The following is a 56024-nucleotide window of genomic DNA, read 5'->3' as shown; positions in this document are numbered from 1 at the left end:
CGCGGCGGATTTCGGGGTGATGCTCGTCGGCGCGACGGTGACGGAGGGCATCTTCAACGTCCCGGGGGTCGGGCGCACGCTCTACCAGGCGATCATCCGCGGAGAAGGGCCGACCGTGGTCTCCTTCGTGACCGTCATGGTGCTGCTCTACCTCGTCGTCAACCTGCTGGTGGACCTCCTCTACGCCGTGCTCGACCCGAGGATCCGCTATGCGTCGTGACGCCCCCTCCCGGCCGGCCACCCTCTGGTCGGACGCCTGGGACGACCTCCGCCGGCGGCCGATGTTCTGGTGCTCTGCCGTCCTCATCGCGCTGATCACGGCCGTGGCCGTTTTCCCGGGACTGTTCGCCCAGGGCGCACCGGACAGCGGCTGCCTGCTCGCGAACAGCAACGCCGGCCCGGCGCCCGGCCACCCGCTCGGCTTCACCAAGCAGGGCTGCGACATCTACGCACGCATCATCCACGGCACGGGGACGTCGCTGTCGGTCGGCGTGCTCGCCACCGCGCTGATGGCGTTCCTCGGCGTCGCGTTCGGCGCGCTGGCCGGCTTCTACGCGGGCTGGATCGACGCGGTGCTGTCGCGCGTCGGAGACATCCTTTTCTCGATCCCGTACATCCTGGCGGCCGTCGTGATCATGTCGGTGTTCGCGAAGTTCGCGAATGTCTGGGTCATCGCGCTCGCCATCGGGGTCTTCGCGTGGCCCGCGACGGCGCGTGTGCTCCGGGCGGAGGTGCTCCGGGTCCGGACGGCCGACCACGTGCTGGCCGCGGAGGCGATCGGGCTGTCACGGTTCCGCATCCTGCTGCGCCATGTGCTGCCGAACTCGTTCGCCCCGGTCATCGTCGTCACGACGCTGTCGCTCGCCGGCTCGATCGTCGCGGAGGCGACCCTGTCCTTCCTCGGCGTCGGGCTGCCGAGCGACATGATGTCGTGGGGCAACGACATCAGCCAGGCGCAGAACGACATCCGCACGGCGCCGCAGGCGCTCGTCTACCCGTCCGTGGCGCTGTCGGTCACCGTGCTGAGCTTCATCCTGCTCGGCGAGGTGGTCAGGGACGCGCTCGACCCGACGGCGAGGGCCCGCCGATGACCGCAGCATCCGATCGCCCCGGTGGGAGCCCGCTCCTGGTCGTGACGGACCTCCGGGTGGGGTTTCCCACCCGCGGCGGCGTGGCGACGGCGGTCGACGGCGTCGACCTCACCGTCCACCGCGGTGAGACGGTCGCGATCGTCGGCGAGTCGGGCTCCGGCAAGTCGACCACAGCTCAGGCGATCATCGGGCTGCTGCCCGGCGCCGGCCGCGTCCTCGGCGGGTCGATCGCACTCGACGGCGTGGAACTGACCGCGCTCGGCCGGAAAGACCTGGAGGCCGTCCGCGGACGCCGGATCGGCTTCGTCCCGCAGGACGCGATGTCGAGCCTCAACCCGGTGTGGAGCGTGGGCTTCCAGGTGGAGGAGGCCATCCGGGCGAACGGCGTCGCCACCGGCCGCCGCGCGGTGCGGGCGACGGCGATCGAGGTCCTGGAGCGGGCGGGGCTCGCCGACGCGCGTTCGCGACTCCGGCAGTACCCGCACCAGTTCTCCGGCGGGATGCGCCAGCGCGCGCTGATCGGGATCGGCCTCTCCGGGAACCCGGCGCTGCTGATCGCCGACGAGCCGACCTCCGCGCTCGACGTGACGGTGCAGCGCGGCATCCTGGACCACCTCGGCACGCTCACCCGGGAACTCGGCACGACCGTGCTGCTCATCACCCACGACCTCGGGCTCGCGGCCGAGCGCGCCGACCGCGTGGTGGTGATGCACCGAGGCCGGGTCGTGGAGTCCGGTCCGAGCCGCGAGGTGCTCCGGCGTCCCGTGCATACGTACACCCGTCGGCTGGTGGAGGCCGCCCCGAGCGTTGCGCCCGGCCCGGTGCGCACGGCCGAGCGGCGCCTGGTGGCGGCGACCGAGACGACCCCGGCGATCGCAGTCAGCGGGCTGACGAAGGTCTACCGGGCGCGCGGGGGCGGCCTCCGGTCGTCGGCCCTCACAGCCGTGGACGGCGTGACCTTTGCAGTGCAGAAGGGCACCACCACGGCCCTCGTGGGCGAGTCGGGCTCCGGCAAGTCGACGGTCGCGAAGCTGATCCTGCGGCTGGAGGCGCCGACCGCGGGCCGCGTCGCGATCGACGGCCAGGACACGGCCGCCCTGAGCGCCCGCGAGGTCTTCGCCCTCCGCCGCCGGATGCAGCCGGTGTTCCAGGACCCGTACGGCTCGCTCGACCCGATGCGCAGCGTCGGCGCCAGCATCGCCGAACCGCTCGCCGTGCACCGGGTCGGCGACCGGGCCTCCCGTCGCCGGCGCGTCGCCGAGCTGCTGGACCGGGTCGCGCTGCCCGCCGCCGTCGCCACCCGCTACCCGAACGAGCTCTCCGGCGGCCAGCGGCAGCGCGTCGCCATCGCCCGGGCGCTGGCGCTGAATCCGGACCTCGTCGTGCTCGACGAGGCGGTGTCTGCGCTCGACGTGCTGGTCCAGGCGCAGGTGCTCGACCTCCTCGCCGAGCTGCAGGACGACCTGGCGCTGACCTACCTGTTCATCACGCACGACCTCGGCGTCGTGCGCCGCATCGCGGACGACGTCTGCGTGCTGCGGAGGGGGCGGCTGGTCGAGCAGGGGCCGGCCGCGGAGGTGTTCGCCTCGCCGCGCGAGGAGTACACGCGCGCCCTGCTCGACGCGGTCCCGGGGGCGACGATCCCGCTCGGCTGACGGCCGTTCACGGAGGCGCCCGGCCGCTGGGATAGAATAGACCGTTCCCCTTTTTCTTCCTGACGAGAGTCGAGCCCTCACGCATGTCCGAGAACGCCGTCGCCCACCGCGACGATCTGCGCAACGTCGCGATCGTCGCCCACGTCGACCACGGCAAGACCACGCTGGTCGACGCCATGCTGCGGCAGACCAACTCGTTCGGCGACCACGAGCACGTCGAAGAGCGTGCGATGGACTCCAACGAGCTGGAGCGTGAGAAGGGCATCACGATCCTGGCCAAGAACACGGCGATCTCCTACAAGGGCAAGCACGCCGCCAACGGCCCGATCACCATCAACGTGATCGACACTCCGGGCCACGCCGACTTCGGCGGCGAGGTCGAGCGCGGCCTGTCGATGGTTGACGGCGTCGTCCTGCTCGTGGACGCGTCGGAGGGCCCGCTCCCGCAGACCCGCTTCGTGCTGCGCAAGGCGCTGGAGGCCAAGCTCCCCGTCATCCTGCTGGTCAACAAGACCGACCGCCCCGACGCCCGCATCGAGGAGGTCGTCCACGAGAGCCAGGACCTCCTGCTCGGTCTCGCGAGCGACATGGCCGACGACGTGCCCGACCTCGACCTCGACGCGATCCTCGACGTGCCGGTGGTCTATGCCTCCGGGCGCAATGGCGCCGCGAGCCTGAACCGCCCCGAGAACGGCGAGCTGCCCGACAACGCCGACCTCGAGCCGCTCTTCGAGGCCATCCTGGAGCACATCCCCGCGCCGACCTACGACCCCGAGGCTCCGCTGCAGGCGCACGTCACCAACCTCGACGCGTCGCCGTTCCTCGGCCGCCTCGCGCTGCTGCGCATCTTCAACGGCACCCTCAAGAAGGGCCAGACGGTCGCCTGGGTGCGTCACGACGGCGATGTGCACAACGTGCGCGTCACCGAGCTGATGATCACCAAGGCGCTGGACCGCTACCCGGCCGAGAGCGCGGGCCCCGGCGACATCGTGGCCGTCGCCGGCTTCGCCGACATCATGATCGGCGACACCCTCGCCGACCCCGAGGACATCCGACCGCTGCCGCTGATCCACGTGGACGAGCCCGCGATCTCGATGACGATCGGCACCAACACCTCGCCGCTCGTCGGCAAGGTCAAGGGCCACAAGCTCACCGCCCGCATGGTCAAGGACCGCCTCGACCGGGAGCTGATCGGTAACGTGTCGCTCCGCGTGCTCGACATCGGCCGCCCCGACGCCTGGGAGGTGCAGGGTCGTGGTGAGCTCGCGCTCGCCATCCTTGTCGAGCAGATGCGCCGCGAGGGCTACGAGCTGACCGTCGGCAAGCCGCAGGTGGTCACCAAGAAGGTCGATGGCAAGACGTACGAGCCGTACGAGCACCTCACGATCGACGTTCCCGAGGAGTACCTCGGCGCGATCACGCAGCTCCTGGCCGCCCGCAAGGGTCGCATGGAGAACATGGCGAACCACGGCACCGGCTGGGTGCGCATGGAGTTCATCGTCCCGTCGCGCGGTCTCATCGGCTTCCGCACGGAGTTCCTGACGATCAGCCGCGGCACGGGCATCGCGAACGCGATCTCGCACGGCTACGACGAGTGGGCCGGCCAGATCGTCACCCGCAGCAACGGCTCCATCGTGGCCGACCGCTCGGGCGTCGTGACCCCGTTCGCGATCATCGCCCTCCAGGAGCGGATGACCTTCTTCGTGAACCCCACGGAGGAGGTCTACGAGGGCATGGTCATCGGTGAGAACTCGCGTTCGGACGACATGGACGTGAACATCACCAAGGAGAAGAAGCTGACCAACATGCGTCAGTCGACGGCCGACAACTTCGAGTCGATGACGCCGTCGCGCCAGCTCACGCTGGAGGAGTGCCTGGAGTTCGCCCGCGAGGACGAGTGCGTCGAGGTGACCCCGGAGGCCGTGCGCATCCGCAAGGTCGAGCTCGACGCCACCGCTCGCGGTCGCGCCGCCTCGCGCCTCAAGCGCCAGGACGCGTAACCGTCCCGCGGCGCCTCGTCGCGCGCATAATCGACTCATGAGACGTTCGCGCCTTGTCGCGCTGCCGGTCGCGGCCCTCCTTCTGCTGGGGGCCGCGCCGGCGCTCGCGGGGTGCAGCTTCCAGACCGTCGTCAAGGACGTCACCGGCGGCAACGTCGATCTCGGCGGTAACAAGGTGCCGTCCGACTTCCCGAAGTCCGTCCCGCTCTACAAGGGCGCGGTCGTGTTCGGCGCGAGCGTCGGCAGCGGCCACGGCAAAGTCTGGAACGTGACGGTCAAGGTCAAGGACGCCCAGGCCTACCAGGACATCGCCAAGCAGCTGACCGACGCGGGCTTCGACGGCCAGTTCGGGGCGCAAGGACCCGACGGTGGAGGAACCGGCACGTTCGCGAACGCCGACTACGGCGTCCTCGTCGTGGTCAGCGACGCCGGCAACAACGGCTGGGTCGCGAACTACTCGGTGTCGCGCGCCGCCGTGGCGACGCCGTCGCCCACGGCGTAGCTCACCGTCGCACACTGCTTGACCGACGGCGCGTGACGCGGCGTGTGGGTGAAGCGCGGCACGCACCCGCGTGGTGAACACCGCCCCTTCGAGCCGGTCGTTGCGCGCCTCCAGGGTTGACGAACCACAGCTCTGGCACAGCGGCGAAGTGCCCATCTCCATGACCTCGGGTTCAAAGGCCTGTTGCGAGCCTTTGTGCGAGACGCTAGGCTCCAGATGTATGGTCTAAAATTTTACTGGAGATGGAAAATGACACAAGAAGTTTCGAGTGCGTCGCTCGGCGCGGAGCGCGAATTCGGCAATCGGGTGCGCCTCGTCGTGGCTGCTGGGCTCGCAGCCGTCTTTGCCCTGTCGATGCTGACTGGTACTCCGGCGTTCGCATCGAAGAGCGGGAGCGGCGGAGCCAACATGTTCATGGCTTGGGCGGATACTCACACGACCAGTCCGCATGAAGGCCGGTCGTTCGCCAAGCACGGGAGTTCTGAATCGCTCAGCGGATGGGTGATGGGGCATTCGAATGCATCGGCAACATCGCTCGTCAGCTTCTCGGGATCGCACAGGGTCGACTTCCGAGGTTGACGCCCAGCACCTCAAGCCACAATTCACAAAATCACCAAGGGGGAAATCATGAGTAAATTCCGCAATTCGCGCCCAGGGGGACGTTCGTCTCGGGGATCCGCATTCCAGCGGGTGATGAAAATCAGCGCTGCCTTCGCTCTGGCGGGTTCTGCCGTTGCCATCGGCGGCGCTGTCCCGGCCTCTGCGACCACGAATGGAAGTGGCGGCACCAACGTCTTCATGGCGTGGGCGGATGCGCACAGCACCAGCCCGCACGAGGGACGCTCTTATGCGCGACATGGCGGTTTCGAGGCACTCAGCGGCTACGTCACGGGTCACTCGTGGGCGAAAGCCACATCCGCCGTGAACTGGGCTGGCGCCTATCGGAACGACTTCCGCGTGCGCTGAAACAGCCCATGCGCGCCTCGCCAACCTCACGGTTGGCGAGGCGCGCCATTGTTCGATCTGACGAAAAGAGAAGCTATGTACCTTGGTCCAGGTCCGGTTGGGCGCGGTTGGAGAGCATGCGCGATTCTACTTGGGCTCTTCCTCCTCACGGCGTGCACCGCTGCAGACGAACCGTCTCGAGATTCGTCGGCGTCCGGTGAGAAGCTTCCGTTCTCCTTCGATGAGATCATTGCAGCCAAACTCTCCAAGGCACCGTCTGCGTTCGTACGCGACGTGTTGCTCCGCGCGCAAGAGCGCGGCTCGATCGCACCCGAAGACTACGAGGAAGCACACAATCGATACGCCAACTGCACGAAGGCACGCGGACTCGGCGAAACATACACAAAGCTTGCGAACGGTCTCTACGAGATCAAGCCCAACATCAGCGGGGGCCAGAAGGAGGTCGACGCCTACTTCGACGCGGCCAACGGGTGTGGTGACCAATACTTGGCAGACATCGAATCGCTCTTCACTCTTCAGATCGCTAATCCGGATATGCTCGCTGACAACCGTCAAGTCGCAATCAACTGCCTGCGTGGAATTGATGTCGTCGACGCCGGGTACGGAGTCGACGACCTCAGTCGTGATCTGAAGTCGGCACTCGAAGGGACCCGAATCGATCCCTCCGATCCACGCACGCGAGCGTGCCTCCACGGAGCGGGCTTCAGTATCACGCAAGGCCGATGATGCGGATACGCGACCTGGCCTTCGGGCTATTCCTCGTCGTCGTCGCGGTTTCAGCGGGGGTATTGATCGGCCTGTTCTCACTTCCCAGGCCCGTTCCAGCCGTCCTCGAGGCAGCGCCAAAGCTGAAGTCCGTTGAAGCTCTGCCTGGTCGGTTCGACGACGCTCGCGAAGTGAGGCTTGAGCTTGTCTTCGAGCCGGGAAGTCCCCTGACCGTCCACACCTCCGGGGTGGTCACCGGAAGTGCGTGTCAGCCGGGACAACCGATTCGCTCCGGCACGATCGCTCTCACCATCGATGAACTGCCGACGATCGCGCTCACGTCCGATGTCCCCATCTACCGAGACCTTGCCATCGGCGCCACGGGCGCCGATGTTCGAGCGCTCAATGCCGAGCTGGCGCGGTTGGGGCATTCGGTCGGCGATCGAGAGCGATTCGGGCGGGAGAGCATGAAGGCACTACGTGCTCTCTTCAAGGAAGGGGGCCACGAAATGCATGACACAGTGCTCCCTCGGAGCCAGGTTCTGTGGATTCCGCGTGACGAGATCGTTCCGGCGAAGTGCCTCGCGCAGAAAGGCGCAACAATCGAGCCAGACCTCCCGGTTGCGGAGACGATGGGGCGGTTGGCGCGCGCGAGCGTCGATCTGCACGACACTCGGGTGGTGGGACAGCGGGTGATCGAGGTTGACGGCGTAGCGAGCCCGATCGACTCGGCGGGCGTCGTCGATGAAGCTGCACTCGGTCAGCTGGGGGCGTTGCCGTCCGTTCAGGGCGCCTTTCAAGAGAAGGGCGAACCGCCGACCGCGCTCACGCGCCTCGCCGCACCTGTCGACGCTTATCGGGTGCCGCCGGCTGCTCTCGTGCTCGAATCAGAAGACAAAGGATGCGTCGTCGCGGAGGATGGAGAGTTGATCCCGGTCTCCGTGGTCGGCTCCACACTGGGATTCGGGTACTTCGTCACAGAAGCGCCCCTCACCCGTAAGGTGCTCCTCGCGCCGGAGACGGGCGGGTCATGTGACTGACGTGGCGAAGATCGAAATCATTGACGCGGCGTTCGGCTACGCACCGGATCGCCCGCTGTTTCACGGGCTCAGCTTCACTGCTTCGGCTGGTCAACTGCTCGGCTTGAGCGGTCCTTCCGGCTCTGGAAAGTCCACGCTCTTGTCCATTCTCGCCGGATGGTCCGTGCCCACTCGGGGAAGTATCGTGCGAACGAATATCTCACGTATATCTTGGGTCTTTCAAAACCCCGTGGGCGTGTCCTCGCGCACGGCGTTAGATCACGCCACCCTGCCGCTGCTGGCTCGGGGCGCACGACGCAAGGCAGCAGACGCTTTCATCCGCTCGGTCGCCGTCGGCTTCGGCCTGGAGGACGTTCTTGATCGACGGTTCCGCGACTTGTCGGGCGGCGAGGCTCAGCGCTTGATGCTGCTTCGCGGATTCGTCTCCGAACCGGACTTGTTCCTCGTCGATGAGCCGACGGCCCAGCTGGATTACTCATCCGCACGCACCGTGGATCGTGCTCTTCAGGAGCTCGCGCGTTCGCGTGGATTGGTCGTCGTCGCGTCGCATGATGCAGAAACACTCGCGTCGTGCGACCGGGTGATCAAGATCGTCGAGCATGCGCATTGAGATTCAACGTCATTCTCCATGAAGCGTTCCGCGACGTAGTGAACGGCACCAGCCGCGTCACGATGATGGCCGCGGTCTTCTGCCTTCTCGCTATACCGCTTGCATTCGTCGAAGTGCTCACCGTGGCGGGCATCCTCGAAAGCGCCGCCCGGTTCGCCAGCAGCGGCGGCGCTACCCGGATCCTGACTGGTTCCGAGGCCGCTTCGATCAGCGCACGAGGCTGCGAGGCCGTAGGCGCGGATCGCCGGAACGTGCATTCAGGTGGCTTACGCAGCGCGCGCCCACTGGTCTTCGACGAATTGCCCGATAACAGGGTCCTGCAGTTCGAGATCTCACCGTCATTTCTGACCGTGCTCGGCTCTAAGGGTTCGCCCCGAGGAGGAGTGTGGGTTTCTTCGCAGCTGGCTCAGACACTCCAGGTCGGAGCAGGCTCCCGACTCCATGTACAGGGTAGGTCGGTCACGATCGAGGGCGTATTCAATTACCCCGATGATGGCCGTGACAGCCGTGTCGCTTTCGCAGTCCTCGTGCCAACCGCCGGCTTGCAGAACTACGACGAGTGCTGGGTCTTCGCCTGGCCCGTTCCCCCGAACGTCGCTGAAGCCATGCTCATAGCGGTAGCGCCAGGAAAGCTGGGTTCAGTGCATGAAGGCCGCCTGAATACGAATTTCGGTGCAGATTTCGATGGCGACGCACTCTTCCGCGCGCGACCTTCCGTCTTCGCGTGCCCACTGGGGGCGATCCTCGGTTTGACCCTGGGATCGGCGAGCGTTTGGGTTCGGAGGCTCCAGATTGCAAGCAACCTCCACGCCGGCGTGAGCCGGCCCGCGATGACGTTGCAGATCTTCATCGAAGCGCTCGCTTGGGCCGTCGGTGGAGCGACAATCAGCGCGGGCGTCATTGCAACGCTGTCCACATTCGTCGACGGCGGCGATAGGCCAGAGGTGCTGTCACTGGCGATGGCTCCGATCGTCATGACGGGCGCGGCTACCTTGCTGGGATCGATCGGCGCTGCTCTGCTTGTGCGAGAACGATCGTTCTTCCGATACTTCAAGGCGCGTTAGCGCCTCGAAGGCCTCAGCCGAAGAGCCCCGCCCCCACGTACGAGCCCTCGCGGGCGCCGGGGGGCACCGCGAACACGGCGGAGCCGACGTGTTTGAGGTACTCGTTCATCAGGTCGTTCTTCGCGAGGCGCATCTGGATGGGGATGAACTGTTTCCTCGGGTCGCGCTGGAAGGCGATGAAGAAGAGTCCGGCGTTCAGCCGGCCGAGGTCGTCATTGCCGTCGACGAAGTTGTAGCCGCGGCGCAGGAGCTGCGCGCCGTCGTTCATCGTCGGGTGCGCGAGGCGCACGTGCGAGTCGGGGTCGATCTTGGTGCCGCCGGCCGGGGACAGCGCGAGGAAGTTCGGCTCGCTGAACTCGGTGCCGCCGGAGAGCGGCGCGCCTACGCCCTTGTCGCGGCCGATGATGCGCTCCTGCTCGCCGAGCTGCTGGCGGTCCCAGGTCTCGATGACCATGCGGATCTTCCGCGCCACCAGGTACGAGCCGCCGTGCATCCAGGCCGCGCCGTCTCCGCGGTCGGCCCAGACCTGCTCGTTCACGACCGAGGTGTCCTCGGCCTTGATGTTCGCGGTGCCGTCCTTGAAGCCGAACAGATTGCGGGCCGTGGTCTGGCTGCGCGAGGTGGACGAGGTGCGGCCGAAGCCGAGCTGCGACCAGCGGATGGCGGCGCGGCCGAAGGCGATGCGGGACAGGTTGCGGATGGCGTGCACCGCCACCTGCGGGTCCTCGCTGCACGCCTGCACGCACAGGTCGCCGCCGGTGAGGTTGTCGAGGAGCGCGTCGCCGGGGAAGTGCGGGAGGTCGACCAGCGCGGCCGGACGCCGGGCGGCGATCCCGAACCGGTCGGTTCCGTCGGCGGCGGTGAACAGTGTCGGGCCGAAGCCGAAGGTGAGGGTGAGGCCGCCGGGCGGCAGGTCGAGCGCCTCGCCCGTGTCGTCCGGGGGAGCGTCCGACGGACCGGAGGCCGGGCCGTACTTCCCGGCCGGCTTGCCCTGTGTCATCCGCGCGGCGGCGACGGTCCAGTCTTGCAGCAGCTCGATCAGCCCCTCCCGGTCGAGGCCGGCTGCGACGTCGAACGCGGCGAAGTGGAGGCGGTCCTGCGTCGGAGTGACGATGCCGGACTGGTTCGCGCCGTAGAACGGGTAGGTCGCGCTGTCGGGGGAGGAGGCGACCGCGTGGCCGACCGCCGCACCCGCGCCGAACCCGACGACGCCCGCGCCGACCGCGGCACCGGCGAGGCCGAGCATCCCGCGGCGGGACAGGCCGGATCGTCCGGCGCCCGTCTCCGGCGCCGGACGGTCGGCGGCGGTCGTGTCGTCGCCCACTGCTACTTGACCAGGATCGAGGTGAGGTGGCTGAGCGGCTCGCTCAGCGCGTTGACCGAGTCCTGGAGCTCCTTGACCTGCGGCGTCGTGAGCCGGGTGTAGCTCACGAACCCCTCGCCCTCCTTGTACTGCGCCAGCAGCCTGCCGATGGTCGCGAACTCGCTGTCGAGCTTCTTCGCCGTCGCCTTCCCGGTCGCGCCCTTCTCGAGGAGCACCGCACGCACGTTGCCGTAGGCGACCTCCGCACCCTCCACATTGGCCTGGAAGTCCCAGAGGTCGGTGTGCGAGAAAATCTCCTCCTCGCCGGTGATCTTGGTGCGCGAGACCTCCTCCATCAGGCTGGCGGCGCCGTTGGAGATCTGGTCGAGGGTGAGGGTGAAGTCCTTCGCGTGGACCAGGTCGTAGAGGCGCTGGGTGTCTGCGACGAGCCGGTCGCCCAGGGTCTTGCGGCCTGCGGCGTCGGAGGCCGTGAAGCCGGCGGGCGCCCACAGATCCTTCTCGACGCGGTGCCAGCCGGTCCACTCCTGGCCCTGTTCGAGGTCGGCCTCGCGGAGGTCCAGCGCGGGGTCGATATCGCCGAACTGCTCGGCGGTCGGCTCGATCCGCTCGTAGAAGGCCCGCGCGACAGGGTACTGGGCGCGGGCGGCCGTGTCGTCGCCGGCCTCGTAGGCGGCGGCGAACGTCTTCGTGGCGGTGAGCAGCTGCCCGGCCTGGTCTTTGACGTAGCTGAGGTAGTTGGTGACCGCCTGCGCGACCTGCTTGCTCTCGCTTGTGGTCTTCGCGTCGGCGGACCCCTTCGTCACCGTGAACGGCGCCAGGGAGGTCGGAGGGCCGACCATTCCCTTCCGGCACGCGGTGAAGTAGCTGCCCTCCGCGAGCTGCACGACGTAGTTGACCGTGGTGCCCGGGCCGATGTTCTCCTTCTCGCCGGCGATCCGGAGCTTGTCCTCCGCGAGCACCTCGAACTCGTTGACGTCGGAGCCGGTGTTGGTGACCTGGAAGGTGATCGGGCCGGCCGGGGCCGTCGCGGTCTTCACGGTGCAGGAGGCGTCGGTCAGCGTGACCTGGACGGCCTCCGCCTCGGCGACGGCCGTGTTCGGGACGCAGCCGGTGAGGGCGAGGGCGACGGCGGCGGCGCCGGCCAGCGAGCCGGCGATCGGGCCGAGGTGACGGAGTCGGGGCATGGCGATGCTGTGCTTTCTGCTCTGGTGGATGCGTGGGCTGCCGCGCGGAGGCGGGGCCGTGACTCAGGAGTGGACGGGCGTTCCCGCGGCCGCGGACGCCGGCGACGTCGACGTCGGCCGGGCGTGCGACGCCCGGTGCTGGCGGACGTAGAAGAGCGTGACCACGACGAGGTAGCCGGCCCAGGCGATGACCTGCGGCCAGGTCGGCGACGGATTGAAGTTGAGGATGCCCGCGAGCGCGGTGCCGTACCAGCTCGACGATGGGATGATCCCGCTGATGTCGTAGGCGTGGACGCCGGCTCCCGGGATGACGCCCGCCTCCTGCAGGTCGCCGATGCCGTAGGCGAACACGCCGGCCGCCACGAGGATGAGGAACGCGCCGGTCCAGGTGAAGAACGAGCCGAGGTTGATCTTCACCATGCCGCGGTAGAGGAGGAAGCCCAGCACCGCGGCGGACAGAAGTCCGAGGACGGCGCCGATGACCGGCTCCCAGCCGCCCCCGACGCTGGCGACGGTGGCCCAGACGAAGAGCGCCGTCTCGAGGCCCTCGCGGCCCACGCTCAGCATGGCGAGGACGACGACGCCCCAGCCCGCTCCGACGAGCACGGAGTCGAGCCGGTTCTGGAGGGTGGACTTCATGCTCCGGGCGGTCTTGCCCATCCAGAAGATCATCCAGGTGACGAAGCCGACAGCGATGAGCGAGAGCGTGCCGCCCACGATCTCCTGCGCCTCGAAGCTGAGGCCGTAGGGCCCCCAGGTGAGCAGCGCCCCGATCCCGAGCGGCACGATGAGAGCGACGCCGACGCCGATCCACAGCTTGGAGAGGACGTCCTTCCGTCCGACCTTGACCACGTACGCGACGAGGATGGTGACGATGAGCGCCATTTCGAGGCCTTCGCGGAGGCCGATCAGATAGTTCGCGAGCACAGAGGACCTTCGAGTGGAGGTGGGGGATGTTGGTAAGGCTAACCTTACCTGCCCGACTCTAGAACACGTCCGGCGGATGTGTCCAGCTAGGATTCGAGCATGCTGAGCCGGATCGTCAACGCCGTCCTGCTGGTCCTCGCGGGAGCGGCGGTCGGCGGGATCGGCACGGTCGCGCACCAGCTCACGGTCGACTGGGGCGTCACCGTCCCGCTCGGGCTGATCGGCTCGCTGCTCTGCTACACCGCGCTACTGGTCGGCCTGCGGCTGCTCGGCAGCTCCCGCTGGCCCGCGCTGTGCGCGGCGCTGGGGGCGATCGCCGTCATCCTGGTTTTCACCCAGCAGAGCGCCGGCGGCTCCGTGCTCATCCCGAACAACCTGTGGGGGCAGATCTGGCTGGTCGGCCCGATCCTCATCGCCGCCGTGGTCGTCGCCTGGCCGGACGTGAAGCGCGCGCCGGGCCGGTCCGGAACGGCCTAAGCTAGGGGAGTACCTCCCGCCGTCCGAAGGGAACCGGAACCACAGTGACCTACGTCATCGCCCTCCCGTGCGTCGATGTGAAAGACCGTGCCTGCATCGACGAGTGCCCCGTCGACTGCATCTACGAGGGCGAGCGCTCGCTGTACATCCACCCCGACGAATGCGTCGACTGCGGAGCGTGCGAGCCGGTCTGCCCGGTGGAGGCGATCTACTACGAGGACGACCTCCCCGAGGAGTGGGCGGACTACTACAAGGCCAACGTGGAGTTCTTCGACGACATCGGCTCGCCCGGCGGCGCCGCCAAGGTCGGCGTGATCGCGAAGGACCACCCGCTCATCTCCGCCCTGCCTCCGCAGGCGCACTGAGGTGACGCGCTGACATGGCGCTCGGAGCGCTGCCCGACTACCCCTGGGATCTGATGGCGCCGTACGCGGCGCGCGCCCGCGCTGCCGTGCCGTTCGGCGACGACTCCGGGCTGGTGGACCTCTCGATCGGCTCGCCCGTCGACCCGACGCCCGCGCTGATCCGCGACGCTCTGGCCGAGGCGACGGACGCCCACGCCTATCCGCTGACCGTCGGCACACCGGCCCTCCGGGAGGCCATCGCCGCCTGGTTCGAGCGGCGCCGCGGCGTGCCCGGCCTCGCCCCGGAGGACGTGCTGCCGACCATCGGCTCCAAGGAGCTGGTCGCGTTCCTGCCGTTCTTCCTCGGTCTCGGCGAGGGGGACGCCGTCGTGCACCCGCGCGCCGCGTACCCCACCTACGCGATCGGCGCGGCCTTCGCCGGTGCGGAGGCGGTGGCGAGCGACGACCCCGCGGAGTGGCCGGAGAACACCCGGCTGGTCTGGCTGAACAGCCCGGGCAACCCCGACGGCCGGGTGCTGTCGGTGGAGGAGTTGCGCGCGGCGGTGACCCGCGCCCGCGAGCTCGGCGCCGTCGTCGCGGGCGACGAGTGCTACGCCGAGCTCGGCTGGGACGCGCCCTGGGACACCGCACCCACCCCCAGCGTGCTGGACCCGCGCGTGGTCGGCGACGACCGCAGTGGTGTGCTCGCTGTCTACTCGCTGAGCAAGCAGTCCAATCTGGCGGGCTACCGCGCCGCGTTCATCGCCGGCGACCGCGCGCTGATCGCGCGCCTCACCACGGTGCGCAAGCACGCCGGGCTCATGCTGCCGTCGCCGCTGCAGGCCGCGATGGTCGTCGCCCTCGGCGACGACGCGCACGTGGCGGAGCAGCGCGAGCGCTACCGGGCGCGGCGCGCGCTGCTCAAGCCGGCGCTGGAGGCCGCGGGGTTCCGCGTCGACCGCAGCGAGGCCGGGCTCTACCTCTGGGCGACCGAGGGACGCGACGCCTGGGAGAGCATCGGGCGGCTGGCGGACCTCGGCATCCTGGCCGGCCCCGGCGTCTTCTACGGCGACCACTACCCCGAGCACGTGCGGCTGTCGCTGACGGCGTCGGACGAGCGGATCGCGGCGGCGGCCTCCCGGCTGCGGTCGTTTGGAGAATCTCTCTAAGGGAGCCCAGCAGCCTTTGCCCGATGCGACAGTTGTCGCGCGGGTTGGCTAGGCTGTACGAGCACGGCTTCACTGCGTGGCCGACACGATCGGCACGCGAAGCACCCCAAATCCCACCCAGGAGGCGTTGTGAGCGGACTCGGCACCGAGCAGGCCGGCACCGATCGGACTGCCGCGCAGCCGCAGGCGGAGCAGCGCGGTCCCGCCCAGGAGGCGGCCGTCGCCCAGCTCCGCTATCCCGGTGGCGTCGCGGAGTTCCCGATCCTGCCGAGCACGCAGGGCGCGTCGAGCATCGACCTCTCCAGCCTCACCCGCCAGACCGGCCTCACCAGCCTCGATTACGGCTTCGTCAACACCGCCGCCACGCGCTCGGCGATCACCTACATCGACGGCGATGCGGGCATCCTGCGCTACCGCGGCTACCCGATCGAGCAGGTCGCGGAGAACTCCACGTTCCTCGAGGTGGCGTGGCTGCTGATCCACGGCGAGCTGCCGACGCCGGCCGAGCTCGCCGACTTCGACGAGCGCATCCGCCGTCACACGCTGCTGCACGAGGACCTCCGCCGCTTCTTCAGCGCACTCCCGCACGACGCGCACCCGATGTCGGTGCTCTCCAGCGCCGTCTCGGCCCTGTCGACCTTCTACCAGGACTCGCTCAGCGTCAGCGACCCGGAGCAGGTGGAGCTCTCCACCATCCGCCTCCTCGCCAAGCTCCCGGTGATCGCGGCCTACGCGCACAAGAAGAGCATCGGCCAGGCGTTCCTCTACCCGGACAACTCGCTGAGCTTCGTGGACAACTTCCTGCGGCTCAACTTCGGCACGCTCGCCGAGCCGTACGAGGTGAACCCGGTGCTCTCGCGCGCGCTGGAGCGCCTCCTCATCCTCCACGAGGACCACGAGCAGAACGCCTCCACCTCGACCGTCCGCCTCGTCGGCTCCACCCAGGCGAACCTGTTCGCCTCGGTGTCGGCCGGCATCAACGCACTCTACGGCCCGCTGCACGGCGGCGCGAACGAGGCCGTCCTCCAGATGCTCGCGGACATCCGCGACTCGGGCGAGAGCGTGCAGAAGTTCGTCGAGCGGGTCAAGAACAAGGAGTCCGGGGTCAAGCTGATGGGCTTCGGGCACCGCGTCTACAAGAACTTCGACCCGCGCGCCCGGCTCGTCAAGCAGTCCGCCGATGAGGTGCTCGCCGCTCTCGGCGTGCACGACCCGCTGCTCGACATCGCGAAGGAGCTCGAGGAGGTCGCTCTCGCCGACCAGTACTTCGTCGACCGCCGCCTCTACCCGAACGTGGACTTCTACACCGGCGTGATCTACAAGGCGATGGGCTTCCCGACCCGGATGTTCACCGTCCTGTTCGCGATCGGCCGCCTGCCGGGCTGGATCGCCCACTGGCGCGAGATGACGCAGGACCCGAGCACGAAGATCGGCCGTCCGCAGCAGCTCTACGTCGGCGACGGCGAGCGCAGCTGGCCGACCGCCCGCTGAGCGCCAGAGCTACGTCAGCGTGAGCGCTACGGCGTCAGCGTGAGCGTCTGGTCCGCAGCCGCCTTCACGGCCTTCGCCGAGAAGGGCCACGGCCGGGTCCGGCCGACCGCCCACAATCGCGCCTGGTCCGCGTAGTGCGGGTCGAACGCGTGCCCTGAGGCACCGGTGAGGTTGATCCACGTGCTGCGGTCGAGGTCGCCCAGGTCGACCACCATCCGCATCGAGGGCGCCCGGTCGACCTGATAGCCGGCCGAGGCGTCCCAACCGGTCGCGTCGACCACGCTCGATCCGCCGCCGAGTGGGAACGGCCCGCGGTTGAACAGCCACTCGATCGGCGCGACGCCGGACGACCCGAACGAGGCATTGGCGAGCTCCAGCGTGTGCAGGCGGTCCCAGCGCCAGCTCGCCGGGTCGCCGCCGAGGGCGCTCTGGGTCTGGCTCCAGGCCTGGTTCGCGGCGTACGCGATCATGTCGTCCCGGTCGAGCGTGCCGAGGCGGCTGTCCGCCCACCACGCCGAGTTCGGCTGCGCCACGAGCGACTGCACGACCTGGAACCAGCGGTCTCCGCCGGTCGGCGGCGCGTCGGCTGGGAGCTTGCGCCCGAACGCGTCGGCGAGCAGGTTCTTCCAGAACACCGCGAAGTAGGCCGCCGCGGCGCTGTCGCCGTCGTCGTGGTAGTTCCAGCCGCGCAGCAGCGCCGCGCCCTTGGCGACCCCGGAGGTCGGATCGGCCTTCGCGCCGGCGGCGACGATCAGAGGCGCGAGGGTGGCCGCGTTGGCGTCGTAGGTGTCGGCCTGGATGGCGGACATGTCCGCCGAGGTCAGTTTGCGCCCCGTGCCGATGAGCTTCGTCAGGCGCAGCTGGATCTGGTTCGCGCGGTAGCCGGCGTCCCAGTCCTGCGTGATCATCGCCGGGAACTGCGGGCCGACGGCGGCGTTGTTGGCCGTGACGATGTACCCGCTGGGCGGGTTGAGGACGCTGGGGAGCTGATCGTACGGGACCGAGCCGGCCCAGCCGTACTCGCTGGTCCAGCCGGGCACCGGAACCGTCCCGTCGCCCTTCGCGCGCACCGGGATACTCCCGGGCGCCTGGTAGCCGATGTTGCCGTCCACGTCGGCGTAGAGGAGGTTCTGCGACGGCACCTGGAACGACGCCGCGGCCGCCCGGAAGCTCGCCCAGTCGTGCGCGGTGTCGAAGGCGAAGATCGCGCCGGCGGTCGGGCCGGGCGTGAGCGCGGTCCACTCCAGCGAGAGCTGGAACGCCTGAGCGGGCACGCCCAGTTTGCCGGCCTGGTCTTTGGCGATGACGCCGTAGCCGTCGCTGAGGTCGGTGATGATCGGGCCGTGCCGGGTCGAGCGCACCGTGATCCGGACGTCCGGGCCTCCCGCGACGTGGATCGTCTCGTGCTGGATGGTCAGCGGCACCTGCCGGCCGTCGTACTCGTAGGTGTCGCCGCTGACCTTCTCGACGTAGAGGTCGGCCACGTCCGGCCCGAGGTTGGTGAATCCCCAGGCGATCCGGGCGTTGTGGCCGATGATGACGCCGGGGAACCCGGAGAAGCTGAAGCCGGCGACGTCGAACGGGCACTGCGCGTCGACGACCGCGCAGTGCAGGCCCACCTGGTACCAGACCGAGGGCATCACCGTGCCGAGGTGCGGGTCGTTGGCGAGCAGCGGCTTCCCGGTCGCGGTGTGGGCGCCGGAGACGACCCAGGAGTTCGAGCCGATGTCGTCCCCGGCCGGGCCCATCAGGGTGGGGACGCCGTGGAGGCTGGCGGCCACCTGCTCCAGCCGGCTCCGGTACTGCGCGGTGGGCACGACCGCGAGCGCGGCCGTCGCGTCCGTGTCGCCGGCCGACGCCGAGGACGGCGCCTTCGAGCCGGCCGGTGCGGCGTCCGGCGTGACCGCGCCCGGCGTCCCGCCGCCGAGCGCGGTGATCGTCGGGTGCCCGCTGAAGTCGTAGGCGGGGTGCAGCTCGGCGATCTCCTGGGGCGTCAGCTTCGTGGCCAGGAGTGCCCGGTCGATCTCGTCCTCCAGATTGGAGCGGAGGTCCCACGCCATCGCCTTGAGCCAGGCCACCGAGTCGGCGGGCGTCCACTGCGCGGGATGGTAGCCCGGGTTCTGGATGCCGAGGATCGCGTACTCGAGCGACAGCTGCGCGCCCGAGTGGGTGGCCAGGTAGGCGTTCACGCCGTCGGCGTAGTCCTGGTAGTAGCGCAGCGAGGTCGGGTCGAGCTGCTTCACCTCCTGCTCGGCGACATCCCGCCAGCCGAGCGTGCGGATGAAGGTGTCCGTGGGGATCTGGCTCGCGCCGAACAGCTCGGACAGCCGGCCGGCGGTGACGTGGCGGCGGAAGTCCATCTCCCAGAACCGGTCCTGCGCGTGCACGAAGCCCTGTGCGCGGAAGAGGTCGTCGGCCGTGTGCGCCGTGATCTGCGGCACCCCGGCGGAGTCGCGCGTGACGGTCACGGGCGCGCTCAGGCCGCGCACGTGCAGCGAGCCGGAGGTCTGCGGGAACGCGAGGGTGACCGTCCACACCGCGAGGCCGCCCGCGAGGAGGGCGAGGACGAGCAGCGCGGCGAGCGTGACTCCGACGGTGCGCAGCACGCGGTGGTGCAGCCTCAGCCGGGGAGTGTCGTCGCCCACGTCGCCTCCCGTCGGATCGCCCGGGATGTCGCCCGGCGCGTCTTCGGACTCTAACCCACGCGGGTGTCGGACCGAAGAAGCGAACCGGGGTCAGCGCGAGGTCAGCGCGGCCCAGGCCATCCGTTCGAGCACGGGGCGCACCGAGGCGTCGGCAGCGTGCGCGGCTCCGGCGCGCGCGGAGTGCGGCGTGGAGTTGATCAGCCCGAACGTCGCCTGGACGCGCACGCGCAGCTCGTCGGCGGCGAGCGACGGGTGCAGCTCGCCGAGCACTTGCATCCAGAGCTCGACGTAGCGGCGCTGCAGGGTGCGCACCGCGCGGCGGTCCTCCGGGGCGAGGGCGTCGAGGTCGCGGTCCTGCACGCGGATGGTGTCGGCCTCCGTCAGTGCGAAGTCCACGTGGAAGGCGATCAGGCCGCGCAACGCTCCCGCGGGGTCGGCCGCGTTGCCCACGACCGCGGCGCCGCCGTCGAGCAGGTTCTCGCTGACGCCCACCAGCAGGGCCGCGAGCACGGCCTGCTTGGACGCGAAGTGCCGATAAACCGCCGGGCCGCTGACCCCGGCGGCGGCGCCCAGGTCTTCGATCGAGACGCCGTTGAAGCCGCGCTCGGCGAACTTGCCGGCCGCGGCCGCCAGCAGCGCGGCGCGCCGGTCGGCCTTCGCCTGGCTGCGCTGGGTCGGCCGCGCGAGCGGGTCGGCCGGTACGGTCTCGGTCATCTCGGTGCGGTCTCGGTCATGGGGGACTCCCAGGTGCGGGCTGGACATTCGGGTTAATGAACACTAACCTAAATTCGAGTTAGTGACCACTAACTCATGTCGATGAGGACACGGGAGCACGATGCCTGCCCTGAGCACGATGCCCGACCAGAACGCGACCGCCGCCCCGACCGAGCCGGCGGGGAACGACGCCGCCCAGCGCGCGCTGGTCGCCGACCTCCGCGAACGCCTCGCCGTCGCCGCGGCCGGCGGCCCGGAGCGCGCCCGCGAGCGCCACGTCGCCCGGGGCAAGCTGCTACCGCGCGACCGCATCGACGCGCTGCTCGACGAGGGCAGCCCGTTCCTGGAGATCGCCCCGCTGGCCGCGACCGGGATGTACGGCGACGAGAGCCCGGCCGCGGGCGTCATCGCCGGTATCGGCCTCGTCGAGGGCCGCCACGTGATGATCGTCTGCAATGACGCCACGGTGAAGGGCGGCACCTACTACCCGATGACCGTCAAGAAGCACCTGCGGGCGCAGGAGATCGCGCTGGAGAACCACCTCCCGTGCGTCTATCTGGTCGACTCGGGCGGCGCCTTCCTGCCGATGCAGGACGAGGTCTTCCCCGACCGCGACCACTTCGGCCGCATCTTCTACAACCAGGCGCGGCTCTCTGCGGCGAAGATCCCGCAGATCGCCGCGGTGCTCGGCTCGTGCACCGCGGGCGGCGCGTACGTCCCCGCCATGAGCGACGAGACCGTGATCGTCCGCAACCAGGGCACCATCTTCCTCGGCGGGCCGCCGCTGGTGAAGGCCGCCATCGGCGAGATCGTCACGGCCGAGGAGCTCGGCGGCGGCGACCTCCACGCTCGCACCTCCGGCGTCGTGGACCACCTGGCGGAAGACGACGAGCACGCGCTCGGGATCGTCCGCGAGATCGTCGCGACCCTCCCGCAGCCTGCGGCTCCCGCGTGGGAGGTGCTGGCCACCCGCGCGGCGATCGCCGACCAGGAGGAGCTCTACGGCGTCGTCCCGGTCGACGTGCAGGCGCCGTACGACGTGCACGAGGTCATCACGCGGCTGGTGGACGCGGGGGAGTTCAGCGAGTTCAAGCCGGAGTACGGCACCACGCTGGTCACCGGCTTCGCGCACCTCCACGGCCACCCGATCGGCATCGTCGCCAACAACGGCGTGCTGTTCAGCGAGTCGGCGCTGAAGGGCGCGCACTTCATCGAGCTCTGCGACCAGCGCGGCATCCCGCTGGTCTTCCTGCAGAACATCTCCGGCTTCATGGTCGGCCGCGACTACGAGGCGGGCGGCATCGCCAAGAACGGCGCCAAGATGGTCACCGCCGTCGCCACCACCCGGGTGCCCAAGCTCACCGTCGTGATCGGCGGCTCCTTCGGCGCGGGCAACTACTCGATGTGCGGCCGGGCCTACTCGCCGCGGTTCCTCTGGATGTGGCCGGCCTCCCGCATCTCGGTGATGGGCGGCCAGCAAGCGGCCAGCGTGCTCGCCACCGTCAAGCGCGACCAGCTGGACGCCCGCGGCGAGGAGTGGAGCGCGGAGGACGAGGCGGCCTTCCGGGCGCCGATCGCCGCGCAGTACGAGGACCAGGGCAACCCGTACTACTCGACCGCCCGGCTCTGGGACGACGGCGTGATCGACCCCGCGGACACTCGCACGGTGCTGGGGCTGGCGCTCGACGTCTGCTCCCGCGCTCCGCTGCCCGACACGGCCTTCGGCCTCTTCCGGATGTGACGACGATGACCGACTTCTCCTCCGTCCCGTTCGAGTCCGTCCTGGTGGCGAACCGCGGCGAGATCGCCTGCCGCGTTATCCGCACGCTGCGTCGCCTCGGCATCCGCTCGGTCGCCGTCTTCAGCGACGCCGACCGCGACGCCCCGCACGTCCGGCTCGCCGACACCGCGGTCCGGATCGGTCCGGCTCCGGCGCGCGACAGCTACCTCTCGGTCGAGGCGATCGTCGACGCCGCGCGCCGCACGGGCGCGGCGGCGGTGCATCCCGGCTACGGCTTCCTGTCCGAGAACGCGGCGCTCGCCGAGGCCTGCGAGGCCGCGGGCATCGTCTTCGTCGGCCCGGGCGTGCACGCGCTGGAGGTGATGGGCGACAAGATCTCGGCCAAGCAGGAGGTCGGCCGCTCGGGCGTGCCGACCATCCCCGGGATCGCGGAGCCCGGCCTCGGCGACGAGGAGCTCGTCGCGGCCGCCGAGCGGATCGGCTATCCCGTGCTGGTGAAGCCCTCGGCGGGCGGCGGCGGCAAGGGGATGCAGGCGGTGCACGCGGCAGCCGAGCTCCCGGAGGCGCTGCGCGCGGCCCGTCGCGTCGCGGCCGCGGCGTTCGGCGACGACACGCTCTTCCTGGAGCGGCTGGTGGAGTCGCCGCGGCACATCGAGGTCCAGATCGTCGCCGACCGGCACGGCGCGGTGGTCCACCTAGGCGAGCGCGAGTGCTCCCTGCAGCGCCGCCACCAGAAGGTGGTCGAGGAGGCGCCGTCGCCGCTGCTCGACGCCGCGACGCGCTCCCGGATCGGCGAGGCCGCCTGCCGGGTCGCCGCGAGCGTCGGGTACGTCGGGGCCGGCACCGTGGAGTTCCTGGTCTCCGCCGAACGACCGGACGAGTTCTTCTTCATGGAGATGAACACCCGGCTCCAGGTCGAGCACCCGGTCACCGAGTTGGTGACGGGGGTCGACCTGGTGGAATGGCAGCTCCGCGTCGCCGCGGGGGAGCCGCTGGGCTTCGCGCAGGACGACATCCGGCTCAGCGGGCACGCCGTCGAGGCGCGCGTGTACGCCGAGAACCCGGAGCGGGACTTCCTCCCAGGTGACGGCGCGGTGCTCGCCCTGCGCGAGCCGTCCGGCGACGGCGTCCGCGTCGACAGCGGGCTCGCCGCAGGGACGCGCGTGGTCACCGATTACGACCCCATGCTCGCCAAGGTCATCGCCTGGGCGCCCGACCGGGCCGGCGCGCTGGCCCGGCTCGACCGCGCCCTCGCGGGCACCGCGGTGCTGGGCGTCGTGAACAACATCGCCTGGCTGCGCGACCTGCTGGCCGACGGGGAGGTCCGTGCGGGCAGCATGGACACCACGCTGATCGACCGGCGGTTCTCCGCGCTGGAGCAGGTCCCGGCGTCCGCCGCCGAACTCGCGGCGGCGGCGCTGCTGGCGCACCGCGAACGGGAGACGTCCGTCCCCGGCGGCGTCGGAGCCCTGTGGGGCGCACCCAGCGGCTGGCGGCTCGGCTCGCCGCGTCCCGTCCGCTACGACGTGGACGGCACGACCGTGCACGTCGTCGGCGAGCACGTGACCATCCCGGGACCGGACGGCGAGCCGCACAAGCACACTGCCCGGATCGCGGTGCAGCCCGGCGCGACCGGCGAGCCCGAGACCGTCATTCTCGACCTCGACGGTGTGGTCACCCGCTTCGACGCGGCCCGTGACGGCGCCACCGTCTGGCTCGCGCACGGCGGCCGCTCCCGCGCTCTGCGGCTGCGGACACCCGCCGAGCGGCTGGCCGCGGCGCTCGCCGCCCGCGAGCGCGGCGAGGCGGCCGCGCATCCCGAAGTGCGCTCGCCCATGCCCGGCACCGTCGTGGCCGTCCCGGTCGCGTCCGGCGCCTCGGTCGAGGCGGGCGACACCGTGGCCGTCGTGGAGGCCATGAAGATGGAGCACCGCCTGGTAGCCCCCATCGCCGGCACCGTGACGGTGAAGGTCGTGCCAGGCGACCTCGTGAAGCTCGACCAGCTCGTCGCCGTCGTGGACGCGCCGGAGGCGACCGCCGTCGAGGCCGACGCCGAAACCATCCAGAACGTCCCGCCGACCCCGGCGGACACCCCCGAGCCGACACCCGCGGCCGCCACATCCCACGGCGAGCACGCCGCGGCAGGGACCGTCACCACAACAGACAGGAATCTCCGATGACCATGCAGATGTCACGCCCCGAACTCGACGTCGCCGGCTTCGAGCTCACCGACGAGCAGCGGCGCCTCCGCGACGAGGTCCGCGACTTCGCCGACACCGTCGTCGCGCCCGCGGCGTACGAGTACGACACCAAGCGCAGCCTCCCGTACGACATCATCGCCGAGATGGGCCGGATGGGCCTGTTCGGCCTCCCGTTCCCGGTCGAGTACGGCGGCCAGGGCAAGGACTACCTCTCGCTCTGCCTCGCGGTCGAGCAGCTCGGCCGGGTGGACCAGTCCATCGGCGTCACACTGGAGGCCGGGATCGGGCTCGGCGCGATGCCGATCTTCCGCAACGGCACCGAGGAGCAGAAGCAGGAGTGGCTGCCGATGCTGGCGCGCGGCGAGGCGCTCGCCGGGTTCGGGCTGACCGAGGCCGAGGCCGGCTCCGACGCCTCCGGCACGAAGACCACGGCGATCCTGCGCGACGGCGAGTGGGTCCTCAACGGCAGCAAGCAGTTCATCACCAACTCCGGCTCCGAGATCACCAAGCTCGTCACCATCACGGCGGTGACCGGCGAGGAGCGGCGCGCGGACGGCTCGGTCAAGAAGGAGCTCTCGGCGATCATCGTCCCGACCGGCACGCCCGGCTTCGTCGCCGAGCCGGTCTACGACAAGGTCGGCTGGCACACCTCCGACACCCACCCGCTGACGCTGACCGACGTGCACGTGCCCGAGGCCAACCTCCTCGGCGAGCGCGGCCGCGGGTACGCCAACTTCCTCCAAACTCTCGACGAGGGCCGGGTCGCCTTCGCCGCGCTCTGCACGGGCGCCGCGCAGGGCTGCCTGGAGGAGGCGGTGCGCTACGCCACGTCGCGCAACGTCTTCGGCCGGCCGATCGGCTCCAACCAGTACATCGCCTTCAAGATCGCGCGGATGCAGGCGCGGGTGCACGCGGCGCGGCTGGCGTACTACGACGCCGCGTTCAAGCTGATGGCGGGCAAGCCCTTCAAGATGGAGGCCTCCATCGCCAAGCTGGTCGGCAGCGAGGCCGCGATGGACAACGCCCGCGACGCGACCCAGATCTTCGGCGGCTACGGGTTCCTCAACGAGAACCCGGTCGCCCGGCACTACCGCGACTCGAAGATCCTGGAGATCGGCGAGGGCACCTCCGAGGTCCAGCTCATGATCATCTCGCGGGCCCTCGGCTTCGAGGCCTGAAGTCCCCAACCGCCGAGTACGTAGATGATCTGGCGACTCGGCGGTTTGGGCGGTAGTTTTCCCGTACTCAATGGCGGGACACAGCTCGACGGTGAGAGGTAGGGAGATGCAGCGTGATCGATAAGACGGTGGCGAGCGCGCGGGAGGCGGTGGCCGACATCCCGAGCGGCGCGAGCCTGGCCGTGGGCGGCTTCGGGTTGTGCGGCATCCCGAGCGCGCTGATCCAGGCGCTGTTAGAGGCCGGCACGACCGACCTCGAGGTGGTCAGCAACAACTGCGGCGTGGACGACTGGGGGCTCGGCCTCCTGCTCGCCCAGCGCCGCATCCGCAAGATGATCAGCTCCTACGTCGGCGAGAACAAGGAGTTCGCGCGGCAGTTCCTCTCCGGCGAGTTGGAGGTGGAGCTGACCCCGCAGGGCACGCTCGCGGAGAAGCTGCGGGCGGGTGGCGCGGGCATCCCGGCGTTCTACACGCCGGCCGGCGTCGGCACCCAGATCGCGCTCGGCGGCCTGCCGCGCCGCTACAACGACGACGGCTCGGTCGCGGTCGCGAGCGAGCCGAAGGAGGTGCGCGAGTTCGACGGCGCGTCTTACGTCCTGGAGCGCTCGTTGCGTCCCGACTTCGCGCTCGTCCACGCGGCGAAGGGCGACCGGCACGGCAACCTGGTCTTCCACGCCGCCGCGATGAACTTCAACCCGCTGGCGGCGATGGCCGGCGGCATCACCGTCGCCGAGGTGGAGGAGCTGGTCGAGCCGGGCGAGCTCGCGCCGGGGGAGGTGCACCTGCCCGGGATCTTCGTCCAGCGCGTGGTGCACGCGCCGGGCGTGGAGAAGCGGATCGAGCGGCGCACGGTCGCCGCGCCGGCCGAGGCCCCCGCCACTACTGCCCCCGCCCAGGCAGGGAGCGCCCGATGAGCCTCACCCGCACCGAGCTCGCCGCCCGGGTGGCGCAGGAGCTGGAGAACGGCCAGTACGTCAACCTCGGCATCGGCATGCCGACGCTCATTCCGAACTACATCCCGGAAGGCGTGGAGGTCATCCTGCACTCCGAGAACGGCGTGCTCGGCGTCGGCCCCTACCCGGCCGACGCCGACGTCGACCCCGACCTGATCAACGCGGGCAAGGAGACCGTCACCGTCAAGCGCGGCGCCGCCTACTTCGACTCGTCGCTGTCGTTCGGGATGGTGCGCGGCGGCCACGTGGACGTCGCGGTCCTCGGCGCGATGGAGGTCTCGGCGGCCGGCGACCTGGCCAACTGGATGATCCCCGGCAAGATGGTCAAGGGCATGGGCGGCGCGATGGACCTCGTCTTCGGCGCCAAGCGGCTGATCGTGATGATGGAGCACGTGGACAAGGAGGGCAAGCCGAAGATCCTCGCCGAGTGCACCCTCCCGCTCACCGGCACCGGCTGCGTGGACCGGATCATCACCGACCTCGCCGTGATCGACGTGACCCCGGACGGGCTCGTGCTGCGCGAGACCGCGCCGGGCGTGACGGTCGAGGAGGTCGTCGCCGCGACGGGGGCGCCGCTCGCGGTGGAGCTGCCGGACGCCATGAAGGGAGCGGCGTCGTGAAAGAAGTCGAGCAGCGCGGCCTCTACTACGAGGAGTTCGAGCTGGAGACGCGCTATCTGCATCGCCCGGGCCGCACGGTCACGGAGGCCGACAACGTCCTCTTCACCACGCTGACGATGAACACGCAGGCGCTGCACCTGGACGCCGCGTGGTCCGCCCGGCAGCCCTTCGGCGAGCGGCTGATGAACTCGATGTGGACGCTCGCGACGATCGTCGGCGCGTCGGTCGCCCAGCTGACGCAGGGAACCATCGTGGCCAACCTCGGGTTCTCGGAGGTCTCCTTCCCGCACCCGCTGTACCACGGCGACACGCTCTACTCGGAGACGACGGTGACCGCCAAGCGGCTCTCGGCCTCCCGTCCCGGCCAGGGGATCGTCACGCTGGAGCACACCGGCCGCAACCAGGACGGCGTGGTCGTCGCCACGGCGACCCGGCAGGTCATGGTGTGGTGCCGCGAGGCGCACCTCGGGACGAGCGACGAATGACCGTCGTCCCCGGCGTCGGCGCATTCCCGTGGGGCCCGGCGCTGCTGTTCTGCCCGGCCGACCGGCCCGACCGGTACGCCAAGGCGCTGGAGCGGTCGGACGCGGTCATCCTCGACCTGGAGGACGCCGTCGATCCGGCGCGCAGGGTGGCGGCCCGGGAGGCGCTCGCCGCGTCGGACCTCGACTCCGCGCGCGTGATCGTGCGGGTCAATCCGGCCGGCACCGACGACCAGGCCGCCGACCTCGCGGCGCTCTCGGTCACGCCCTACACGGCCGTGATGCTGCCGAAGGCGGAGCGCGCGGCCGACCTCGCCGCGCTCGACGGCCTTCAGGTGATCGCGCTCTGCGAGACCGCGGCCGGCGTGGTCGCGGCGGGGGAGCTCGCTGCCGCGGAGCAGGTCGTCGCGCTGATGTGGGGCGCGGAGGACCTGGTCGCCTCGCTCGGCGGCACCTCGAGCCGGCGCCCGGACAGTCGCTACCGCGATGTCGCGGCGCACGCGCGCTCGGCGGTGCTGCTGGCCGCCGGAGCCGCGGGGAAACCCGCTGTGGACACGGTTCACCTCGACATCGCGGACCTCGACGGGCTCGCCGCGGAGGCCGAGGACGCCGTCGCGGTCGGGTTCGCCGCGACCGCGTGCATCCACCCGTCGCAGGTGGAAACCGTGCGCGCCGCCTACCGGCCGGACGAGGCCCAGGTGGCCGAGGCCGTCGAACTCCTGGAGGCGGCCAGAGCTGCAGGCGGGGGAGTGTTCCGGCACAACGGCCGGATGGTCGACGGACCCGTGCTTTCACACGCCAGAGCGGTGCTCCGGAGGGCGACTAGCACGTCGTGATGAAACTGTGATGAACGATTTTTGCGCCGTTCACCCGTTTGGTCGTGCCGCGTCTGCGGCATGCCGTACTCTGCCCTTAACGTTCCGGAGCAGAGCACCCTCGAAACGATTCGAGCCCCGAATCTATCGTCCGCGTGAAGACCCGCTCGAACGACTGGAAGGGGGATGAGATGCCACAGTTGCTTCCCCTGCGCCTGCTCGAGAGCGTCGGCCTCCGCCATCCCGCCGCAGCGGTCGTCCCGGACGCCGACGGCACGTCGGATCAGTCGTCAGCGACGCCGAACCGCCCTGCCGGCGAGACCGCTTCGGCGTCGCCAGCGCAGCCGGCCACGACCTCCCCGCGTCCCGCCCTCGCGGCTGGGTCCCCGGCCTTCGCCGAGCCGTCCACCGACACCGGCGGGCCGCTCGACATCGACAGCGGCCTGGAGCGCACCGGCCCGCTCTCGATCATCGCCCCGCGCCGCATCGGCGAGAGCGACCTCGCGGTGTACCCGCTGTCGCTCGGAGCAAGCGTCTTCGGCTGGACGGCCGACGGCGACACGTCGCTCGCGATCCTCGACCGCTTCGCCTCGCGCGGCGGCGACTTCATCGACACCGCGGACAGCTACGTCGGCGGGCGCAGCGAGGTCCTCATCGGCAAGTGGATGCGCGAGCGCGGCAACCGCGACGACCTGGTCGTCGCCACCAAGGTCGGCCGGCACCACGAGAACCCCGGACTCGGCTCGGTGAGCATCGTGCGGGCGGTGGAGGCCTCCCTCGAGCGCCTGCAGACCGACCACATCGACCTGCTCTACTTCCACGACGACGACCCCGAGGTTCCGCTGGAGGACAGCCTCGCGACCGCGGAGTGGCTCATCGAGACCGGCAAGGTCCGTTACCTCGGCGCGTCCAACTTCAGCGCCGAGCGGCTCATCGAAGCGCGCATCCTGTCGTCGGCCGGGCTGCCCAAGTTCGTCGCCATCCAGACGCAGTACAACCTCATGCACCGGGCCGAGTTCGAGAGCGCGCTGCGCATCGTCGCGGCCGCCCAGGGGCTCGCGGTGATGCCGTACTACGCGCTGGCGAACGGCTTCCTCACGGGGAAGTACCGCTCCAAGTCCGACCTCAGTGCGGACGCCCGCAGCGTGCGCGCCTCCGCGTACGTCAACCGCAAGGGCATGCGCGTGCTCGCGGTGCTCGACCGCATCGCGGCCGAGCACGGCGTCTCCCCGGCGAGCGTCGCGATCGCGTGGCTGCTGGCCAAGCGCACCATCGTGGCCCCGGTGGCGAGCGCCAGCCGCCCCGAGCAGGTCGACGGCCTCATGGCCGCCGCCGGCATCCGCCTCACCCGCGCCCAGATGCTCGACCTCGACCGCGTCTCCGAGTAGGCCCGCCGGTCGCCAATTCCGGAGGCCCGTCCGGCCACGCCGCCCTAATCTCCGTAACTCCGGAATCGGGCTCCGTTTCGGCCTGCATCCCCGGAGTTGCCGACGCCAGCCGTTCTCCGTAACTCCGGAGATCGGCCGCAGACCCGGCCCGGTCTCCGGAGTTACGGTACGCAGGGCGGCGTGGCGGGCCGATCCTCCGGAGTTACCGACCGGCTACGCCTCGGCGAGGATGCGGTCGAGCGCGCGGTGCAGGGCTGCGCCCGCTGCGATCGGGTCGCCCACGTAGCCGCCCGCCAGGGCGCCGTCGCGGGCGAGGATGAGGTCGTCCGCCGCGTCACCCGGTCGCGGGTGGCCGATCCGGCGGAACAACTCCTCGATGTGCTTCGCGTACCAGTCCCGGTGGGCGGTCACGGCGACGCGCACCGGGTGGTTCTCGTCGGCGAACTGCGCCGCGGCGTTGATGAACGGGTCGCCGCGGAAGCCCGGGCGCACCGCCTCGGCGTTGATGGAGTCGACGAGGGCGCGGGCGATCGCCGTCGGGTCGGACAGCTCCGCCTCCTTCTCGGCGAACCATTCCCGCACCTGGCGGTCCCGGCCCTCGACATAGGCGATGATCAGGAGGTCCTTGGAGCGGAAGTGCTTGTAGAAGGTCGCCTTCGTGACCCGGGCGCCCGCGATGATGCGGTCGACGCCGACCGTGTGGATGCCCTCCTGGTAGAAGAGCTCGTCGGCGGTCGCGAGGATCTTGATCTTCGACGGTGCGGGCGGCCGGATGGTCGCGCGGGCACTTACGACCATCTGGGTCGCTCCTCTCTCCGGGAGACCGTGGCGCCTCCGCTCTTCTCTGAGAACCTCCCCGACCGGTCCAAGGGGGGACGACCGGTCGGGGTGGTCACTTCAGTATAGTCGTAGACAGACCAGTCTGTTTGTCCTCATTTTCCCAGTCTCCGCGATCGATCGAGCGCTGGCGTAGGGTGGAGGGGATGAACAGCGCAGTCGACCTCCCCCTCGGTCTGGCCGACCTCGCTTTCGCCGCATCCGGCGAGGCCCTCGTCCGCCGCACGATCCTGCCGAACGGCGTCCGCATCCTCAGCGAGCAGGTGCCCGGCGCCCGGAGCGCGACCCTCGGCTACTGGGTGGCCGTCGGATCCCGCGACGAGATCGCCGACGTGGCGGGCAGCCTCGGCTCCACGCACTTCCTCGAGCACCTGCTGTTCAAGGGCACGCGCACGCGCACAGCCCTCGACATCGCGGTGTCCTTCGACTCCGTCGGCGGCGAGCACAACGCCATGACGGCCAAGGAGTACACCTGCTACTACGCCAAGGTGCAGGACCGCGACCTCCCGATGGCGGTGGAGGTCATCGGCGACATGCTCACCTCGTCCGTCCTCGACCCCACCGAGTTCGAGAACGAGCGCGGCGTGATCCTCGAAGAGCTGTCGATGGCCGAAGACGACCCGGCCGACGTCGCCAACGAGCGCCTCTTCACCGCGGTGCTCGGCGACCACCCGCTCGGGCGGCCGATCGGCGGTCGGCCCGACACCATCCGCGCGGCGACCCGCGACGCGGTGTGGAGCCACTACCGCGCCAACTACCGACCGCGCGACCTGGTCGTGACGGCCGCCGGCGCGGTCGACCACGACGTGCTCGTGGCCGGTGTGCAGCGCGCACTCGACGCCGCGGGCTGGGACCGGGACGAGGTGGCTGCGCCGGTCGACCGTCGTTCGAACGATCAGGCGACGATCGAGCGCGGCGCCCCCGTCGTGACCGTGTCCCGGCCGATCGAGCAGGCCAACCTCATCATCGGCATGCCCGGCATCGTCGCGACCGACGAGCGCCGCACCACGATGAGCGTGCTCAACTCCGTCCTCGGCGGTGGGATGTCGAGTCGGCTGTTCCAGGAGGTCCGCGAGAAGCGCGGGCTGGCCTACGCCGTCTACTCGTTCTCCGGCTCCTACTCGGACGCCGGCGTCTTCGGGCTCTACTCGGGCTGCGCTCCGGCGAAAGCCCGGCAGGTCGCCGAGCTGATGCTCGCCGAGCTGCACCGCCTCGCCGACGGCGGCGTGACGGCCGACGAGCTGCGCCGCGCCGTCGGCCAGCTCTCCGGGGGCGCGGCGCTCGCCCTGGAGGACTCCGACACCCGGATGTCGCGGCTCGGCCGCGCAGAGATCAGCCTGGGGGAGTTCGCCGACCTCGACGAGAGCCTGCGGCGCCTCCACCTCGTCACCGCCGGTGACGTCCGTGAACTCGCACGGGACCTGGCCGACCGCCCGGTCTCGATCTCCGCGGTGGGTGGCGTCGACGACGACGTCTTCGCGGGCCTCGTGGCCTGACCGCCTGTCTCCCTACTCGTCACATCGAAAGGTCTACCGGTGCCTCATTACCTCTACCTCGTGCGTCACGGCGAGCAGCAGGATGCCGAGCACGGCCTGCCCGACGGCCCGCTGTCGCCGCGCGGCAAGCGCCAGGCCCAGCTGATCGCCGACCGGCTCAGCGGCCTGCCGCTGACGGGCATGTACCACTCGCCGCTGATCCGCGCAGAGGAGACCGCCTCGATCATCGCCGAGCGGATGCCGGCCGTGGTGCCGGAGCCCTCCAGCCTGCTGTTCGACTGCATCCCCTCCGGGCCGACGCCCGATATGCCCAAGGCGTTCGAGTCGTTCTTCGGCCCGGTGACGGACGCCGAGATCGAGGCGGGCAGCGCGCAGATGGAGGACGCGGTCAGCGAGTTCCTGACGCCCGCGATGGGCGACAGGCACGACCTGCTGGTGACCCACAACTTCGTGATCGGCTGGTTCGTCCGCCACGTCTTCGACGCGCCCGCTTGGCGCTGGCTCGGACTCAACCAGGCCAACTGCGGCCTGACCATCATCCGGGTGCGCTCGGCGAAGCCTCCGGTGCTGGTCGTACACAACGACCTCGGCCACCTTCCGGTCGAGCTGCGCACCGGCCTGCCCGAGCTCCAGCCGGTCTAGCGGAGTCTCGTCGGCGGGTTCAGGCCGGCGTGACGTCCGGGCCGAGCCGCTTGCGGAACCAGTCGGTCGCATTCGGGTTGTCGTTGTAGGGCTGCATGCTCTCGTAGCCGTGCGAGCGGTAGAGGCCGCCGGCGGCCTCCAGGCTGGCGTTGGTGTCGAGGACGACTTCGGTCGCGCCGAAGCCGCGCGCCCGGTGCTCCAGCTCGGCGAGGATGGCGCGGCCGAGGCCCCGGCCGCGGTGCGCGGGCGCCACCCAGAGGTGCTTGATCTCGTAGCGGACGATGCGCTCGCCGTCCTCGGTCTCCGACAGCGGGACGGCCAGCTCGCGGATGCCGCCGCAGCCGGCCTCGCCGTCGTCGTACGCCAGCAGGAAGACACCCGCCGGCGGCACGAACTGGCCCGGGTCGGGGAAGGTCGTGCGGTACGCGCCCTGGGAGGCGGGGAAGGTCTCGGCGCGCTCGGCGAAGTAGTCCGCCAGCATCCGGTGGGCGGTCGCGTCGGTGACGGAGACATCGGCAAAGGACACCATCGTCCCAGGCTAGCGGCCGGCGTCGCCGGGGCGCGGGCAGTGCGCGGCGGGTAGGGTGGACGGGTGACTATTCGCGTGGCCGTCGCCGGGGCGACCGGCAAGCTCGGATCCGTGGCGGTCCGCCTCATCGAGGCGGCCGACGACCTGGAGCTGGTGGCCGCCCTCGACTCCCGGACCCCGCTCGACGCCATGCTCGGCGCCGACGTGCTGGTGGACATGACGCTGCCGCAGGTCAGCCCTGGGATCGTCGCCTTCGCTGTGGACCACGGCCTCAACGTGCTGGTCGGGACCTCCGGCTGGTCGGCCGACCGCATCCTCGACCTGGAGCGCCGGGTGGCCGAGCACGAGGGCGCCGGCGCCGTCGTCATCCCCAACTTCTCGCTGGGCTCCGCTCTCGGCACCGCCTTCGCGACCGTCGCCGCCCGGTTCTTCGACTCCATCGAGATCGTCGAGACGCACGGCCCGGGCAAGGTCGACTCGCCCTCCGGCACCGCGGTGCGGACCGCCGAGCTGATCGCGGCCGCCCGACTGCAGCGCGGCCCGGTGGACGCTCCCCACACCTACCAGCGGGCGCGCGGCCAGCAGGTCGGCAGCGTGCCGATCCACAGCCTCCGGATGCGCGGCGTCGCCGCCCAGCAGCAGGTGATCTTCGGCGGGGCGGGGGAGACCCTCACCATCCGTCACGACACGATCGGCCAGGAGGCGTACGAGCCGGGCATCCTGCTCGCGCTGCGCGCCGCCGCGACGACGACCGGCGTGGTGGTCGGTCTGGACAAGCTGGTCGACCTCGGCATCAGCGAGCCCGACGGTGAGCCGCCGCGGGCGACCGTCCGCGAGGTGTAGGCCGCCCGATGCGCAACCGTCTCTCGGCGCTGTTCATGGCGCTGCTGCTCGTCGTCTACCTCGTGCTGGTCTTCCAGCGCGCGGTCCTGCTCTTCGCGTCGGGGTCGGCCGTCGGCATCGCGATGAGCGTCGCGTTGATCGTGATCGGGCTGATCGCGGCGTGGGCGCTCGTCCGGGAACTGCTGTTCGGCGCCCGCACCGAGAAGCTCGTCAAGCTGATGGCGGCCGAGGGCACCCTGCCGGTGGACGACCTCCCGCACCGGGCCTCGGGGCGCCCGCTGCGCGACGCCGCCGACGCGGAGTTCCCGCAATTCAAGGCCGAGGTGGAGGCGTCGCCGGAGAGCTGGCGGGCGTGGTTCCGGCTCGGCCTCGCGTACGACGCGAGCGGTGACCGCCGCCGTGCGCGGGCGGCCCTGCGGCAGGCGATCGGGCTGTACCGGGCCGAGCAGCGCGCGTCGGCCTAAGCCCGCTGCACCAGTCGCGCCATCGCCTCCTGCACGGTCGCGTCCCGGAACACGAACCCGTCGTCGAGCAGGCGCTGCGGGAGCACCCGCTGGTCGGCCAGGAGTAGCTCGCGCCCGGCCTCGCCGAGCCCGAGGTTCACCACCGGTCGCGGCAGCGGCAGGCCGTAGGGCCGGTGCACCGCCTTCGCGAGCGCGCGCAGCACCTCGCCGGCGGTCGCGGGCTCCGGGCCGACGACGTTCACGGGTCCACTGAGCGGGGAGGTCAGGAGGTGGACGATCGCGGCCGCCTCGTCGTGCAGGCTCACCCACGGCCAGTGCTGCCGGCCGCCCGCGATCGGGCCGAGCAGCCCGGCTTTCGCCAGCGGCAGCAACGGCGCCATCGCACCTCCGCGGCCCACGACGACTCCGGTGCGGATGGTGACCACGCGGGCGCCGCTGGGCGCGAGGTGCGCGGCGGTCTCCCAGGCCTCCACCACGTCCGACAGGAATCCCGTGCCCTTCGTGGAGTCCTCGGTCAGGGTCTGCCCCGGCCGGTCGCCGTAGTATCCGACCGCCGCGCCGCTGACCAAGACACCGGGCGGGTTCGCGGCCTGGCGCATCCCGTCCGCGAGCGTGCCCGTCGCGGCCAGGCGCGAGTCGAGGATGCGGCGCTTGTGCGCCGCCGTCCACGGCAGGCGGTTGAGCGAGGCGCCGGAGAGGTTCACCACGGCGTCCGTCTCGTCCAGCAGCCGCAGGTCGATGCTGCGCGCCGAGGGGGCCCAGGCGCGTTCGTCCGCGGCGGCCGGCTCCCGCCGCACCAGGCGGAGGGCGTCGTGGCCCTCCGCCGCCAGTGCGCGGACGAGCTCGGTGCCGATCATGCCGGACGCGCCGGCTACGAGCACCCGCATCTGCTCAGGCCAGCGTGGCTTCGATCGTGATCGGGATGCCGACGAGCGCACGCGACACCGGGCAGGTGCGCTTGGCCTCGTCGGCGAGGCGCTGGAAGTCCTCCTCGCCCAGCCCCGGGACGCTCGCCTCCACGAGGAGGTGGCTGCCGGTGATGCCCTGCGCGGGGTCGAAGGTGACCGCCGCCGTGGTGCGGATGCTCTCCGGCGGAGTGCCGAAGCCCGCGAGGACGTTCGAGAACGCCATCGAGAAGCAGGAGGAGTGCGCGGCGCCCAGCAGTTCCTCGGGCGTGGAGGTCTCCGCGCCGCCTTCCGAACGGGCCTTCCAGTTCACCGAGAGCGTCGCCGCTCCGGACGAGTCCAGTGAGACCGTCCCCGAGCCGGACTTCAGATCGCCGGTCCAGACCGTGGTGGATTCGCTGGTGACTGCCATGAGACCTCCTGTCGTTCCACCCGCAGAGCGCGGGCGTGCGACCCAGACTACTGGCGGCCTCCGACGCGTCGGCCCTCGTGCGGGGGATTCCCGGTTTCGGCCGTCAGAGCGTGCTGGCGCTCCTTCGGATGACACCCGCGCGCACGAGCAGCAGGTAGATCTGGCAGCCCAGGCAGTACCCGAACGCCGCGTTCAGGAAGGCCGCGATGAACGCCAGCGCGGCGGAGATCGGCAGGGCGGCCGGCACGCCGAGCACGAACAGCAGCAGGCCGACGCCGGTGACGACGAGGCCCACGGCCTGCGCGAAGGTCGGCGGCGCCGGGTCCTCGAGCTCGGTCGGCGGCGCGAGCCGGGGTCGCACCGCGACGCGGTACAGCAGACCGTAGGGATGGCGGCGCACGCCCGCGAAGGCTCCCCAGGCGAAGAGCAGGGCGATGAGGAGCAGCAGCACAGCGGCGGCGACGGTCGCGCCGGTGAGGGCCAGGAAGAGGTCGATCAGCAGCAGGACGGCGGTGATCGCGGCGCCGAAGCGCGGCGAGCGCGGGTCGATGCCGGCCGTGCCGGGTCGAGTGGTGCTCGGTGTGTCGGTCATGGTCACTCCGTCAGGATGCGGTCGAGGGCGCTGCGCACCTCGCCGGGCCGGGCGGCGCCGGCGATCCGGCCGCGGACGGTGCCGCGGGCGTCGAGCAGCAGGGTGGTCGGGGTCTGCAGCACGCCGAACCGGCGGGCGAGCTCGGGGCGGACGGTCAGGTCCACGTCCAGGTGCTCGACACCGTCGTGCTCGCCCGCGACCCCGTGCAGCACGCGCGCCGTGGATGGGCACTGGGCGCAGAAGGCCGTGGAGAACTGGACGAGGGTGGCGCGGGAGCCGAGTCCGCTGGCGCCGACGTCGGCCGCGGTCACGCGATCGGCGCGCGCCGTGCGGACCCGGCCGGTGCGGGCGCGCCATACGAGGCCGGCCGTGGTCGCGACGGCGACCAGGACGAGCAGGACGAGGAGGGCGGAGGGTACGGACATCGTGAGGTGACGATACGCGTGCTGCGCAACCGACTGAAGGGAGTGTGAACGAAGATGACGGCAGTCGTCCTCCACAGGCGCGCCGACGGCATGAGCTCTCCACCGATCGGCCGCCGGGGGAAGCGGCCGCCGTGCCCGACCCGATAGCCTTGATCCCATGGCTGCTCCCGCTAACCCCTTCGGCCAGGTGCTCGTCGCCCTGGTCACGCCCTTCACCGCCGATGGCGAGGTCGACTGGGCCGGCGTGGAGAAGCACATGGACGACGTCATCGTCGCGGGAGCGGACGGCATCGTCGTCACCGGCACCACGGGCGAGACCTCCACGCTCACCGACGCCGAGAAGCTCCGCCTGGTCGAGGTCGGCAAGTCCGTCGCGGGCGGCCGGGCCAAGATCATCACCGGCGGCGGCTCGAACGAGACCGCGCACGCCATCCAGCTCTACAAGCAGAGCGAGAAGGCCGGCGCCGACGGCGTGATGATCGTCACGCCGTACTACAACAAGCCGACCCAAGCCGGTGTGCTCACGCACTTCCGCATGATCGCGGACTCGACCGACCTGCCGGTCATCCTCTACGACATCCCGGGCCGCACCGGCATCCCGATCAAGTACGAAACCATCCTGCGCATCGCCAAGCACCCCAATGTGCTCGCCATCAAGGACGCCAAGGGCGACTTCAGCGAGGTCAGCCGGGTGCTCAACCAGACCGATCTGATGTACTTCTCGGGCGACGACGCCAACGTCCTCCCGCACCTCTCGATCGGCGCCACCGGCCTCATCGGGGTCACGGCCAACATCACCGCGACGCCCTACCGGCAGATCGTGGACGCGGTCAACGCCGGCGACCTCGCCACCGCCACCGCTGCCCACCGGAAGCTGGAGCCGCTGGTCCGCGCCGTCATGACGCACGTCCCTGGCACCGTCGCAGCCAAGTACATCCTGCACGGCCTGGGGCGCATCTCCAGTCCGCGCGTCCGTCTCCCGCTGGTCGGACCGGAGGAGTGGGAGGCCGCCCAGATCGAGGACGAGCTCGACCTCGTCCGCGACATCCCCGGCGCAGACTTCCGCAACTTCCGCCCCGATCGCAACGCCGCCGCCGGCGGCGCGCTGCCCAAGATCGCCGGCGCCACACGCTAGGGCCGCTCCGCGGCCGGTTCCACCCCGGGCCTCGTGCCCGGACGTACGTACACACCTGAACATTGGAGGGCCGATGCCCAACCTCGTCTCCGAAGCCCCGGCACTCGAACCGGGAACGCTTCGGATCATCCCCACCGGCGGTCTCGGCGAGATCGGCCGGAACATGACCGTCTTCGAATACGAAGGCAAGCTCCTCATCGTCGACTGCGGCGTCCTGTTCCCCGAGCAGGACCAGCCCGGCGTCGACCTGATCCTGCCCGACTTCGCCCCGGTCCGCGATCGCCTCGACGACGTCCTCGGCGTCGTGTTGACGCACGGCCACGAGGACCACATCGGCGCCGTTCCGTACCTGCTCAAGCTGCGCGCGGACATCCCGCTGATCGGCTCCGGCCTCACCCTCGCGCTGGTGGAGGCGAAGCTCAAGGAGCACCGCATCCAGCCCTACACGCTCACCGTCAAGGAAGGCCGCACCGAGCAGCTCGGTCCGTTCGACCTGGAGTTCGTCGCCGTCAACCACTCCATCCCGGACGCACTGGCCGTCGCCATCACGACGCCGGCCGGCACGGTGCTGCACACCGGCGACTTCAAGATGGACCAGCTCCCGCTGGACGACCGGATCACCGACCTGCGCGCCTTCGCCCGCCTGGGCGAGAAGGGCGTCGACCTGTTCATGGCCGACTCCACCAACGCCGACGTCCCCGGCTTCACGCCGCTGGAGCGCTCGATCGGCCCGGTGCTCGACACCGTGATCGCCCGCGCCCCGCGCCGGGTGATCGTCGCCAGCTTCTCCAGCCACGTGCACCGCGTGCAGCAGGTCCTCGACGCCGCCGCCGCCAACGGCCGCCGCGTCGCCCTGCTCGGCCGCTCGATGGTGCGCAACATGACCATCGCCGCCGAGCTCGGCTACCTCAAGGTGCCCGAGGGCGTCCTCATCGACTACAAGAAGGCCGCCGACCTCCCGGACGACGAGATCGTCTACATGTCGACCGGCTCCCAGGGCGAGCCGATGGCGGTGCTGGCGCGGATGGCGAACCTCGACCACCAGATCGAGGTCGGCCACGGCGACACGGTGATCCTGGCCTCCAGCCTCATCCCGGGCAACGAGAACGCGGTCTACCGCGTCATCGACGGCCTGACCAAGCTCGGCGCCAACGTCGTGCACAAGGGCAACGCCAAGGTGCACGTCTCCGGCCACGCGGCCGCGGGCGAGCTGCTCTACTGCTACAACATCCTCAAGCCCCGCAATGTGATGCCCGTGCACGGCGAGTACCGCCACCTGGTCGCCAATGCGCGGCTGGCGATGGACACCGGAGTGCCGGAGAAGAACACGATCATCGCCGAGGACGGCACGGTCATCGACCTGCGCGACGGCGTCGCCCGCGTGGTCGGCCAGCTCGACCTCGGCTTCGTCTACGTCGACGGCTCCAGCGTCGGCGAGATCACCGACGCCGACCTGAAGGACCGCCGCATCCTCGGCGAGGAGGGCTTCATCTCCATCATCGTGGTGGTGGAGGCCACCAGCGGCCGCATCGTCACGGGCCCGGAGATCCACGCCCGCGGCTTCGCGGAGGACGACGCGGTGTTCGACGCCGTCAAGCCGAAGATCGCGGCGGCCCTCGCCGACGCGGCGCACAACGGCGTCCGCGACTCGCACGCGCTCTCGCAGGTGGTCCGCCGGACGGTCGGCCGCTGGGTGAACACCAGCTACCGCCGCCGCCCGATGATCGTGCCGCTCGTCATCGAGGCCTAGGCCGGAGTATCGGTCCTTACATGTAAGATGGAATTCACGTGTCGCCGGGGGTCGGCGCACGCGAATGAAAGGCTGCATGTGGGGGTTGTGCGACGCTGGGTCTTCCCGGCGATCCGAATCGTGATCGTGGCGACGATCGCCGTCGCGCTGGTGAAGCTGGCGTTCTTCCCGAGCGGGGAGTCGCGGGCCTCGGATCCCGCGACCCCGACCGGCCAGCTGGCCGATCCGGTCACGACCGTGGAGACCGGCACGATCGTCAACGACGTGACGGTCTCCGGGTCGATCGTCGCCGACGACGCGGTCCCCGCACGGGCGACAGCGGCGGGCACCGTGAACAAGGTTCAGGCGACGGTCGGCAAGCCGGTCGACGCCGGGGCCGTGCTCTTCGACATCCGGGTCGAGACACCGCGCGACCCGGTCCTGGAGACAGGGCCGGACGGCACGCAGACACTGACAGAGCGCAAGCCCGTTATCAGCTACACGGAGGTCACCGCGCCGATCGCGGGCGTGCTGAGCGAGCTCCCGGTGCTCGCCGGGCAGAACGTCGCGATCGGCGACCCGGTCGCCTCGGTCGCGCCGCCGAGCTTCTCCGTGTCGGCGACGCTACCGGCCGAGCAGCAGTACCGCCTGATCTACCGGCCGACGGAGGCCACGGTCACCGTGAAGGGCGGCCCGGCCCCGTTCACGTGCACCGGGTTGACCATCACGACGCCGCCCGCGACCGCGTCGAACGCCGCGCCGAACGCGGAGCCCGGAACGAGCGGCGGCGGCGCCGGCGACTCCACCACGACCGTTCGCTGCGCGGTTCCTGCCGAGGTAACCGTGTTCGCGGGGCTGAGCGCCGATCTCACGATCTCCGCCGGTCGCGCGGAGAACGTGCTCACGGTGCCCACGACCGCGGTCAAGGGCTCCGCCGAGAAGGGCATCGTCTACGTCCCCGGCGAGAAGGGCGGCGACCCGAAGGAGGTCGAGGTCGCGCTCGGGCTCACCGACGGCACGTCCGTCGAGGTCGCAGGCGGCCTCAAGGAGGGCGACTCCGTCCTGCAGTTCGTCCCGGGCGCAGCGACACCGGAGGGCGGCTGCGTGCCGATGGGCAATGGCGGGATGATGTGCTCAGGCTCCGACCCGGCAGCCGGACTGTGACGGCCCTGCTGCGCCTGAGCGGGGTCACCAAGACGGTCCGGGTCCCGGACGCCGAGCCGCTCACGATCCTGCACGGCGTCGACCTGGTCGTGGAGGCGGGCGAGCGCGTCTCGGTCGTCGGCCGCTCCGGGTCGGGCAAGTCGACCCTGCTCAACCTCCTCGGCCTCCTGGACTCCCCGAGCAGCGGAGAGTTCGAGTTCGAGGGCGTCCCAGTCGAGCGGATCGGCGGCCGCGCTCGCGATCTGCGCCGCGGCGCCGACGTCGGCTTCGTGTTCCAGCAGTTCAACCTGCTGTCGGGCCGCACCGCGCTCGAGAACGTGATGACCCCGCTGCTCTACGCGACGGGCCGGCGGTTCTGGAAGCGCAGGGTCCTCGCCACCGAGATGCTCGAACGCGTCCGACTCGGCCACCGGCTCGACTCCCTCCCCGAGGTGCTGTCCGGTGGCGAGCAGCAGCGCGTCGCCATAGCCCGGGCGCTCGTGCGCGGGCCGCGCCTGATCCTGGCCGATGAGCCGACCGGGGCGCTGGACGTGGAGACCGGGTCCACCGTGATCGACCTGCTGGAGGACGTCGCCGCGGAGAACGACGCCGCGCTGGTCGTCATCACCCACGACCCGGCCGTGGCCGCGCGGTCGGAGGTCCGCTACCGGCTTGACGCAGGACGCCTGCACGCCGCGACCGCGGAGGTGGCCGCGTGAACGCGCTCTCCGCCCTGTGCGGCGCGATCGTGGAGGCCTGGCAGGTGCTGCGCATCCACCGCACCCGGGTGCTGCTGTCGCTGATCGGGGTGGGCATCGCCGTGTGCGCACTCAGCTCGGTCGTCGGGCTGGCGAACATCGTCGAGCAGGGCATGCGCGAGAACGACGAGCGCTACGGTGGCCGTCCCGCGCTGATCTCGGCGAGTCCGGGCGTGGAGGGCACGACGAGCGGAGAGCGTCTCGAGGCGGCGTGGGCCACGATCGTCAAGCGCCACGACATCCGCCACTCTTCGAAGGTCGGGGGCGCTTCGCTGCCCGTCCAGTTCCGCGACGGGGTGACGTCGGTCATGACCCAGACCGTCGATCCGGACTACGCGACGATGCACCGCACCGTCGTGATGGAGGGTCGCTGGTTCCAGCCCTCGGATGACGAGCTACTCGCGCCGCCGATCGTCGTCAACGAGCAGTTCTGGCAGCGGCTCGGCATGCCGTCGCTCGCCGCGCACCCCACCGCGACCGTGCTGAACGGCGACACGAAGGTCACCGCCGTCGTCGTCGGCGTGCTGAAGGCCCGCAATTGGAACGACGACCCGAGCGCGTTCATCCTGAACTCCGGTGTCGACCGACTGGTCGCACCCGACCCGCTCGGACCGCTGTCGACCTCGTTCGAAGCCTGGGTGCCTCCCGAGCTCGCGACACCCCTGGTCACCGCGATCACCGCCGAGTTCGAACAGTCGTTCGGCCGTGACGCGGTCCACGTCTCGCGGACGGACTACATGGCCGACCGGACCGAGGACCCGCTCCTCTACCTCAAGCTCGGCGTCGGTGGCATCGCCGTCCTCATCCTCCTGCTGGGCGCGCTCGGTCTTGTCAACATCGCGATGGTGACGGTGCGCCACCGCATCCGGGAGATCGGTGTCCGCCGCAGCTTCGGTGCGACGAGCGCGCGGATCTTCTTCGCGGTGATGATGGAGAGCGTCGTCGCCACGCTGGTCGCCGGTGCGTCGGGCGTGGCGCTCTCGGTGCTGGTTGTGAAGAACCCGTGGGTGGAGGAGCAGCTCGGCCGCGGAATGATCGCCGACATGCCGCCGTTCCCGGTGGAGGCCGCCGTGCTCGGGCTGGTCGCGGCGACCGCAGTCGGGGCGCTCGCGGGACTGCTACCGGCGCTCGTCGCGGTGCGGGTGAAGGTCATCGACGCCATCCGCTATTGAGCGCGTACCATCGTCACTCTCTCTGTAACCCGCGCGAAACACACCGGCGAGTAGCGTTCAGCCATGACAGGGTTCCGGATCCGCCCGGCGAGCGGAGAGGATGCGCGCATCCTCTCCGACATGCTGGTGGAGGCGGCGAACTGGAACGCCGCGCGCGCCCGTCCGCGCGTCGCGGTGCTGGAGGACCCGTCCGTCCTGCGCTACGTCGCGGGCTGGAAGCGGCCGGGGGATTTCGGCTGCGTCGCGGAGGACGTCCACGGCGCCGCGGTCGGCGCCTGCTGGGCCCGGCTGTTCCCTGCCGACGCGCCCGGAAAGGGGTTCGTCGCCGTCGGTGTGCCGGAGCTGACCCTCGGCGTCAACGCGCAGTGGCGCGCGCAGGGTGTCGGCCGCGCGCTGCTCCAGGAGCTCGGGAGGCTGGCCGCCGGCTCCGGCGCCAACCGGCTGAGCCTGAGCGTCGAGCGGGCGAACTTCGCCCAGCGGCTCTACGTGAGCGAGGGCTACGTGACGGTGCAGTCGCGCGCGACGGCCGACACGATGGTCCGCGCCGTGCGCTGAGCGCCCGGTCAGTCCTCACAGCCCGCGCGTCGCCGCCGATTTTCCCCAATCTCAGCGCGTGATCCGTCCCCCTGCCGGGGGTCCGAAGTAGCGTTGAACCTATGGCTACGAGCACCAAGTCGACTTCGTCCGCCCGGGGGTCCGGCCGCGGCGGCTCGACGGCGCGCAAGACGGCCGCCAAGACCCCGACGAAGACGCAGACCCAGAAGACCGTCGCGTACCCGGCCGCCGACGACGCGCCGAGTCCGCTCGTCCGCGCGTGGATGGGCCTGGCGCACCTCACCGGCGGCGCGTTCCGCGCGCTCGGTCCGGAGAAGCTGAGCAAGGAGGAACGGCGCGACGGCTTCCCGTTCTTCCTCGTGCTGCTCGCCATCGCCGGCGTCGTCGTCGAGTGGTTCCTGATCAACGACCAGGTCGCGCGCACGCTCGACTCCTGGACGTTCGGCCTGCTCTTCGGCCGGGTCGCGTTCGCGCTCCCGGTGATCATGGTGATCTTCGCCGCGTGGCTGTTCCGCCATCCCAGCTCCGTGCACGACAACACGCGCATCGGGATCGGCCTCGGCATCCTGCTGCTGATGATCTCCGGGCTCTGCCACCTGTTCAGCCACCATCCGTCGCCCACCGACGGGGTCGCCGCTCTCGCCCAGGCCGGCGGGATGCTGGGCTGGCTGATCGCCGCCCCGCTCTCCTGGCTGATCACGCCCTACGGGGCCGCGGCGATCATCATCCTGCTGCTGATCCTCAGCCTCTTCATCATCACCAAGACGCCGCCCAACAAGCTGCCCGCCCGCATCCGTGAGCTGTACGCCTACCTGTTCGGCGCCCAGCTGCCCACGGAGGAGGAGCGTCAGGAGGCCAAGGACGAGCGCAAGAACCAGCACACCGAGCAGGTCGAGCTCGACGGCCTGGACGAACCGGAGGGCGAGACCGCGTTGCCGTGGTGGCGGCGCAACAAGTCGCAGCGCGAGGAGGACCCGGACTACGAGGCGCCCGCCGACCTCACCGACGTGTTCGGCACGCCCGCGCGCGGCAAGGGCGAGTTCGCGTCCGTCCTGGAGCCGGACCCGGCGAGCGACCACTACAACACCGAAGTGCTCAGCGAGCTCGCCCACGCGGAGAGCGTGCTCCAGCGCTTCACCGGCGAGGTGCCGCCGACCGCGGCCGCGGCGCCCCTCGTGCCGACCGCGCCCGCGGTGCTGCCCGGCTTCCAGGCCGGCGCCGACGACTTCGACGAGACCGTCGCGATGGACGAGGGCGAGGCGCAGCCGACCGCGCCCTACAACCTCCCCTCGGCCACAATGCTCTCGGCGGGCACGCCCGCGAAGATCCGTTCCAGCGCCAACGAGGAGATCGTCGCCGCGATCACCGAGGTGCTGACCCAGTTCGGGGTCGACGCCAAGGTGACCGGGTACTCGCGCGGCCCGACCGTCACCCAGTACGAGATCGAGCTCGGCCCCGGCGTCAAGGTCGAGCGGGTCACCGCGCTCAGCAAGAACCTCTCGTATGCGGTCGCGAGCAACGAGGTCCGCATCCTCTCGCCGATCCCGGGCAAGTCCGCGATCGGCGTCGAGATCCCGAACAGCGACCGCGAGATCGTGTCGCTCGGCGACATCCTCCGCTCCCCGGCGGCGGCCAAGAGCGTCCACCCGATGACCATCGGCGTCGGCAAGGACGTCGGCGGCGGCTTCGTGGTCGCGAACCTCGCCAAGATGCCGCACCTCCTGGTGGCCGGCTCGACCGGCTCCGGAAAGTCGAGCTTCGTCAACTCGATGATCACCAGCCTCCTGATGCGCGCGAAGCCGTCCGAGGTCCGGATGGTGCTCATCGACCCGAAGCGCGTCGAGCTCACCATCTACGGCGGCGTCCCGCACCTCATCACGCCCATCATCACGAACCCGAAGAAGGCCGCCGAGGCCCTGCAGTGGGTCGTCAAAGAGATGGACATGCGGTACGACGACCTGGCCAGCTTCGGGTTCCGGCACATCGACGACTTCAACAAGGCCGTCGTCAACAACGAGATCGTGCTTCCGGAGGGAAGCGAGCGCAAGCTCAAGCCCTACCCGTACCTGCTCGTGGTCGTGGACGAGCTCGCCGACCTGATGATGGTCGCCCCGCGCGACGTCGAGGACTCCATCGTCCGCATCACCCAGCTCGCGCGCGCCTCCGGAATCCACCTGGTGCTCGCGACGCAGCGTCCGTCGGTGGACGTCGTCACCGGCCTCATCAAGGCCAACGTGCCGTCACGCCTCGCGTTCGCGGTGACCAGCGTCACCGACTCGCGGGTCATCCTCGACCAGCCGGGCGCCGACAAGCTCATCGGCCAGGGCGACGGCCTCTTCCTGCCGATGGGCGCCTCCAAGGCGCTGCGCGTTCAGGGCGCGTGGGTGAACGAGGATGAAATCCAGAAGGTCGTCGACCACGTCACCCGCCAGGCCCGGCCGGAGTACCGGCAGGACGTCACCGCGGGCGCGGAGAAGAAGCAGATCGACTCGGACATCGGCGACGACCTGGAGCTGCTGCTCGCGGCGGCCGAGCTCGTCGTCTCGTCGCAGTTCGGCTCCACGTCGATGCTGCAGCGCAAGCTGCGGGTCGGCTTCGCCAAGGCGGGCCGGCTCATGGACCTCCTGGAGTCCCGCGAGATCGTCGGTCCCTCCGAGGGCTCGAAGGCCCGCGACGTGCTCGTGACCGCGGAGCAGCTGCCGCAGGTGCTGGCGCGGCTGCGCGGCGAGGAGCCGCCGGCGCGTCCTGCTGCCGCGCCCGCACCGGCCGCACCGCCCGCGGCCGACGCCCACGACGACGGCGACCGCTACGGAGCCGACCCTGTCGCGGCCATGACCGAGGGCTATCCTGAGGTGGACGGCGACTCGGACGAGGACGCCTGGCAGCTGACCGGCAGGGAGTAGACCGCGATGTCGGTGCCCGACACGCCTCCGCCGGCCGCGGCGGACGGCAGGACGAACCGCGCGAGCAACTGGAACGTGCCCAACCTGATCACGGTGGTGCGTATCCTCCTCGCGCCGGTGTTCATCTGGATGCTGCTCGCCGACGCCGGCCACGACGGCCCGCTGCGATGGACGGCGGCGGTGCTGTTCGTGCTCGCCATCGCCACCGACGGGGTCGACGGCGCGATCGCACGCCGCAACAACACGGTCACCGACCTCGGCAAGCTGCTCGACCCGATCGCCGACAAGGTGCTGACCGGTGGCGCGCTGGTGTCGCTCTCGATCCTGAACGAGCTGCCGTGGTGGGTCACCATCGTCATCCTCGTGCGCGAGATCGGGATCACCGTCTACCGGTTCGTCGTGATCCGCCAAGGCGTCATCGCGGCCTCCCGCGGCGGCAAGATCAAGACCGTCGTGCAGTCGGTCGCGATCTCGTTCGCATTGTTCCCGCTCTGGACGATCTTCGGCGACTGGATCTTCTGGGTGAACGGCATCCTGATGACCGCGGCCGTGATCCTGACCGTCGTGACGGGCTTCGACTACCTCTGGCAGGCCTACCGCGGCCGGAAGGCCAAGCGTGCCGGGGCCTGACGACGTCGCCGCGGCCGACCTCACCTTCCGGGTGGTGCGCACGCTCATCGAGCGCCGCCTGACGGTCGCTGTCGCCGAGTCGCTGACCGGGGGAGGCCTCGCGGCCGAGCTCACGCGCGTCCCCGGGGCTTCGGCGGTCGTGCTCGGCGCGGCGGTCGTCTACGCGAGCGAGCTCAAGCACACCCTGCTCGGGGTGGACGCGGGCCTCCTGGAGCGCGAGGGGCCCGTCGACCCGGAGGTGGCGCGCCAGCTCGCGGCCGGAGTGCGGGAGCGGCTCGCCGTCGCCGGGCGCCCCGCCGACCTCGGCGCCTCGACCACCGGGGTGGCCGGCCCGGAGCCGCAGGGCGGCCGCGCGGTGGGCACGGTCTACGTCGGCGTCGCGTCGGCGGCGGGAGTCCGCTCGGTCGAGCTGAGGCTGGCGGGGGACCGGCAGTCGATCCGCTCGCAGACCGTCGCCCGGGCGGTGCGCGAACTGGCCGTCGAGCTCGGGATCGTCGAGCGCTGACACCCGGGAATAGCCAGTGTTTCCATTGGGTTACACCTCGTTGCATTCACAACGAAAGCCCAGTCGTCGCGGATATCGTGACTGACATGGATGCGGTACAGTTGGCATCCATTCGATACGTCGGCAGGGTAGAAGAAGGAGGCTCCGAAATGATTCTTGTACGTCAGGAAATCGGCGACGTGCTCAGGGACTTCCGCCTGCAGAAGGGCCGCACCCTGCGTCAGGTCGCGAGCAAGGCGAGTGTCGCCCTCGGCTACCTCAGTGAGGTCGAGCGCGGCCAGAAGGAGGCCTCGAGCGAGATCCTCGCCTCGGTGGCCGACGCGCTGGAGACCCCGGTCTCCGTCATCATGCGCGAGGTGGGAGACCGCATCGCGGTGCTCGAAGGTCTCGAGCCGGTCATCCCCGACACCATCCCCGACGACTTCGTCTCCGCTCTGGACGCGAACCTCGTCTCCCGCTGAACCATCCACGACATTCCCGAGAGCGCCCCGCACGATGCGGGGCGCTCCTCGTTTAAGGTGAACCCATGAAGTTGAGCGAGTTCCAGCGCGCCGTCGTCGACGAGTTCGGCTCGGGCTACGGACAGGCGCTGCTGACCGACCTCGTGCTCGGGGAGCTCGGCGACCGCACGGCGCAGGAGGCGCTGAACGCCGGCATTCCGGCACGCGACGTCTGGCTCGCGCTGTGCCGCGAGACCGGCGTGCCGCAGTCGCACTGGTACGGCGCGGGCAAACCGGCGCCCAAGCGCTGAAGCGCCCTCGCACCCGCGCGCCATTCGTGCCGAATGTCGCGAAAGCACCCCGCAAACCCCACATTCGTGCCGAATCGCGTCACGACCCGTTCGGGACATTCGTGCCGAATGTCGGGAAAGCGGCGCGCTGCGTCGACATTCGTGACGAATGTGCGGGCGACACGCCGGAGAGGAACGCTCGAAGATATGTTCGGAACTGGGTAAACTCCTGCACAGGCAGCAATCGAAAACGAGTTGTCCACGGATCCGTCGTCGGCAGCTTGAGTGTCGGCGGTCGGCCATACAGTCGAACTCGTCAGCGAAGCCCACGAAGGAGAACCGCAATGCCATCACCCGCAGACCGCGAGAAGGCGCTCGAGACCGCACTCGCCCAGATCGACCGTCAGTTCGGCAAGGGCTCGGTCATGCGACTGGGCAGCGACGAGCGCGCCCCCGTCGAGGTCGTCCCCACCGGGTCGATCGCACTGGATGTCGCCCTCGGCATCGGGGGTCTGCCCCGCGGCCGCATCGTCGAGATCTACGGTCCGGAGTCCTCCGGTAAGACCACGCTGACGCTGCACGCTATCGCCAACGCCCAGCGGGCCGGCGGCATCGCGGCCTTCATCGACGCCGAGCACGCGCTCGACCCGGAGTACGCCCGCAAGCTCGGCGTCGACATCGACGCCCTCCTCGTGTCGCAGCCCGACACCGGTGAGCAGGCGCTCGAGATCGCCGACATGCTGGTCCGCTCCGGCTCCATCGACCTGATCGTCATCGACTCGGTCGCCGCGCTCGTGCCGCGCGCCGAGATCGAGGGCGAGATGGGCGACGCGCACGTCGGTCTCCAGGCCCGCCTCATGTCGCAGGCGCTGCGCAAGCTGACCGGTGCGCTGAGCTCCACGAACACCACGATGATCTTCATCAACCAGCTTCGCGAAAAGGTGGGCGTGTTCTTCGGCAGCCCGGAGACCACGGCCGGTGGCAAGGCGCTCAAGTTCTACGCCTCCGTCCGCCTCGACATCCGCCGCATCGAGACTCTGAAGGACGGTACCGACGCGGTCGGCAACCGCACCCGCGTCAAGGTCGTCAAGAACAAGATGGCGCCGCCCTTCAAGCAGGCGGAGTTCGACATCCTCTACGGCGTCGGCATCTCGCGCGAGGGCAGCCTCCTCGACTTCGGTGTGGAGCACGGCATCGTCAAGAAGTCGGGCGCCTGGTACACGTACGAGGGCGACCAGCTCGGCCAGGGCAAGGAGAACTCGCGCAACTTCCTCATCGCGAACGCCGACATCGCCGCCGAGATCGAGCACAAGATCCTCATCAAGCTCGGCGTGATCGCGGACCCGAACGCTGCCGCAGCACCCGCGGAGGCGGACAACGTGGACTCGCTGGAGAAGAAGCTGCAGGCTCGTAAGGGGGCGTGATCAGCCGGCTCGACGTGAGTGATGCGAGCGACGGCAGCTGCGGGAGAAGAATGAGGAGGGGATGTCATGGTGGTGAGGTTTCCCTCTGAGGCTTCGGACTCCGGGAGCGAGCATGTGGCTCCGGTGACGCCATTGCGTCGTCCGGGCGCGAAGCGGGAGCGGGCGGTTGAGCGTGGGGTGGTCGAGCCCGGGGTGGTTCGGCCGGTGGCTGAGCTTCCGGGGGCTCAGGAGGTCGCGGCTCCCGGTGATGGTGGGACGTCGGAGCGGTGGAACAACACGTGGGCGGCCGAGCCTGCGCGGCGTTCCGATGCTCGCAACGTGTCCGACCCCGCCGCCGCGTCTGACGCTGCCGTCGCGTCTAACACCGCCGCGTCTAACACCGCCGACGCGTCCTGGGTCGAGGATGAGGAGACCGAACGGCTCGCCCGCAAGGCGTCGGGCGTCACCATCCGGCAGCTCGCGCGGCGGGGGATGTCGCGGTGGGAACTCGAGCAGCTGCTCACCAAGCGGGAGATCGCTCCGGAGGTGTACGGTCCCGAGCTCGACCGGCTCGAGGCGATGGGCGTGATCGATGACGCGTCGCTCGCCGCCACCCTGGCGTTCACGCAGCACAGCCGCAAGGGACTCGGGCGGTCGGCGATCGAATTGGACCTCAAGCGGCGGCACATCGCTCCCGAGCTGATCGAGGAGGCGCTGGCCGACATCGCGGACGAGGACGAGCTGGAGCGGGCGACCGAGCTGGCCGTCAAGCGGATCGGGCAGCTCTCGTCGTACGACGACGAGACGGCGCGCCGCCGGCTCCACGGGTTCCTCGCGCGCAAGGGCTACGACTCCTCCGTGGTGCGGCAGGCGATGGACGCGGCGTTCGCGACGCGCGGTCGACGCGGCGGAGTGCGGTTCCAGTAGGCGCGAACGGGGGTCGGACGCTCGTTCGATTCCGGCCCCGGTCGAACGTAGAATCGTACGCATCATGAGCACCATCGAGTCGAGCACCGCCGAGCTGAGCACAGCCGAATTGAGCACAGCCGAGCACTCCCGCGTCTTCGAGCCGTCGCCGGCCGCCCTCACGGAGGATGGGCGTCCACGGACCTACGAGGTGCGCACGTTCGGCTGCCAGATGAACGTGCACGACTCCGAACGGCTCAGCGGCTCGCTGGAGGCTGCCGGCTACGTGCCGGCGGACGGCGCCGAAGCGGACATCGTCGTGATCAACACGTGCGCTGTCCGCGAGAACGCCGACAACAAGCTCTACGGCAACCTCGGCCACCTCGCCGGCGTCAAGCGCCGGCACGCGGGGATGCAGATCGCCGTCGGCGGCTGCCTCGCCCAGAAGGACAAGAACGTCATCCTCGAGAAGGCGCCCTGGGTCGACGTCGTGTTCGGCACGCACAACATGGGCTCGCTCCCGGGCCTCCTCGAGCGCGCGCGGCACAACGACGCTGCGGAGATCGAGATCCTGGAGTCGCTGGAGACCTTCCCGTCCACGCTGCCCACCAAGCGCGACTCCTCCTACTCGGGCTGGGTGTCCATCTCGGTCGGCTGCAACAACACCTGCACCTTCTGCATCGTGCCGTCGCTGCGCGGCAAGGAGAAGGACCGCCGCCCGGGCGACATCCTCGCCGAGATCGGCACGCTGGTCGAGGACGGCGCGATCGAGGTCACCCTGCTCGGGCAGAACGTCAACTCGTACGGGGTCGAGTTCGGCGACCGCCAGGCGTTCAGCAAGCTGCTGCGCGCCGCGGGCGAGATCGACGGTCTGGAGCGCATCCGCTTCACCAGCCCGCACCCGGCGGCGTTCACCGACGACGTCATCGACGCCATGGCCGAGACGCCGAACGTCATGCCGCAGCTGCACATGCCGCTCCAGTCGGGCTCCGACCGCATCCTCAAGTCGATGCGCCGGTCGTACCGGTCCGAGAAGTTCCTCGGCATCCTCGACCGGGTGCGTGCCAAGCTGCCGGACGCGGCGATCAGCACGGACATCATCGTCGGCTTCCCGGGGGAGACCGAGGAGGACTTCCTCGAGACGATGCGCGTGGTCGAGCAGGCACGGTTCGCGTCCGCGTTCACCTTCCAGTACTCGATCCGTCCGGGCACGCCCGCGGCGGACATGGCCGACCAGGTGCCGAAGGAGGTCGTGCAGGACCGCTACGACCGCCTGATCGCCCTACAGGAGCGCATCTCCCTGGAGGAGAACGGGCGACTGATCGGCCGCGAGGTCGAGCTGCTGGTGGCCAACGGTGAAGGCCGCAAGGACGCCGACACCCACCGCCTGAGCGGCCGTGCCCGCGACAGCCGGCTCGTCCACTTCGAACTGCCGGACGGCTCCGACGTCCCGCGGCCCGGTGACGTGGTCACCGTGCGGATCACGCAGGCGGCGCCGCACTACCTGATCGCGGACAGCACCGACGGCGCTCCGCTCGCCATCCGCCGCACCCGCGCGGGCGACGCGTGGGATCGCGCGGAGGCCGAGTCGTGCGCGGTGCCGTCCCACGGCGACGGCGCCCAGGCGGCCGGCCGGGTGTCGCTCGGCCTGCCGACGCTGCGCCCCCGCGACCCGCTGACCTCCCCGGGCGTCGGCACGATGCCGATCTACGACCCGTCGGACGGCCAGCGCTGAGCGGGGACGCCCCCGCGGCGGCCGTGCCCGATGCCGGTGAGGCTGGCGCTGCTTCCGCATCCGCCCCTGCCCTCATCGCCATCGTCGGCGCCACCGGCACCGGCAAGACCGAGCTCTCCCTCGCGCTCGCGGAGGCTCTCCGCGAGCGGGGCCGTGCCGCCGAGGTCGTCAACGCGGACGCGATGCAGTTCTACCGGGGGATGGACATCGGGACGGCGAAGCTCCCGCCCGCCGAGTGGCGGGGGGTTCCCCACCACCTCTTCGACGTCCTCGACGTAACCGAGGAGGCGACCGTCGCGCGCTACCAACCGGAGGCTCGGCGCGTCGTCGGCGAGATTCTCGGGCGCGGTGCGACGCCCATCCTCGTCGGCGGGTCGGGACTGTACGTCTCGAGCGTGATCTTCGACTTCCGTTTTCCCGGGACCGACCCCGAGCTCCGGGCGCGGCTGGAGGCCGAGCTCGCCGCGCAGGGGCCGGGAATGCTGTTCCGGCGGCTGATGGACGCCGACCCGGAGGCCGCGAAGCGGATCGGGCCGTCCAACGGGCGCCGGATCGTCCGGGCGCTGGAGGTCGCCGAGCTGACCGGTGAGCCCGTGAGCGGCGCCCTCCCGGAGGAGCCGCAGTACTGGCATCCGACTGTTGTGCTCGGGCTCGCGGCGCCGCGCGAGGAGCTGGTCGCGCGCCTCGACGCGCGTGTCGAGCGGATGTGGCGCGACGGGCTCAGCGACGAGGTGCGCCGTCTGATCCCGCTCGGGCTGGAGGACGGGGTGACCGCTCGCCGCGCGATCGGCTACGCGCAGGCGCTCGCGGAGGTGCAGGGTGAGCTGACCCGCGCGGAGGCGATCGCGGCCACGCAGCAGCTCACCCGGCGGTACGCCCGCAGGCAGGTCAGCTGGTTCAAGCGCTACCCGGGCCTGCACTGGCTCGACTACGACGACCCGGACCTGACGGCCTCCGCTCTGGACGCGCTCGGCGTTCGCTGAGCCTGCGGCCGATAGGCTGGGGGGATGGCGACGCTCCATTTCACCAAGGGTCAGGGGACCGGCAACGACTTCGTGCTCTATTCCGACCCGGACGGACGCCTGCCGCTGACGCCGCAGCAGATCGCCGCGATCTGCGACCGGCACTTCGGGATCGGCGCCGACGGCGTCATCCGCGCGGTCCGCTCCACGCACCTGCCGGAGGGCGCCGAGGCGCTCGCGGAGGACGACGGCGCCGAGTGGTTCATGGACTACTACAACGCCGACGGATCCCTGGCCGAGATGTGTGGCAACGGCATCCGAGTGTACGTTCGCTACCTGCTCGCGTCCGGGCTCGCCGAGCTCGCGGACGGCGACACTCTCTCGATCGGCACGCGCTCCGGCGTGCGCGACGTGCAGCGCAACCTCACCGGGTTCCAGGTGGACCTCGGCCGGTGGAGCCTGGCCGGGGGCGAACCGCTGGTGCGGGCCAAGGAACTGCCGGTCGCGCGTCCGGGCCTCGGCATCGACATGGGCAACCCGCACGTGGTCGTCGCGGTCGCCGACGAGTCCGAGCTGGAGGCCGCCGACCTCACGTACATCCCGCACATCGAGCCCGCGCCCGAGGACGGTGCGAACGTCGAGTTCGTCGTGCCGCAGGAACCGCTGGTGCGCGACGGCGTCGGCCGGATCCGGATGCGCGTCCACGAGCGCGGGAGCGGCGAGACGCTGTCCTGCGGCACCGGCGCGGCCGCGGCGGCGCTGGCCGTGCGGTACTGGGCCGGCGAAGGCGCTCCGGACCAGTGGCGCGTGGAGGTGCCGGGCGGCACCGTGGGCGTGCGGATGTTCCCGACGGAGGACGGAGAGCACGTCGCGCTCTCCGGCCCGGCCGAGCTGGTCTACACGGCCACGCTCGAACTCGCCTGACCCACCTCCCGAGTACGCGAGAAATCAGGCGTTCCGGGGCGCAGGACCGGATTTTCGGCGTAGTCGGCTGCTTGGTGCGTGGTCAGGAGGCGGCGGGCTTGCGGGCGCGCAGCACGCGGTAGCCCTTGGAGATCGCCGCGCGGGTCGTCGTCAGCTCCGGCATGGTCGCCTGGATCCAGCGCTGCAGCGAGTCGCTGCCGAGGTTGCGCTGCACCACCAGCCACGCGTCAGAGCCCGGCTCCAACCGCGGCAGCCAGCGCTGCAGGATGTCGTGCAGCTCGTTCTTGCCGACCCGGATGGGCGGATTGGACCAGATCGTGGTGAATTGCAGCGACTCGGGAACATCATCGGGCGTCACGGGGTTAATATTCTTGAGACCGAGCTTCTGCGCATTCCGGCGCACCACGTCCAGCGCTCGGGTGTTGACGTCGACCGCCCAGACGGTCGCATGAGGGGATTCGAGAGCAAGTGTGAGAGCCAGAGGCCCCCAGCCGCAGCCGAGGTCGAGGAACTGACCTCCGGGCGGCGCGGAGGGGACATGGTCGAGGAGCACTCGCGTACCCATGTCGATGCGCTCGGGGCTGAAGATCCCGTTCGCCGTCACCAGTTCGTACGTCTGGCCCGCCAGGCGTGCGGTGAACGGCCGCAGGTTCAATTCGCTCTCGGGAGCGGGTGAGAAGTAGTGATCTCCGCTGGCCATATAGAGGACCGTACAGGACGCGGACCATCAGACAAACACGGCAGAACAGACAGACTAGGGTGTACCCCACCTGGATCAGGGGACAGTGAATGACCGAACGAACAGATTTCGAAGAACAGACCGCAGAAGCGACCACCGACCGCACCGTCGACGACGTCGTCGCGCGCGTGCTGGCCACCCAGCAGAACCGCGCGACGGTGACGCTCTTCGGCTCCGGAGCCCAGGCGCTCCAGCACAGCGACACCGAGGGCGGCGGCCACGACGGCGAGCAGTTCGACCGCGAGGAGCGCGCGGCGCTGCGCCGCGTCTCCGGGCTCTCGACCGAGCTCGAGGACGTCACCGAGGTCGAGTACCGCCAGCTGCGGCTCGAGAACGTCGTCCTCATCGGCGTCTACTCGCAGGGCTCGCTGCAGGACGCGGAGAACTCGCTGCGCGAGCTCGCCGCCCTCGCCGAGACCGCGGGCGCCGCGGTGCTCGACGGCCTCCTGCAGCGGCGGCCTCATCCCGACCCGAGCACCTACCTCGGCCGCGGCAAGGCCGAGGAGCTCGCCGGGGTCGTGCGCGCCCTCGGCGCGGACACCGTCATCGCCGACACCGAGCTCGCGCCCAGCCAGCGGCGCGCGCTGGAGGACGTGGTGAAGGTGAAGGTGATCGACCGCACGGCCGTCATCCTCGACATCTTCAGCCAGCACGCCAAGAGCCGCGAGGGCAAGGCGCAGGTCGAGCTGGCGCAGCTCGAGTACCTGCTCCCGCGCCTGCGCGGCTGGGGCGAGTCGATGTCCCGCCAGGCCGGTGGCCAGGTGGGTGGAGCGGGCGCCGGCATGGGCTCGCGCGGACCCGGTGAGACGAAGATCGAGCTCGACCGGCGCCGCATCCACTCGCGGATGGCGAAGCTGCGCAAGCAGATCGCCGGCTTCAAGCCGGCGCGCGAGGCGAAGCGGGCGAACCGCAACCGCAACGCGGTGCCCTCCGTGGCGATCGCCGGGTATACGAACGCGGGCAAGTCCAGCCTCCTGAACCGGGTGACCAAGGCGGGCGTGCTCGTCGAGAACGCCCTGTTCGCCACGCTGGACGCGACCGTGCGCCGCTCGGTGACCGCCGACGGCCGGCTCTACACGCTGGCCGACACGGTCGGCTTCGTGCGGAACCTGCCGCATCAGCTCGTGGAGGCGTTCCGCTCGACGCTGGAGGAGGTCGCCGACTCCGACGTCATCCTGCACGTGGTCGACGGCTCGCACCCCGACCCGGCGTCGCAGCTCGCGACCGTCCGGGACGTGATCGGGGAGGTCGGCGCGCGGGACATCCCGGAGATCGTGGTCTTCAACAAGGCCGACCTCATCCCGGCCGACGACCGACTGATCCTGCGCGGCCTGGAGCCCGGCGCGATCTTCGCGTCCGCGCGCACCGGGGAGGGCGTCGACGAGGTGCTCGCCGCCATCGCGCGCCTGCTGCCGGACCCGTCCGTCGAGGTGGAGCTGGTCGTCCCGTACGACCGCGGCGACCTCATCTCCGCGCTGCACGAGCGTGGCCGCGTGGTCTCCACCGAGTACGTGGAGGACGGCACGCGCGTGCGCGCGCGGATCATGCCGGAGTACCAGTCCGTGTTCGAGCCGTTCGCCGTCTAGATGTACTGACCCGGATCGTTGTTGACGTAGGAGAGACCTCCGTAGTCGAGTTGGAGCTGTCTAGGTTCCCTCGAGTCC

The 56024-nt window shown here is 70.4% G+C and carries 56 protein-coding genes (1 of these 56 running past the window's edge); 44 read left to right on the top strand and 12 right to left on the bottom strand.

Annotation, left to right across the window (positions count from 1 at the left end):
- The 11 genes from AC1ROW_RS11665 to AC1ROW_RS11615 all read left to right on the top strand — a co-directional run.
- Nucleotides 1-220 carry the end of an ABC transporter permease gene (locus tag AC1ROW_RS11665; protein WP_493019075.1) on the top strand. Its footprint begins 710 nt before the window's first position, so the window shows 220 of its 930 coding nt (coding positions 711-930); its start codon lies off the left edge, out of view; it ends in the stop codon at nucleotides 218-220.
- Nucleotides 210-1091 (top strand): ABC transporter permease, encoded by an 882-nt coding sequence (locus AC1ROW_RS11660; protein ID WP_493019074.1) that lies wholly within the window; start codon nucleotides 210-212, stop codon nucleotides 1089-1091. Before AC1ROW_RS11665 ends, AC1ROW_RS11660 begins: the two co-directional genes overlap by 11 nt.
- On the top strand, nucleotides 1088-2746 hold the full coding sequence (locus tag AC1ROW_RS11655; protein ID WP_493019073.1) for a dipeptide ABC transporter ATP-binding protein: 1659 nt from the start codon (nucleotides 1088-1090) through the stop codon (nucleotides 2744-2746). The genes AC1ROW_RS11660 and AC1ROW_RS11655 overlap by 4 nt, the downstream gene beginning before the upstream one ends.
- A gap of 83 nt (nucleotides 2747-2829) precedes the next feature.
- Nucleotides 2830-4746, top strand: a complete 1917-nt coding sequence (gene typA / locus AC1ROW_RS11650; RefSeq protein WP_493019072.1) for a translational GTPase TypA — start codon at nucleotides 2830-2832, stop codon at nucleotides 4744-4746.
- A 37-nt stretch (nucleotides 4747-4783) separates the two neighbouring features.
- Nucleotides 4784-5248 (top strand): hypothetical protein, encoded by a 465-nt coding sequence (locus AC1ROW_RS11645; protein WP_493019071.1) that lies wholly within the window; start codon nucleotides 4784-4786, stop codon nucleotides 5246-5248.
- Between the two features lie 249 nt (nucleotides 5249-5497).
- Nucleotides 5498-5827: a hypothetical protein gene (locus tag AC1ROW_RS11640; RefSeq protein WP_493019070.1), complete on the top strand. Its 330-nt coding sequence runs from the start codon at nucleotides 5498-5500 to the stop codon at nucleotides 5825-5827.
- Between the two features lie 48 nt (nucleotides 5828-5875).
- Nucleotides 5876-6214: a hypothetical protein gene (locus tag AC1ROW_RS11635; protein ID WP_493019069.1), complete on the top strand. Its 339-nt coding sequence runs from the start codon at nucleotides 5876-5878 to the stop codon at nucleotides 6212-6214.
- A gap of 48 nt (nucleotides 6215-6262) precedes the next feature.
- Nucleotides 6263-6940 carry a hypothetical protein gene (locus AC1ROW_RS11630; protein ID WP_493019068.1) on the top strand — a complete coding sequence of 226 codons (678 nt, stop codon included), beginning with the start codon at nucleotides 6263-6265 and terminating at the stop codon, nucleotides 6938-6940.
- Entirely contained in the window at nucleotides 6937-7959 is a 1023-nt protein-coding gene (locus AC1ROW_RS11625) for a hypothetical protein (protein ID WP_493019067.1), read from the top strand. Before AC1ROW_RS11630 ends, AC1ROW_RS11625 begins: the two co-directional genes overlap by 4 nt.
- Nucleotide 7960: 1 nt before the next feature.
- Nucleotides 7961-8569, top strand: coding sequence for an ATP-binding cassette domain-containing protein (locus AC1ROW_RS11620; protein ID WP_493019066.1), 609 nt, complete (start codon nucleotides 7961-7963; stop codon nucleotides 8567-8569).
- Entirely contained in the window at nucleotides 8566-9633 is a 1068-nt protein-coding gene (locus AC1ROW_RS11615; RefSeq protein ID WP_493019065.1) for a hypothetical protein, read from the top strand. The genes AC1ROW_RS11620 and AC1ROW_RS11615 overlap by 4 nt, the downstream gene beginning before the upstream one ends.
- Before the next feature lie 13 nt (nucleotides 9634-9646).
- Here AC1ROW_RS11615 and efeB read toward each other — a convergent pair whose 3' ends face one another.
- The 3 genes from efeB to efeU form a co-directional block, all read right to left on the bottom strand.
- Entirely contained in the window at nucleotides 9647-10957 is a 1311-nt protein-coding gene (gene efeB, locus AC1ROW_RS11610) for an iron uptake transporter deferrochelatase/peroxidase subunit (protein ID WP_493019064.1), read from the bottom strand.
- Between the two features lie 2 nt (nucleotides 10958-10959).
- On the bottom strand, nucleotides 10960-12141 hold the full coding sequence (gene efeO, locus AC1ROW_RS11605; RefSeq protein ID WP_493019063.1) for an iron uptake system protein EfeO: 1182 nt from the start codon (nucleotides 12139-12141) through the stop codon (nucleotides 10960-10962).
- Nucleotides 12142-12204: 63 nt separating this feature from the next.
- Nucleotides 12205-13068 (bottom strand): iron uptake transporter permease EfeU, encoded by an 864-nt coding sequence (gene efeU, locus AC1ROW_RS11600; protein ID WP_493019062.1) that lies wholly within the window; start codon nucleotides 13066-13068, stop codon nucleotides 12205-12207.
- A 99-nt stretch (nucleotides 13069-13167) separates the two neighbouring features.
- Between efeU and AC1ROW_RS11595 the strand changes: the two genes are divergently transcribed.
- The 4 genes from AC1ROW_RS11595 (at nucleotide 13168) to AC1ROW_RS11580 (ending at nucleotide 16549) form a co-directional block, all read left to right on the top strand.
- Nucleotides 13168-13545, top strand: a complete 378-nt coding sequence (locus AC1ROW_RS11595; protein ID WP_493019061.1) for a hypothetical protein — start codon at nucleotides 13168-13170, stop codon at nucleotides 13543-13545.
- Between the two features lie 44 nt (nucleotides 13546-13589).
- Entirely contained in the window at nucleotides 13590-13910 is a 321-nt protein-coding gene (gene fdxA / locus AC1ROW_RS11590) for a ferredoxin (protein ID WP_185276994.1), read from the top strand.
- A gap of 14 nt (nucleotides 13911-13924) precedes the next feature.
- Complete coding sequence (gene dapC / locus AC1ROW_RS11585) at nucleotides 13925-15058, top strand: succinyldiaminopimelate transaminase (protein ID WP_493019060.1); 1134 nt, start codon at nucleotides 13925-13927, stop codon at nucleotides 15056-15058.
- A gap of 129 nt (nucleotides 15059-15187) precedes the next feature.
- Entirely contained in the window at nucleotides 15188-16549 is a 1362-nt protein-coding gene (locus tag AC1ROW_RS11580) for a citrate synthase (RefSeq protein ID WP_493019059.1), read from the top strand.
- Between the two features lie 26 nt (nucleotides 16550-16575).
- On the opposite strand, the gene AC1ROW_RS11575 is transcribed toward AC1ROW_RS11580, so the two are convergent.
- Both AC1ROW_RS11575 and AC1ROW_RS11570 read right to left on the bottom strand, forming a co-directional pair.
- A complete protein-coding gene (locus AC1ROW_RS11575) occupies nucleotides 16576-19194 on the bottom strand; it encodes a penicillin acylase family protein (RefSeq protein WP_493019058.1) in 2619 nt (872 codons plus the stop codon).
- Nucleotides 19195-19284: 90 nt separating this feature from the next.
- The gene (locus AC1ROW_RS11570) at nucleotides 19285-19908 is read right to left on the bottom strand and encodes an SACE_7040 family transcriptional regulator (RefSeq protein ID WP_493019057.1); all 624 of its coding nucleotides are present in this window, start codon (nucleotides 19906-19908) and stop codon (nucleotides 19285-19287) included.
- Between the two features lie 139 nt (nucleotides 19909-20047).
- Here AC1ROW_RS11570 and AC1ROW_RS11565 point away from each other — a divergent pair, with 139 nt between their 5' ends.
- From AC1ROW_RS11565 to AC1ROW_RS11530, 8 genes are all read left to right on the top strand, one after another.
- Nucleotides 20048-21649 (top strand): carboxyl transferase domain-containing protein, encoded by a 1602-nt coding sequence (locus AC1ROW_RS11565; RefSeq protein ID WP_493019056.1) that lies wholly within the window; start codon nucleotides 20048-20050, stop codon nucleotides 21647-21649.
- A 5-nt stretch (nucleotides 21650-21654) separates the two neighbouring features.
- Nucleotides 21655-23829, top strand: a complete 2175-nt coding sequence (locus tag AC1ROW_RS11560) for an acetyl/propionyl/methylcrotonyl-CoA carboxylase subunit alpha (RefSeq protein WP_493019055.1) — start codon at nucleotides 21655-21657, stop codon at nucleotides 23827-23829.
- A complete protein-coding gene (locus AC1ROW_RS11555; protein ID WP_493019054.1) occupies nucleotides 23826-25028 on the top strand; it encodes an acyl-CoA dehydrogenase family protein in 1203 nt (400 codons plus the stop codon). Before AC1ROW_RS11560 ends, AC1ROW_RS11555 begins: the two co-directional genes overlap by 4 nt.
- Nucleotides 25029-25141: 113 nt before the next feature.
- A complete protein-coding gene (locus tag AC1ROW_RS11550; RefSeq protein WP_493019053.1) occupies nucleotides 25142-25942 on the top strand; it encodes a CoA transferase subunit A in 801 nt (266 codons plus the stop codon).
- Nucleotides 25939-26601: a CoA transferase subunit B gene (locus AC1ROW_RS11545; RefSeq protein ID WP_493019052.1), complete on the top strand. Its 663-nt coding sequence runs from the start codon at nucleotides 25939-25941 to the stop codon at nucleotides 26599-26601. The genes AC1ROW_RS11550 and AC1ROW_RS11545 overlap by 4 nt, the downstream gene beginning before the upstream one ends.
- Nucleotides 26598-27086 carry a MaoC family dehydratase gene (locus AC1ROW_RS11540; protein WP_493019051.1) on the top strand — a complete coding sequence of 163 codons (489 nt, stop codon included), beginning with the start codon at nucleotides 26598-26600 and terminating at the stop codon, nucleotides 27084-27086. Before AC1ROW_RS11545 ends, AC1ROW_RS11540 begins: the two co-directional genes overlap by 4 nt.
- Nucleotides 27083-27919, top strand: a complete 837-nt coding sequence (locus AC1ROW_RS11535) for an HpcH/HpaI aldolase/citrate lyase family protein (RefSeq protein WP_493019050.1) — start codon at nucleotides 27083-27085, stop codon at nucleotides 27917-27919. Before AC1ROW_RS11540 ends, AC1ROW_RS11535 begins: the two co-directional genes overlap by 4 nt.
- Before the next feature lie 170 nt (nucleotides 27920-28089).
- Nucleotides 28090-29286 carry an aldo/keto reductase gene (locus AC1ROW_RS11530; RefSeq protein ID WP_493019049.1) on the top strand — a complete coding sequence of 399 codons (1197 nt, stop codon included), beginning with the start codon at nucleotides 28090-28092 and terminating at the stop codon, nucleotides 29284-29286.
- Nucleotides 29287-29499: 213 nt separating this feature from the next.
- Here the strand turns inward: AC1ROW_RS11530 and AC1ROW_RS11525 are convergent, their stop codons facing one another.
- Nucleotides 29500-30084: a TetR/AcrR family transcriptional regulator gene (locus AC1ROW_RS11525; protein ID WP_493019048.1), complete on the bottom strand. Its 585-nt coding sequence runs from the start codon at nucleotides 30082-30084 to the stop codon at nucleotides 29500-29502.
- 185 nt (nucleotides 30085-30269) lie between these two features.
- Between AC1ROW_RS11525 and AC1ROW_RS11520 the strand changes: the two genes are divergently transcribed.
- Complete coding sequence (locus tag AC1ROW_RS11520; protein ID WP_493019047.1) at nucleotides 30270-31619, top strand: M16 family metallopeptidase; 1350 nt, start codon at nucleotides 30270-30272, stop codon at nucleotides 31617-31619.
- Nucleotides 31620-31658: 39 nt separating this feature from the next.
- Nucleotides 31659-32261: a histidine phosphatase family protein gene (locus tag AC1ROW_RS11515; protein ID WP_493019046.1), complete on the top strand. Its 603-nt coding sequence runs from the start codon at nucleotides 31659-31661 to the stop codon at nucleotides 32259-32261.
- A 19-nt stretch (nucleotides 32262-32280) separates the two neighbouring features.
- Here the strand turns inward: AC1ROW_RS11515 and AC1ROW_RS11510 are convergent, their stop codons facing one another.
- On the bottom strand, nucleotides 32281-32790 hold the full coding sequence (locus AC1ROW_RS11510; RefSeq protein ID WP_493019045.1) for a GNAT family N-acetyltransferase: 510 nt from the start codon (nucleotides 32788-32790) through the stop codon (nucleotides 32281-32283).
- A 63-nt stretch (nucleotides 32791-32853) separates the two neighbouring features.
- Between AC1ROW_RS11510 and dapB the strand changes: the two genes are divergently transcribed.
- On the top strand, nucleotides 32854-33633 hold the full coding sequence (dapB, locus tag AC1ROW_RS11505; RefSeq protein ID WP_493019044.1) for a 4-hydroxy-tetrahydrodipicolinate reductase: 780 nt from the start codon (nucleotides 32854-32856) through the stop codon (nucleotides 33631-33633).
- Between the two features lie 8 nt (nucleotides 33634-33641).
- Nucleotides 33642-34097, top strand: coding sequence for a hypothetical protein (locus tag AC1ROW_RS11500; protein WP_493019043.1), 456 nt, complete (start codon nucleotides 33642-33644; stop codon nucleotides 34095-34097).
- Here the strand turns inward: AC1ROW_RS11500 and AC1ROW_RS11495 are convergent.
- The 4 genes from AC1ROW_RS11495 to AC1ROW_RS11480 all read right to left on the bottom strand — a co-directional run bounded on the left by AC1ROW_RS11495 (nucleotide 34094) and on the right by AC1ROW_RS11480 (nucleotide 36431).
- On the bottom strand, nucleotides 34094-34984 hold the full coding sequence (locus AC1ROW_RS11495) for a TIGR01777 family oxidoreductase (protein ID WP_493019042.1): 891 nt from the start codon (nucleotides 34982-34984) through the stop codon (nucleotides 34094-34096). The genes AC1ROW_RS11500 and AC1ROW_RS11495 overlap by 4 nt on opposite strands.
- Before the next feature lie 4 nt (nucleotides 34985-34988).
- The gene (locus AC1ROW_RS11490) at nucleotides 34989-35414 is read right to left on the bottom strand and encodes an OsmC family peroxiredoxin (RefSeq protein ID WP_493019041.1); all 426 of its coding nucleotides are present in this window, start codon (nucleotides 35412-35414) and stop codon (nucleotides 34989-34991) included.
- Between the two features lie 103 nt (nucleotides 35415-35517).
- Complete coding sequence (locus AC1ROW_RS11485; RefSeq protein WP_493019040.1) at nucleotides 35518-36006, bottom strand: DUF4395 domain-containing protein; 489 nt, start codon at nucleotides 36004-36006, stop codon at nucleotides 35518-35520.
- A 2-nt stretch (nucleotides 36007-36008) separates the two neighbouring features.
- On the bottom strand, nucleotides 36009-36431 hold the full coding sequence (locus AC1ROW_RS11480) for a thioredoxin family protein (RefSeq protein WP_493019039.1): 423 nt from the start codon (nucleotides 36429-36431) through the stop codon (nucleotides 36009-36011).
- 157 nt (nucleotides 36432-36588) lie between these two features.
- Between AC1ROW_RS11480 and dapA the strand changes: the two genes are divergently transcribed.
- From dapA to dapF, 16 genes are all read left to right on the top strand, one after another.
- On the top strand, nucleotides 36589-37566 hold the full coding sequence (gene dapA, locus AC1ROW_RS11475; protein ID WP_493019038.1) for a 4-hydroxy-tetrahydrodipicolinate synthase: 978 nt from the start codon (nucleotides 36589-36591) through the stop codon (nucleotides 37564-37566).
- Nucleotides 37567-37639: 73 nt separating this feature from the next.
- Complete coding sequence (locus AC1ROW_RS11470; protein ID WP_493019037.1) at nucleotides 37640-39316, top strand: ribonuclease J; 1677 nt, start codon at nucleotides 37640-37642, stop codon at nucleotides 39314-39316.
- Nucleotides 39317-39394: 78 nt separating this feature from the next.
- Nucleotides 39395-40459, top strand: coding sequence for an efflux RND transporter periplasmic adaptor subunit (locus AC1ROW_RS11465; protein ID WP_493019036.1), 1065 nt, complete (start codon nucleotides 39395-39397; stop codon nucleotides 40457-40459).
- On the top strand, nucleotides 40456-41157 hold the full coding sequence (locus tag AC1ROW_RS11460) for an ABC transporter ATP-binding protein (RefSeq protein WP_493019035.1): 702 nt from the start codon (nucleotides 40456-40458) through the stop codon (nucleotides 41155-41157). The genes AC1ROW_RS11465 and AC1ROW_RS11460 overlap by 4 nt, the downstream gene beginning before the upstream one ends.
- Nucleotides 41154-42368, top strand: coding sequence for an ABC transporter permease (locus tag AC1ROW_RS11455; RefSeq protein WP_493019034.1), 1215 nt, complete (start codon nucleotides 41154-41156; stop codon nucleotides 42366-42368). The genes AC1ROW_RS11460 and AC1ROW_RS11455 overlap by 4 nt, the downstream gene beginning before the upstream one ends.
- A 63-nt stretch (nucleotides 42369-42431) precedes the next feature.
- Entirely contained in the window at nucleotides 42432-42923 is a 492-nt protein-coding gene (locus AC1ROW_RS11450) for a GNAT family N-acetyltransferase (RefSeq protein WP_493019033.1), read from the top strand.
- A gap of 101 nt (nucleotides 42924-43024) precedes the next feature.
- Nucleotides 43025-45826, top strand: a complete 2802-nt coding sequence (locus tag AC1ROW_RS11445) for an FtsK/SpoIIIE family DNA translocase (RefSeq protein ID WP_493019032.1) — start codon at nucleotides 43025-43027, stop codon at nucleotides 45824-45826.
- A gap of 6 nt (nucleotides 45827-45832) precedes the next feature.
- The gene (pgsA, locus tag AC1ROW_RS11440; RefSeq protein WP_493019031.1) at nucleotides 45833-46456 is read left to right on the top strand and encodes a CDP-diacylglycerol--glycerol-3-phosphate 3-phosphatidyltransferase; all 624 of its coding nucleotides are present in this window, start codon (nucleotides 45833-45835) and stop codon (nucleotides 46454-46456) included.
- Complete coding sequence (locus tag AC1ROW_RS11435) at nucleotides 46443-46961, top strand: CinA family protein (RefSeq protein WP_493019030.1); 519 nt, start codon at nucleotides 46443-46445, stop codon at nucleotides 46959-46961. Before pgsA ends, AC1ROW_RS11435 begins: the two co-directional genes overlap by 14 nt.
- Before the next feature lie 149 nt (nucleotides 46962-47110).
- The gene (locus tag AC1ROW_RS11430) at nucleotides 47111-47422 is read left to right on the top strand and encodes a helix-turn-helix domain-containing protein (protein ID WP_454108703.1); all 312 of its coding nucleotides are present in this window, start codon (nucleotides 47111-47113) and stop codon (nucleotides 47420-47422) included.
- Between the two features lie 65 nt (nucleotides 47423-47487).
- On the top strand, nucleotides 47488-47712 hold the full coding sequence (locus tag AC1ROW_RS11425) for a DUF3046 domain-containing protein (RefSeq protein ID WP_493019029.1): 225 nt from the start codon (nucleotides 47488-47490) through the stop codon (nucleotides 47710-47712).
- 323 nt (nucleotides 47713-48035) lie between these two features.
- The gene (gene recA / locus AC1ROW_RS11420; RefSeq protein WP_185277023.1) at nucleotides 48036-49115 is read left to right on the top strand and encodes a recombinase RecA; all 1080 of its coding nucleotides are present in this window, start codon (nucleotides 48036-48038) and stop codon (nucleotides 49113-49115) included.
- Between the two features lie 318 nt (nucleotides 49116-49433).
- A complete protein-coding gene (locus AC1ROW_RS11415; RefSeq protein ID WP_493019028.1) occupies nucleotides 49434-50021 on the top strand; it encodes a regulatory protein RecX in 588 nt (195 codons plus the stop codon).
- A 64-nt stretch (nucleotides 50022-50085) separates the two neighbouring features.
- On the top strand, nucleotides 50086-51735 hold the full coding sequence (miaB, locus tag AC1ROW_RS11410; protein WP_493019027.1) for a tRNA (N6-isopentenyl adenosine(37)-C2)-methylthiotransferase MiaB: 1650 nt from the start codon (nucleotides 50086-50088) through the stop codon (nucleotides 51733-51735).
- A gap of 23 nt (nucleotides 51736-51758) precedes the next feature.
- On the top strand, nucleotides 51759-52718 hold the full coding sequence (gene miaA, locus AC1ROW_RS11405; protein WP_493019026.1) for a tRNA (adenosine(37)-N6)-dimethylallyltransferase MiaA: 960 nt from the start codon (nucleotides 51759-51761) through the stop codon (nucleotides 52716-52718).
- A gap of 24 nt (nucleotides 52719-52742) precedes the next feature.
- Nucleotides 52743-53621 (top strand): diaminopimelate epimerase, encoded by an 879-nt coding sequence (dapF, locus tag AC1ROW_RS11400; protein ID WP_493019025.1) that lies wholly within the window; start codon nucleotides 52743-52745, stop codon nucleotides 53619-53621.
- Nucleotides 53622-53703: 82 nt separating this feature from the next.
- Here the strand turns inward: dapF and AC1ROW_RS11395 are convergent, their stop codons facing one another.
- On the bottom strand, nucleotides 53704-54321 hold the full coding sequence (locus AC1ROW_RS11395; RefSeq protein ID WP_493019024.1) for a class I SAM-dependent methyltransferase: 618 nt from the start codon (nucleotides 54319-54321) through the stop codon (nucleotides 53704-53706).
- Nucleotides 54322-54410: 89 nt separating this feature from the next.
- Between AC1ROW_RS11395 and hflX the strand changes: the two genes are divergently transcribed.
- On the top strand, nucleotides 54411-55946 hold the full coding sequence (gene hflX / locus AC1ROW_RS11390; protein WP_493019023.1) for a GTPase HflX: 1536 nt from the start codon (nucleotides 54411-54413) through the stop codon (nucleotides 55944-55946).
- Nucleotides 55947-56024 lie beyond the last annotated feature (78 nt).

This window comes from Leifsonia sp. GW821-FHT13C09, from assembly GCF_058806435.1.
The sequence above is the reverse complement of the archived record's forward strand: the minus strand, read 5'-3'. Positions and strand labels throughout refer to the sequence as shown.

Excerpts from the sequence above, each read along its gene's own strand:
- hflX (WP_493019023.1), top strand. The coding sequence starts at position 54,411 with ATGACCGAACGAACAGATTTCGAAGAACAGACCGCAGAAGCGACCACC.
- typA (WP_493019072.1), top strand. The coding sequence starts at position 2,830 with ATGTCCGAGAACGCCGTCGCCCACCGCGACGATCTGCGCAACGTCGCG.
- AC1ROW_RS11545 (WP_493019052.1), top strand. The coding sequence starts at position 25,939 with ATGAGCCTCACCCGCACCGAGCTCGCCGCCCGGGTGGCGCAGGAGCTG.
- AC1ROW_RS11530 (WP_493019049.1), top strand. The coding sequence starts at position 28,090 with ATGCCACAGTTGCTTCCCCTGCGCCTGCTCGAGAGCGTCGGCCTCCGC.
- AC1ROW_RS11425 (WP_493019029.1), top strand. The coding sequence starts at position 47,488 with ATGAAGTTGAGCGAGTTCCAGCGCGCCGTCGTCGACGAGTTCGGCTCG.
- AC1ROW_RS11450 (WP_493019033.1), top strand. The coding sequence starts at position 42,432 with ATGACAGGGTTCCGGATCCGCCCGGCGAGCGGAGAGGATGCGCGCATC.
- AC1ROW_RS11655 (WP_493019073.1), top strand. The coding sequence starts at position 1,088 with ATGACCGCAGCATCCGATCGCCCCGGTGGGAGCCCGCTCCTGGTCGTG.
- AC1ROW_RS11445 (WP_493019032.1), top strand. The coding sequence starts at position 43,025 with ATGGCTACGAGCACCAAGTCGACTTCGTCCGCCCGGGGGTCCGGCCGC.
- AC1ROW_RS11565 (WP_493019056.1), top strand. The coding sequence starts at position 20,048 with ATGCCCGACCAGAACGCGACCGCCGCCCCGACCGAGCCGGCGGGGAAC.
- AC1ROW_RS11510 (WP_493019045.1), bottom strand. The coding sequence starts at position 32,790 with ATGGTGTCCTTTGCCGATGTCTCCGTCACCGACGCGACCGCCCACCGG.
- AC1ROW_RS11500 (WP_493019043.1), top strand. The coding sequence starts at position 33,642 with ATGCGCAACCGTCTCTCGGCGCTGTTCATGGCGCTGCTGCTCGTCGTC.
- AC1ROW_RS11480 (WP_493019039.1), bottom strand. The coding sequence starts at position 36,431 with ATGTCCGTACCCTCCGCCCTCCTCGTCCTGCTCGTCCTGGTCGCCGTC.
- AC1ROW_RS11645 (WP_493019071.1), top strand. The coding sequence starts at position 4,784 with ATGAGACGTTCGCGCCTTGTCGCGCTGCCGGTCGCGGCCCTCCTTCTG.
- AC1ROW_RS11560 (WP_493019055.1), top strand. The coding sequence starts at position 21,655 with ATGACCGACTTCTCCTCCGTCCCGTTCGAGTCCGTCCTGGTGGCGAAC.
- AC1ROW_RS11430 (WP_454108703.1), top strand. The coding sequence starts at position 47,111 with ATGATTCTTGTACGTCAGGAAATCGGCGACGTGCTCAGGGACTTCCGC.
- AC1ROW_RS11520 (WP_493019047.1), top strand. The coding sequence starts at position 30,270 with ATGAACAGCGCAGTCGACCTCCCCCTCGGTCTGGCCGACCTCGCTTTC.
- AC1ROW_RS11660 (WP_493019074.1), top strand. The coding sequence starts at position 210 with ATGCGTCGTGACGCCCCCTCCCGGCCGGCCACCCTCTGGTCGGACGCC.
- AC1ROW_RS11485 (WP_493019040.1), bottom strand. The coding sequence starts at position 36,006 with ATGACCGACACACCGAGCACCACTCGACCCGGCACGGCCGGCATCGAC.
- AC1ROW_RS11570 (WP_493019057.1), bottom strand. The coding sequence starts at position 19,908 with ATGACCGAGACCGTACCGGCCGACCCGCTCGCGCGGCCGACCCAGCGC.
- pgsA (WP_493019031.1), top strand. The coding sequence starts at position 45,833 with ATGTCGGTGCCCGACACGCCTCCGCCGGCCGCGGCGGACGGCAGGACG.
- dapA (WP_493019038.1), top strand. The coding sequence starts at position 36,589 with ATGGCTGCTCCCGCTAACCCCTTCGGCCAGGTGCTCGTCGCCCTGGTC.
- AC1ROW_RS11595 (WP_493019061.1), top strand. The coding sequence starts at position 13,168 with ATGCTGAGCCGGATCGTCAACGCCGTCCTGCTGGTCCTCGCGGGAGCG.
- AC1ROW_RS11395 (WP_493019024.1), bottom strand. The coding sequence starts at position 54,321 with ATGGCCAGCGGAGATCACTACTTCTCACCCGCTCCCGAGAGCGAATTG.
- efeO (WP_493019063.1), bottom strand. The coding sequence starts at position 12,141 with ATGCCCCGACTCCGTCACCTCGGCCCGATCGCCGGCTCGCTGGCCGGC.
- AC1ROW_RS11635 (WP_493019069.1), top strand. The coding sequence starts at position 5,876 with ATGAGTAAATTCCGCAATTCGCGCCCAGGGGGACGTTCGTCTCGGGGA.
- dapF (WP_493019025.1), top strand. The coding sequence starts at position 52,743 with ATGGCGACGCTCCATTTCACCAAGGGTCAGGGGACCGGCAACGACTTC.
- AC1ROW_RS11625 (WP_493019067.1), top strand. The coding sequence starts at position 6,937 with ATGATGCGGATACGCGACCTGGCCTTCGGGCTATTCCTCGTCGTCGTC.
- AC1ROW_RS11535 (WP_493019050.1), top strand. The coding sequence starts at position 27,083 with ATGACCGTCGTCCCCGGCGTCGGCGCATTCCCGTGGGGCCCGGCGCTG.
- AC1ROW_RS11470 (WP_493019037.1), top strand. The coding sequence starts at position 37,640 with ATGCCCAACCTCGTCTCCGAAGCCCCGGCACTCGAACCGGGAACGCTT.
- AC1ROW_RS11555 (WP_493019054.1), top strand. The coding sequence starts at position 23,826 with ATGACCATGCAGATGTCACGCCCCGAACTCGACGTCGCCGGCTTCGAG.
- recA (WP_185277023.1), top strand. The coding sequence starts at position 48,036 with ATGCCATCACCCGCAGACCGCGAGAAGGCGCTCGAGACCGCACTCGCC.
- AC1ROW_RS11495 (WP_493019042.1), bottom strand. The coding sequence starts at position 34,984 with ATGCGGGTGCTCGTAGCCGGCGCGTCCGGCATGATCGGCACCGAGCTC.
- AC1ROW_RS11525 (WP_493019048.1), bottom strand. The coding sequence starts at position 30,084 with ATGGTCGTAAGTGCCCGCGCGACCATCCGGCCGCCCGCACCGTCGAAG.
- dapC (WP_493019060.1), top strand. The coding sequence starts at position 13,925 with ATGGCGCTCGGAGCGCTGCCCGACTACCCCTGGGATCTGATGGCGCCG.
- AC1ROW_RS11640 (WP_493019070.1), top strand. The coding sequence starts at position 5,498 with ATGACACAAGAAGTTTCGAGTGCGTCGCTCGGCGCGGAGCGCGAATTC.
- miaB (WP_493019027.1), top strand. The coding sequence starts at position 50,086 with ATGAGCACCATCGAGTCGAGCACCGCCGAGCTGAGCACAGCCGAATTG.
- AC1ROW_RS11490 (WP_493019041.1), bottom strand. The coding sequence starts at position 35,414 with ATGGCAGTCACCAGCGAATCCACCACGGTCTGGACCGGCGATCTGAAG.